Source organism: Gilliamella apicola, assembly GCF_003202915.1.
Lineage (GTDB): Bacteria > Pseudomonadota > Gammaproteobacteria > Enterobacterales > Orbaceae > Gilliamella > Gilliamella apicola_Q.
The window spans coordinates 749,731-807,401 of record NZ_QGLP01000004.1 but is presented as its reverse complement, the minus strand read 5'-3'; the positions used below and the strand labels follow the sequence as shown (position 1 = coordinate 807,401).

The 57,671-nt window shown below is 34.4% G+C and carries 34 protein-coding genes and 1 riboswitch (1 of these 35 running past the window's edge); of the genes, 10 read left to right on the top strand and 24 right to left on the bottom strand.

Translation table 11 applies throughout. The annotated features are described in order from the left end of the window. The 7 genes from DKK79_RS05170 to DKK79_RS05140 form a co-directional block, all read right to left on the bottom strand. Window positions 1-1,247, bottom strand: partial view of a DUF5682 family protein gene (locus tag DKK79_RS05170; protein ID WP_110423123.1) — the start only. 1,309 nt of this gene lie to the left of the window's left edge; only the first 1,247 of its 2,556 coding nucleotides appear in the window; the start codon lies at window positions 1,245-1,247; its stop codon lies off the left edge, out of view. Window positions 1,248-1,256: 9 nt separating this feature from the next. Beyond that, window positions 1,257-2,354 (bottom strand): ATP-binding protein, encoded by a 1,098-nt coding sequence (locus DKK79_RS05165; RefSeq protein ID WP_110423122.1) that lies wholly within the window; start codon window positions 2,352-2,354, stop codon window positions 1,257-1,259. Then, the gene (locus DKK79_RS05160) at window positions 2,348-6,163 is read right to left on the bottom strand and encodes a DUF4132 domain-containing protein (protein WP_181415232.1); all 3,816 of its coding nucleotides are present in this window, start codon (window positions 6,161-6,163) and stop codon (window positions 2,348-2,350) included. Before DKK79_RS05160 ends, DKK79_RS05165 begins: the two co-directional genes overlap by 7 nt. 480 nt (window positions 6,164-6,643) lie before the next feature. Beyond that, window positions 6,644-10,357 carry a DUF4132 domain-containing protein gene (locus DKK79_RS05155; RefSeq protein ID WP_110423120.1) on the bottom strand — a complete coding sequence of 1,238 codons (3,714 nt, stop codon included), beginning with the start codon at window positions 10,355-10,357 and terminating at the stop codon, window positions 6,644-6,646. Next, the gene (locus DKK79_RS05150; RefSeq protein ID WP_110423119.1) at window positions 10,351-14,091 is read right to left on the bottom strand and encodes a DUF4132 domain-containing protein; all 3,741 of its coding nucleotides are present in this window, start codon (window positions 14,089-14,091) and stop codon (window positions 10,351-10,353) included. The genes DKK79_RS05155 and DKK79_RS05150 overlap by 7 nt, the downstream gene beginning before the upstream one ends. 379 nt (window positions 14,092-14,470) lie before the next feature. After that, window positions 14,471-15,493 (bottom strand): hypothetical protein, encoded by a 1,023-nt coding sequence (locus DKK79_RS05145; RefSeq protein WP_110423118.1) that lies wholly within the window; start codon window positions 15,491-15,493, stop codon window positions 14,471-14,473. Between the two features lie 404 nt (window positions 15,494-15,897). Then, a complete protein-coding gene (locus DKK79_RS05140; protein ID WP_110423117.1) occupies window positions 15,898-16,920 on the bottom strand; it encodes a hypothetical protein in 1,023 nt (340 codons plus the stop codon). Window positions 16,921-17,598: 678 nt separating this feature from the next. Between DKK79_RS05140 and DKK79_RS05130 the strand changes: the two genes are divergently transcribed. Together DKK79_RS05130 and pbpC are read left to right on the top strand one after the other, a co-directional pair. Then, window positions 17,599-23,619 carry an alpha-2-macroglobulin gene (locus tag DKK79_RS05130; RefSeq protein WP_181415231.1) on the top strand — a complete coding sequence of 2,007 codons (6,021 nt, stop codon included), beginning with the start codon at window positions 17,599-17,601 and terminating at the stop codon, window positions 23,617-23,619. Between the two features lie 109 nt (window positions 23,620-23,728). Beyond that, window positions 23,729-26,086, top strand: a complete 2,358-nt coding sequence (pbpC, locus tag DKK79_RS05125) for a penicillin-binding protein 1C (RefSeq protein WP_110423115.1) — start codon at window positions 23,729-23,731, stop codon at window positions 26,084-26,086. Between the two features lie 388 nt (window positions 26,087-26,474). Here the strand turns inward: pbpC and DKK79_RS05120 are convergent, their stop codons facing one another. The 5 genes from DKK79_RS05120 to yejK form a co-directional block, all read right to left on the bottom strand. Then, window positions 26,475-27,377, bottom strand: coding sequence for a hypothetical protein (locus DKK79_RS05120; protein ID WP_110423114.1), 903 nt, complete (start codon window positions 27,375-27,377; stop codon window positions 26,475-26,477). Window positions 27,378-27,451: 74 nt separating this feature from the next. Further along, on the bottom strand, window positions 27,452-28,378 hold the full coding sequence (locus DKK79_RS05115; protein ID WP_110423113.1) for a hypothetical protein: 927 nt from the start codon (window positions 28,376-28,378) through the stop codon (window positions 27,452-27,454). Between the two features lie 70 nt (window positions 28,379-28,448). Next, on the bottom strand, window positions 28,449-29,345 hold the full coding sequence (locus DKK79_RS05110; protein WP_110423112.1) for a hypothetical protein: 897 nt from the start codon (window positions 29,343-29,345) through the stop codon (window positions 28,449-28,451). Window positions 29,346-29,349: 4 nt separating this feature from the next. Further along, window positions 29,350-30,192 (bottom strand): deoxyribonuclease IV, encoded by an 843-nt coding sequence (gene nfo, locus DKK79_RS05105; RefSeq protein WP_110423111.1) that lies wholly within the window; start codon window positions 30,190-30,192, stop codon window positions 29,350-29,352. Window positions 30,193-30,201: 9 nt separating this feature from the next. After that, window positions 30,202-31,206: a nucleoid-associated protein YejK gene (yejK, locus tag DKK79_RS05100; protein WP_110423110.1), complete on the bottom strand. Its 1,005-nt coding sequence runs from the start codon at window positions 31,204-31,206 to the stop codon at window positions 30,202-30,204. Window positions 31,207-31,387: 181 nt separating this feature from the next. Between yejK and DKK79_RS05095 the strand changes: the two genes are divergently transcribed. Next, the gene (locus tag DKK79_RS05095) at window positions 31,388-32,773 is read left to right on the top strand and encodes an MATE family efflux transporter (protein WP_110423109.1); all 1,386 of its coding nucleotides are present in this window, start codon (window positions 31,388-31,390) and stop codon (window positions 32,771-32,773) included. Window positions 32,774-32,893: 120 nt separating this feature from the next. Here the strand turns inward: DKK79_RS05095 and DKK79_RS05090 are convergent, their stop codons facing one another. From DKK79_RS05090 to DKK79_RS05070, 4 genes are all read right to left on the bottom strand, one after another. Further along, window positions 32,894-33,913 carry an SEL1-like repeat protein gene (locus tag DKK79_RS05090; protein WP_181415230.1) on the bottom strand — a complete coding sequence of 340 codons (1,020 nt, stop codon included), beginning with the start codon at window positions 33,911-33,913 and terminating at the stop codon, window positions 32,894-32,896. A gap of 1,174 nt (window positions 33,914-35,087) precedes the next feature. Then, window positions 35,088-35,774 carry a tetratricopeptide repeat protein gene (locus tag DKK79_RS05080; RefSeq protein ID WP_110423106.1) on the bottom strand — a complete coding sequence of 229 codons (687 nt, stop codon included), beginning with the start codon at window positions 35,772-35,774 and terminating at the stop codon, window positions 35,088-35,090. A 256-nt stretch (window positions 35,775-36,030) separates the two neighbouring features. After that, the gene (locus tag DKK79_RS05075; RefSeq protein WP_110423105.1) at window positions 36,031-36,918 is read right to left on the bottom strand and encodes a DMT family transporter; all 888 of its coding nucleotides are present in this window, start codon (window positions 36,916-36,918) and stop codon (window positions 36,031-36,033) included. A gap of 4 nt (window positions 36,919-36,922) precedes the next feature. Next, window positions 36,923-37,789 carry a YicC/YloC family endoribonuclease gene (locus DKK79_RS05070; RefSeq protein ID WP_034882890.1) on the bottom strand — a complete coding sequence of 289 codons (867 nt, stop codon included), beginning with the start codon at window positions 37,787-37,789 and terminating at the stop codon, window positions 36,923-36,925. Window positions 37,790-37,947: 158 nt separating this feature from the next. Between DKK79_RS05070 and rph the strand changes: the two genes are divergently transcribed. The 3 genes from rph to DKK79_RS05055 all read left to right on the top strand — a co-directional run bounded on the left by rph (window position 37,948) and on the right by DKK79_RS05055 (window position 40,577). Continuing rightward, window positions 37,948-38,664 carry a ribonuclease PH gene (gene rph / locus DKK79_RS05065; RefSeq protein ID WP_034882891.1) on the top strand — a complete coding sequence of 239 codons (717 nt, stop codon included), beginning with the start codon at window positions 37,948-37,950 and terminating at the stop codon, window positions 38,662-38,664. A gap of 13 nt (window positions 38,665-38,677) precedes the next feature. Further along, on the top strand, window positions 38,678-39,325 hold the full coding sequence (gene pyrE, locus DKK79_RS05060; protein WP_034882893.1) for an orotate phosphoribosyltransferase: 648 nt from the start codon (window positions 38,678-38,680) through the stop codon (window positions 39,323-39,325). 148 nt (window positions 39,326-39,473) lie between these two features. Beyond that, window positions 39,474-40,577: an SIMPL domain-containing protein gene (locus DKK79_RS05055; RefSeq protein WP_110423104.1), complete on the top strand. Its 1,104-nt coding sequence runs from the start codon at window positions 39,474-39,476 to the stop codon at window positions 40,575-40,577. Between the two features lie 84 nt (window positions 40,578-40,661). On the opposite strand, the gene DKK79_RS05050 is transcribed toward DKK79_RS05055, so the two are convergent. After that, entirely contained in the window at window positions 40,662-41,366 is a 705-nt protein-coding gene (locus DKK79_RS05050; protein ID WP_110423103.1) for a GntR family transcriptional regulator, read from the bottom strand. A gap of 173 nt (window positions 41,367-41,539) precedes the next feature. Here DKK79_RS05050 and DKK79_RS05045 point away from each other — a divergent pair, with 173 nt between their 5' ends. Further along, window positions 41,540-43,411: a glucose PTS transporter subunit IIA gene (locus DKK79_RS05045; RefSeq protein ID WP_110423102.1), complete on the top strand. Its 1,872-nt coding sequence runs from the start codon at window positions 41,540-41,542 to the stop codon at window positions 43,409-43,411. Window positions 43,412-43,424: 13 nt separating this feature from the next. Beyond that, on the top strand, window positions 43,425-44,861 hold the full coding sequence (locus tag DKK79_RS05040; protein ID WP_110423101.1) for a 6-phospho-beta-glucosidase: 1,437 nt from the start codon (window positions 43,425-43,427) through the stop codon (window positions 44,859-44,861). Between the two features lie 92 nt (window positions 44,862-44,953). On the opposite strand, the gene dinB is transcribed toward DKK79_RS05040, so the two are convergent. The 6 genes from dinB to thiB form a co-directional block, all read right to left on the bottom strand. Next, entirely contained in the window at window positions 44,954-46,009 is a 1,056-nt protein-coding gene (gene dinB / locus DKK79_RS05035) for a DNA polymerase IV (protein WP_034882903.1), read from the bottom strand. Window positions 46,010-46,081: 72 nt separating this feature from the next. Beyond that, window positions 46,082-47,788, bottom strand: coding sequence for a phosphoethanolamine transferase CptA (gene cptA, locus DKK79_RS05030; protein ID WP_034882905.1), 1,707 nt, complete (start codon window positions 47,786-47,788; stop codon window positions 46,082-46,084). 690 nt (window positions 47,789-48,478) lie between these two features. Next, entirely contained in the window at window positions 48,479-49,843 is a 1,365-nt protein-coding gene (locus DKK79_RS05025; protein WP_146211984.1) for a hypothetical protein, read from the bottom strand. Between the two features lie 664 nt (window positions 49,844-50,507). Beyond that, a complete protein-coding gene (thiQ, locus tag DKK79_RS05020) occupies window positions 50,508-51,203 on the bottom strand; it encodes a thiamine ABC transporter ATP-binding protein ThiQ (RefSeq protein WP_034882911.1) in 696 nt (231 codons plus the stop codon). Next, window positions 51,181-52,761 (bottom strand): thiamine/thiamine pyrophosphate ABC transporter permease, encoded by a 1,581-nt coding sequence (gene thiP / locus DKK79_RS05015; RefSeq protein ID WP_110423099.1) that lies wholly within the window; start codon window positions 52,759-52,761, stop codon window positions 51,181-51,183. Before thiP ends, thiQ begins: the two co-directional genes overlap by 23 nt. A gap of 23 nt (window positions 52,762-52,784) precedes the next feature. Next, window positions 52,785-53,783, bottom strand: coding sequence for a thiamine ABC transporter substrate binding subunit (gene thiB / locus DKK79_RS05010; protein ID WP_110423098.1), 999 nt, complete (start codon window positions 53,781-53,783; stop codon window positions 52,785-52,787). A gap of 40 nt (window positions 53,784-53,823) precedes the next feature. Continuing rightward, window positions 53,824-53,932: riboswitch (TPP riboswitch) on the bottom strand. A gap of 155 nt (window positions 53,933-54,087) precedes the next feature. Here thiB and argS point away from each other — a divergent pair. Next, window positions 54,088-55,821, top strand: a complete 1,734-nt coding sequence (argS, locus tag DKK79_RS05005; protein WP_110423097.1) for an arginine--tRNA ligase — start codon at window positions 54,088-54,090, stop codon at window positions 55,819-55,821. Between the two features lie 44 nt (window positions 55,822-55,865). Here the strand turns inward: argS and DKK79_RS05000 are convergent, their stop codons facing one another. Beyond that, entirely contained in the window at window positions 55,866-56,159 is a 294-nt protein-coding gene (locus DKK79_RS05000) for a putative quinol monooxygenase (protein WP_034882915.1), read from the bottom strand. Window positions 56,160-56,576: 417 nt separating this feature from the next. Here DKK79_RS05000 and DKK79_RS04995 point away from each other — a divergent pair, with 417 nt between their 5' ends. Further along, window positions 56,577-57,593, top strand: a complete 1,017-nt coding sequence (locus DKK79_RS04995; protein ID WP_220019006.1) for an amidohydrolase family protein — start codon at window positions 56,577-56,579, stop codon at window positions 57,591-57,593. Window positions 57,594-57,671: the final 78 nt, after the last annotated feature.

Here is a 57,671-nt window from a genome sequence, read left to right as displayed (position 1 = left end):
CTCTCTTTAATAAAGCAAGATTGAATGGCATCGAGTAAATCATATCGTCCTGGTCCATTATGTCCGCGCAAATCAGCAAGTAATATGGCTTGTTCTATGGCTGATTTTAACGGCACAAATCCTGTTAAATTATTATAGTTTGATTGTTGGCGTAATTTATCGGCAATTTCTGACAGTAAAGTTAAAGTTTGCCTTTGGCGATTTTCTCGCCCCGTTTGCTCTTCATTAGCACTCTTATCATAATCCAACATCGATTGCCACGTTGTTTGATAATACGCAGGTGAAGGCATACCGGATGCATAACCATTTAAGGCATCAAGGCGATCAAAACTGTAACGAATTAACCATGTCTGATCTTTATCACCATTTTTTTGTTGACGATTAAATTGTGTCATGTCAGCTTTTTTCGGTAATATCAGCCGATTTTTCCATAATCCTTCAACTAACGCTAAGGTGTGAAAGCCTCCTGTTACCACAACAATTTTGGCTTTAGGATTAGATTTTTTTATCTCACCAATTGCAGATAACATATACTGTTCACGTTGTGCCGATCCCTCAGCGGCTAGCGACTCTTGGCTATAATCGAGCCTTGACATGGCGCACCAAATAAATGTATCAGCAAAAAACGTTTGCCAATCAGCAATTTCCTCATAATCTTTTAATTCAAACAGATGCTCCCAGACTTCGTCATGATCTCGGCAGTGCAGTTTTTGCATTAAACATTGAATATATTGACTATGTTTGAGATAAGTTTCAGAAAGTAGCGAGCGATCTTGCTCTAAATCGATACTTAGATCCGTTTGTAAACTCCATGGTAAATCAATAAATTGTATAATGGCCTGCTGCTTTTTGGCCATCTGCATTGCTAACCACTCTGGTGAGTAATGACAAAATGGATAAAATGCTGAGTAGGTTATTGATTCAGGTGTTAAATCATCGGTATCATCTTCTGTTATGTCTAATAAAGTGGTTGGTTGAAAGGAGCTTATTTCGGTTTGGCATAGCACAGCAATAGGTGGCTTAGTGTCACAATGTAACAGTTGATCGATGATAGTAGCAAAACTTGATGGCGCTTCGATCAATATGTGTGTTGGCTGGACTTCTTCAATTAAGTGTTTTAGTGCATAGCTACAGGCAGGGCTATGATGACGCACTGGCGCAAAGTAGATATGCTGTAACTGTAGCGCTTTGAGACTTTGTAATGCTTTTGATAACCTTTCCGGTAATAATGAATGGCTGATTGTCATAGCAATTAGTTATTTCCAAAAAGTTTTTGATACTTGATAAAAACTACGCCAGATATCTGACTTTTTAGCCCGCTCTCGTACCACATTATCCATATAAAACTGGATTCTTTTAATATCATCCGCATTGTCTTTCAAAACAACGCCAATCAACTGTTTGGCAATCTGTTCACCTGTTAATGTCCCATTACCAAGATAATGGGCATCTAATGCTGATGCATAGGCAATATTTACCGCTTCGGCGGTGGACATTACTGCATCGGGTGTTTTTAATTTGGCACCTCCCGACGTTTGCCCCTGTCTAAGCTCTTGAAATGTCGTCACCAGTAGTTCGATAACGTCAATAGGTACAGTGATTTGTGATTTTAAATCACCTAATTCTTGACTAAGTTGCCGTTGGATTAATTCAATTTCAAAATCTTTATCGGTTATAGGATTAACCGTTTCGAAATTAAAACGTCTCTTTAACGCGGCTGACATTTCGTGCACACCACGATCTTGTAAGTTTGCTGTACCAATAATATTAAATCCGGGCTTAGCTTTGATAACACTGTTAGACCCCATTTCAGGGATCATCATTTGTTTTTCAGACATAATTGAAACCAGCATATCTTGAATTTCTGGTTGGCAACGGGTTATCTCTTCAAAACGAACAATTTTACCTTGTAGCATACCTTGATAAACTGGCGAGCCAATTAAAGCGCGTTCAGTGGGTCCTTCAGCAAGTAATAGTGCATAATTCCACGAATAACGAATATGATCTTCATTAGTACCAGCAGTACCTTGAATGGTTAGATTTGAATCACCACTTATCGCTGCTGCTAATAATTCTGATAACATGGATTTTGCTGTACCGGGTTGCCCCACTAGCATTAAACCTTGTTTTCCTAATAGTGATACAATAGCACGGTCAACTAATGGGTCATCACCAAAAAATTTTCGGCTAATTCCCAAAGATTCGTTACCTAAAATAAATTGACGAACTGATTTAGGAGATAAAAGCCAACCTTGTGGTTTATTATTTTCTTTATCGACTTTGCTTAATGTTGCCAATTCTTGCTCATAACGCTCTTCCGCTGTTAAGCGAATTGCTTGTTTCTGATTTACCATTCTAATTTTTCCTTCCAATTTGGCTCAAATCCGCTTGACGCATTAGCGACAGCTATATAATCAGCATAACCTTCTGCAAGTAACACTTGCGGTAATTTATCGAGAGCAATGGCTTTATCGGTATAACGTGAATTTTCAGTGAAATAAACTGTATAGAGCACTGCTGGAATATTTTCTTCGGGTACAAAACTACCACTAAACTCAATATTGATATAAATTCCAATACTTGCAAAGTATTTATGATAACCTTCAAACCACCCCGCATCTTCTATAACATCTCGTTTATAACCTAATTTAGTTAATATACCGCGTATAGTAAAACTATCTGTCATCCAGCCTAAGTGGTCATCAATTACCCCATTTTTCATTTTACTAATATCCGGTAATTTATGGGTAAATTGTTCAACCAACTGATTTATTTTGTAATCTTTAATATGCGATTGCCATTGCGCAATATCAGTATTTGACATTAATGCACAATGAGCGAGTGTAATAAAGTGATTGGATCCTAAAACGATTTCATTATCTTGATTGTTAATTAAACTACCATCTTCCGTTGGTCTAAAACTATTTACTATTTGACCATCATTATCTAATTCCAACCAAACTAAACGTTGAATAAGCCGTCCTACAATAGGATGGGATTGCAAATATTTTTGCCAATCTTCTATGCTCCATTGACGCTGAGTACACATTGCTTCATAAAAACGACTAACTTGCATATCAAGTAATTGGCTAAGCTCTTTTTTACTGTTTTTAAACTGATTTTTTGCTTCCTTAACTAGATCTGCATCTTCGGTTTTACGAGCTTCAGGTAAAGCTTTTATTTTAACACCATCAGCATTTTTTAATTGCCATTTAAATTTATCATCCAAACTAGCAATAAAAGTACGCTCACCATAATCAAGGATTAATTGCCCATCATCATCTAAACCGGCCGTTGATATCGTACGGTCGGCTAATTGATCGGTAGTCCAACTATTACGCTGGGCTATATTTTCTACTAATAATCGCGCCTTTTCTTGAATTGATGTAGTTCGATAACGACGTGCTAAGGATAGTAGAAGTTGAATAATCAATGGATCATCACTGTTTCCCAACGCTTCAAGTAAAGCTTCAATTTGTGCACGACGTCGATAATGATCTTTCATATAACTGGCTAATAGTGCAACAGCTACACGTCCATCAACATTACTGGATAAAGCTAATATCCCTTTTACTTTAATCGCTGAGCCATAGTAGGTTGATAGCGTTTCATTTTTGATTTCTTCAAAAACTTGTTCATAAGTAATATTTGCATAATTAGCATAATACTCCGGATATCGCTTGTAATACCCTTTATATTCCTGAAAACGTTGAGGAGCTAATAAATTTGCCTTAACCTCAGCCTCTTCTATGGTAGCTGTTCGGGTATCTTGTTTGATAAAACTTTGCAAAATAAATTCGCCCAATTTTTGTTGGCTTGATTGACTAAGCAAACGAGAATAAATGGTTAACAGGGAATTAGAGGGATCTTTTAATTTAACCGCTAACCATACCCACCATTCAATAATTTGAGAATTAACTTCATCACCATTTTGCCAAGCCAGAGATGGCATTAAGTCAAAATTAAACCAATCAAGTTCTGCTGGCTTTTTACCTTTTAAACCTTTTTGGGCATCGGCCAATAACTTCTTCGACGTTAAATATTGACTGATGTCTTCACCTATTTTTTGTAGGGCAATTAAGATTGCGGCTTGTACAGCTTCACGTTTTTCTTTTTTCAGGGCTACATGTAAAGCTTCAATAGAAGATGTTTGTCCTAAGTCAGCCAACCAGTTAGCTGCAGCGATACGGACATTCTGTTTTGCGGACGATAAAGATGGTTCAATTTGATTATGTATATTAGGGATCAGTTTTAAGGCATCTTGGGCAACATAGCAAATCGATTTGCTTCCCTCTAAAGCTAATTCACATAAATAGGTAACATATTTGGCTGGAATAATAGGGAAAAATTGTAATGTTTTAATGGCGCTAGTTACATCAACACTATACCAGTCGGCGTTATTTCTTTTATCGCGATTATGGGAATTATACCAGTCATTAGATAGAGGGGTAAAACCAAATGCTTCATCAAGCAAAAATTCATTTTCGGCAAAAAAAGCCCAAAGTTTATGAGGTTCATCTATATAAAGATCGTGATAGGTGTCATTATGTAAAAATAGTTCAGCAACAGTATATTTGACATTCTCATTGCTTTCAATCTTGACTATGACATCAACAATTTGTCTAAGGTCAAGTTTTTTCATAAAGTCGTATTTTTTGTATATTCTTTCAAGAAAGTAACTAGCGTCCAAGCTATAAGAGTTACTTTTACCGTCCAAGTTATATTGGAATCGATATTTTAATCGATATATTCGAAAAAGGTGAAACAAAGTAAATTCGGGTAAACTTTGTAACCTATTTTTAGTAAGTAAAAATTTGAAATTTGTATCCCTATCAAAATGTGTACGAAGTGTTGAATATTCGATTTTGCCATTCAGATAAGCAACAATATCATCCAAAAAATGCGATTTAATTTTCTTTAATGATTTATAATTTTTTTGATAATAATCCTGATTAGTTCTGTTTTTTTTGTTTTCCTCTAACTCATTCTGCATTAATTTTTCATACTTAATAATATATTCTTCAATATTTTGCAGTAAAATATCGCGAGCATTTATTGGTAACTCAGTATCAGTAAAGGGTTGAAAATCAGGAATAACTAAATTTGTTTGCTGTTTGACGCTGTTAGCGCTTTCGAGTCGTGATAGAGCGCTTTCGATTGCGGTAATCACCTTTTTATTGTTTTCGTTAGCTAAAGCTTGTTGTAAAATTGTTGGTTCAGAAATTATTCGAGAAAGCAATATTGTTGCATTAGCACGCTCTTTAGCCGAGCCTGAAGTTAAAAAGTATTGTAATTGTGGTTGAACCAGCTCCAATGGTAAATTTAGTAGTATTTTTGTAGCTAATCGACTCACCTGCTTGGAAGTATTTAACGCTTGGATTGTAATAAAATCAGCCAATTGCAACTGAAGTTCTGGATATCGTTGAATGTATTTAAGTTGTTCTATTTGTCCCAAAAGTGCTAAACCGAGTGAGGGAAGTTGCTTAAATAATTCAATCCGTTCTTGAATATAACTCAATAATCCATTCAATCGAGTGAAATATTGAAAGAATTGACAACCATCGACAGCTATATTTTGACGGTCAAAAATCACAAACAGCAACTTTTCGCCTAATCCTGCTTGTTCAATTTCAAGAAATTGATGTAATTGTTGGATTGACCAATTTTCACGTTCCTCAATTTTATCTTTGTTTTCGCTATAAGATGGTAACGTGGTAATCAGTCCATCATATAACAGATAGATTAACCATGATGGAATTTGCTCGCTTACATGTTTAATAAAATGTAAATGGTCAAATAAAGTGGCTAAAACTCGGGCATATCGAATGATTTGTTCTGGTGTATAAGTATCTGTCCAAGACTTATAAAAATTATTGCGTGCTTTTAACAACCAATGAATTCCGTAATTAATACTAGAATAATTATAACGTGAACAATGAAACTCAGCTGGTCTTTCTAATAATTCATAAAGTTTAACTGCATTGTTAGATATTTGACATAATTTATCAAAATCGACTAACACATCAAGTTCATAACCATGCAAGATATATTCTATGATTCGCGTTGGCAAAGTTTTATCCAGTTGACTTAATGGTTTAAAGATAGTATTGATTAACTGTTTAGAACCATTTGAGCTTATTGATAATTGTTCAGTTGTTTTCATATTCCTTTGTTCTCCCATTAAGATTTAAATCTGGGATATCCATTTTTAATTGGGCTTCATAGCGATTTGTTATTTTCAAAAAGTTTTTTATACTTGTTAATAACTATGCTATTTATCAGATTTTCTGGCACGCTTAGGTACCATATTATCTGTATAAAATTAGATTTATTTAATATCATTCGTATTATCTAGCAAAACAACAAGATATAGGCTTGACCAATTAGTATTAAAAATTGTTTTTCTAATAGTGAGATAATTGCACTTTCAACTGACGAAACCTCACCAAAAAATTTACAACTTATATTTCGTTATTTAAAATAAATTGACCAGCTGATTTTGGTGATAACTACCCATCTTAGCGCTTATTTTTATCATCATCGGTTTTGCTTAATATTGCTAGTTATTAGCTCTAACACTCTTATACAATTAATCATATTGCTTGTTTCTGATTTACCATCGCTTTTATTCTTTCGTTCTGAATCAAATTTCGAATTTGCATGATGCATTTGCGACAGCCATATAATCAGCAAAACTTTCGGCTAATAACACCGCTGGGATGTCGTTAGCATCAATTTTGGGTTTGGTATAGATCCTTTTTTGACGAAAAGAGAGATAATAACGCTCTACTAAACTATTTTCTTGAGAAATATAACGCCCACTAAATTGAATGATAGTATACAAATTAAGGTTACTATAGTATTTACAATAACAATCTAAGCATTCACTATCTTCAAAATATTCATGTTTATAACCTCTTTTAGTAAGGACATTGCGAATGGTAAACGCATCCGTTAACCAACCTGTATAATTATTCACTATGCCATCATCAATCCATTGGCTCTTTGGTAAAGGGTTAGCAAATTGGGCAAACAATGGCGTAACTTTATAGTCTTTAAGATGTACTTGCCACTGGTTTATATGACTGGCTGGTAACAACACATTATGAGCTAGAGTGATATAGTGATTTTGATTCAAAGTGATCTCTTCATCGTGTAAATTAATCAAACTACCATCTTCAGTTGGCCTAAAGCTGTTGCAAATCTTGCCTTGTTCATCAATTGCTAACCATACTAATCTTTGCACCAACCGCCCGACAATTGGATGGGCAAATAGATATTGTTGCCAATTACTTACTTGCCAACGGCGCTGGGTGCACATGGCTTCATATAAGCGTTCAGTTTGGATTGAAACAATTTGTGTGAGTTCTTTTTTACTACGTGAAAACTGTTTTTTCACTTCTTTGATCACGGTTGGATCTTCATCTTTACGCGCTTCTGGTAAGGTTTTTATAATGTTACCTTCCAAATTTTTTAATTGCCATTTAAAGTTATCATCAATACTGGCCGTAAAAGTTCTTGCACCATAATCAAGCATAAGTATGCCAGAATCATCCAGCCCAGCAGTTAGAACAGTACGTTCAGTAAGATCGTCTGTTGTCCATTTTTTCTGCTCAGCAATTTGGTTTATTAAAGATTTTGCTTTTTCTTGAATAGTTTTTTTGGGATTCGAGTAAGCAATGGTTAATAAAAATTGTATTATGATGAAATCATCATTAACAGCGATCGCTTCTAACATTGCTTCAATTTGCTCTCGTCTAGTGTAATGATTTTTCATATATGCTTTTATTATCGATACGGCTACATGACCTTCAATTCCACCTATTAGAGCTAATAAACCTTTCGATTTAATTGCTGAACCAATTAAACGAGTTAGCACCTCTTTTTCGATACGCTCAATAACTTGCTGGAGAGTGATATTTTGATATTCGGGGTAAAAGTCAGGATGATTCTTATAACTATTTAAATAGGACTGTAGTCGAGCTGATGCGGTTAATTTGGCCTCATTTTCTGCTTCTATTAAGGTCGGGGTTAAAGTATCTTGTTGGATAAAACTTTGCAATATAAATAAACCAAGCTGTTTTTGGCTTTTATCACTTAATAGACGAATATAAATAGTTAATAAAGGATTGGCCGGCTCTTTTAGTTTTACAGCTAACCACATCCACCAAATGATAATTTTACGATCAACCTGCTCACCATTTTGCCATGTTAAAGCAGGGATAGTGTCATTAACTAACCATTCAATACCCGCTGGTTTTTTACTTTTTGAACCTTTGTTTGCATCATCAAGTAATCGAGATGGTGTTAAATATTGGCCAATATTTTCACCTAAACTTTCCAGCGCGGATAATAGTGCTGCTTGTACCACTTCTTGTTTTTCTTGATTTAAAGCGGTATTTAAAGCTGCAATCGAAGATTTATTGCCTAATGTTACCAATAAGTTAGCTGCTAAAATGCGCTGTTTATATTTATTGGAAGTTAATACGTTTTCAACTTGACGATGTATACAAGGCGATTTACTTAGTGCTTGTTGGGCCAATGAGCGAAGTATTTTGGTATCACCTAATGCTAACTCTAATAAATAAATATTATATTTAACTGGAAGTTTTGGAAAAAAAGTTAAGATTTTTAGTCCACGCTTTTTATCAAAAGTATAATTACTATTTTGTGGCTCAAGGCTGGGGATTAATCCTAATGCTTCATCAAGATAGATAAGGTTTTCAGCAAAAAAAGGCCAAACACAATTTGCGTCACTCTCAAATGTTAGATCATAATAATAATTCATCAAATATGCTGCGGCAACAATACGTTTGACATCTGGCATATCGGATATGTTAGTTAACACCTGAGCGATCAAGCGTAAATCGGTACATGGCAATATTTCATGTTTTAAAAAACTTAAAGCTAAACAGTACGATTCAATGTTTGTATAAGTAATTTTTTCTGCGCGTAATAAGTGATACAGATTAAATTCAGTAAATGCTTGCAAACGCCCTTTATGTAAAATAATTTCATTAGTTAGCTGATTTTTAATATCAGATTGCATTAACTGCCCTTTACCGTTTAGATAATGAAAAATCATATCTAAATCATTGTCAGTAAAAGTAGTTAATTGTTCGTAACGTTCCTGCTCATTCCTTTCTAGGTTATGATATCCTTGATTATCGAGTTTTTCTAGTTGTGCTCTGTTTTGCGATTGTATTAACAACTCTTGATAATTTTGGTGCAATATATCGCGCGCTTTAACAGGTAAATCAACTTCAGTAATTGGCATAAAAGGAGGAATGATAATTTCATCCTCTTCCTGCTTAACTAACTTATCATCTTTAATAGAAAATAAAGCACTTTCGATACTTTTAACCACTATTTTATTCGTTTCTTCAGTTAGTATTTTTTCAAATATTTCTTTATCAACAGACAATTTAACTAATAGCGCAATTTTTTGACAACGTTGCTTTGGTGTGCCTTGTGCGAATGAAGAAATTAACTGATTTTGCGCACTTTCCTTAGAAATACTAAGCAATAGCGTTGTCGCTAACTCTCTTATTTTTTTGATGCTACTAGTGGATTGTTTGACTAACAAATCAACTACTCGTTCTTTAAGATCGTTATGACTAGCAATATATTGCAATTGTTGTAATTGACCAATTGTGGATAATTCTTGATCTGGTAAAGATTTAAACCTTTCTAAATCGTTAGTTATATATAATTTCAACCCTCTAATGGCAAAAACAGTATTAAAATAACGGTAGTGATATTCTGGTACATGTTGCCGCTCAAAAAAAGCAAACATAAGTTGATCTCCCAACCCTTTCTGCTCAATTTCGAGTAATTGATGTAATTGCTCAATGGACCAATTATCACGCTCAGCCATATTTTGCTCAGCATCGAAATTGCGGTTTAAAAAAGTAGTGACCAAACCGTCAATAAACAGATATAAAAACCACAAAGGCAGTTTGGGAGTGATAACACTACTACTTGTTTTCTCATAAAAAGACCGTCTTTGAGGCGTATCCGGAATATAAGCTGCTGCTAAAATTTTACCAAACCTGATGAGCTGTTCTGGTGAATATTGACTCGTCCATAATTGATAAAATTTAGCTCGTACTTTTTGCTGTGGTTCATTACTTTCATCTAAAAAACCAACAGAACCTGGCATACCAAGCAAATTATAAACCCGGTTATCATATTTATAAGTTTTTGATAATACTTTTAACTCATCAAGAACCACGACATCTTTGCCATATAAAATATAATGACAAATCCGTTCAGATATTGATTGTTCTAATTTATTTAAACCCGCAAAGCAATCAAGAATAACCTGATCCATCAGGTTTTGGTCATGTTTTACCATATTAATTTATCTTTCCAATTAGGGTCAAAACCACTACAAGCTTTTGCCACCGCCATATAATCAGCATAACCTTCGGCTAATAACACCTTAGGTAGTTTATCGAGTGCAATTGCTCTATCTTTGAATCCCTTTTTATTACTGAAATAAAGGTTATAAAGTACTGCTGGAATATTTTCTTCAGGCAGCATACTACCACTGAATTCAATATTGATATAAATACCTAAACTGCCAAAGTATTTATGGTAACCATAAAAACATCCGCTATCTTCAGTAGCATCACGCTCATAACTCAATTTGGTTAAAATACCACGAATGGTAAAACTGTCCGTTAACCAACCTAAACGATCATCAATAACGCCATCGTTAAATTTGCTTATCTCTAGAAATGCATGACTAAACTGATCAAACAATGGGGTTATTTTGTAATCTTCAAGATGCGCTTGCCACTGAACTATATCATCACTCGCTAGTAACGCCGAATGCGCAACGGAAATAAAGTGATTTTGATCAAGTAAGATTTCGTCATCTTGATTGGTTATTAAGCTACCATCTTCAGTAGGCCTGAAACTATTGACGATCTGACCGTTATTATCCAATTGTAACCACACTAAACGTTGAATTAATCGCCCCACAATCGGATGTGGTTGCAGATATTTCTGCCAATCTTCCACTCGCCATTGACGCTGGGCACACATGGCTTCGTAAAAACGGCTTATTTGCATAGTGAGTAATTGATTAAGTTCTTTTTTACTGTTGCTGAACTGTTTTTTGGCCTCTTTGACGAGTTCAGGGTTTTCGTTTTTACGTGCTTCAGGTAATGCTTTGATCTTTTCTCCATCAGCATTCTTTAATTGCCACTTAAATTTATCATCTAAACTAGCAATAAAGGTACGCTCACCGTAATCAAGAATTAACAAGCCATTATAATCTAACCCTGCCGTTGATATGGTGCGATCGGCCAATTCATCAGTTGTCCAGCCTGAGCGCTCAGCAATACTTTCTACTAAACATCTGGCTCTTTCTTGAATGGATGCCGTACGATAGCGACGCGCTAAAGATAATAATAGTTGAATGACCATAGGATCATCACTGTTTGCCAATGGTTCAAGCATCGCTTCAATTTGTGCTCGACGTTGATAATGATTTTTCATAAATGAACGTAAGAGAGATACAGCAACGTTGCCTTCAATACCACAAGTTAAAGCTAACATTCCTTTTGCTTTAATGGCTGAACCAAGATAAGTTGCTAAAGTTTCATTTTTAATTTCTTCAAAAACATGCTCATAAGTAATATTTTTACCGTTAGAATAAAATTCTGGATAGCGCTGATAATTTAAAATACGTAGTTGCAAGCGTTTGTCAGCTTCTGCACTGGCTTTGGCTTCAGCTTCTTCCAGTGTTGGTGTTCGGGTATCTTGATTGATGAAACTTTGTAAAATAAATTCGCCTAATTGTCGCTGACTTTGGGTGCTTAACAATCGATTATAAACGGTTAACAGTAGATTAGCCGGATCTCTTAATTTGACCGCTAAGCAGATCCACCACTGAATAATTTGTGGCTCAACAATCTTACCATTTTGCCAAGTTAACGTCGGTATTAAGTTAAAATCAAACCAATCAAAATCGGTTGGTATTTTACCTTTTAAACCGTTTTGGGCATCAGCCAATAACTTTTTCGGCGTTAAGTGCTGACTAATATCTTCACCAATTTTTTCCAGTGCGATCAATATTGCTGCTTGTACTGTTTCGCGTTTCTCTTTTTTTAGCGCAGCATTTAGTGCTTTAATCGAACTTGTTTGTCCTAACTCAGCCAACCAATTAGCAGCAATAATACGTACCTCTTGTTTTGTAGAAGATAGGGCTTGTTCAATTTGACTATGTATATTGGGGATCCGCTTTAAGGCATTTTGCGCCGCATAACGTATCTGCTTAATTTCGCCTAAAGCTAATTCAAGTAGGTAAGCAACATATTTAGTGGGAATAGTTGGAAATAGCTGTAATATTTTTATGGCATTAACTCTATCAATACGGACATAACAATCCTGAACTATTTGTATAGGTGCAAACCCCAAAGCTTCATCAATTAAAAACTCATTTTCAGCAAAAAAAGCCCACAATTTATGAGGTTCATTTTCATGAATATCATGAAAAACATCACTGCTTAAAAACGGTAGAGCAACAGTATATTCAACATCTGGAATGATATTCACTTTTATCAACACATCAGCTATTTGTCTAAGATCGGCATTTTTAACCAAGTCATAGTTTTCGTATAGTTTTGAAAATAAATTAGAGATACTTATATAATCAGTTAATTGTCTTATTCGAACTAAGTGAAATAACGTAATTTCAGGCAAATTTGATAATCGATTTTTAGTTAGTAAAAATCGAAAATCAATCTTTTCATCGATTTCTTTGAATAATGTTGAGCGATCGATTTTACCATTCACATAATCAAATATACTATCAAGGGATTTTGGTGTCAGCGCTTTCAATTCTTTATAACGGCTTTGATGATAATCCCTTGATCTATTTTTTTCTTTGTTTTCCTCTAGTTCATTTTGCATCAATTTTTTACATTCAATAAGGTACTCGTCAAAACTTTGTTGTAAAACATCACGAGTAGTCATAGGCAATGGCGTATCACTAAATGGTTCAAATTCTGGAATAACTAAATCAGCTTGCTGTTTGGCCGTGTTGGCACTTTCTAATCTCGATAAAGCACTTTCAATAGCAGTAATAACTGTTTTATTGGTTTCGCTAGCTAAAGCTTGTTGTAAAATTGTCGGTTCAGAAATGATTCGAGAGAGTAATATTGTGGCATTAGCTCGTTGCTTAACCGAACCTGAAGTTAAAAAGTGCTGTAATTGTGGTTGAGCCAACTCCAATGGTAAGCTAAATAGTATTTCTGTGGCTAATTGACTCACCTGTTTTGAAGTATTTAATGACTGCATTGCCAGAAAATCGACCAATTGTAACTGAAGTTCTGGATATCGTTGAATGTATTTAAGTTGTTCCACTTGTCCCAAAAGCGCCAAATCGAGTGCGGGGAGTTGTTTAAATAATTCAATTCGTTCTTGAATATAGGTAAATAATCCTTTTAATCGGGTAAAATTATGAAATAAACCAACACGATTAACAGGAATATTTTGACGGTCAAAAATGGCAAACAGTAATTTTTCGCCTAAACCGGCTTGTTCACATTCAAGTAATTGATGTAATTGTTGTATTGACCATTTTTCACGCTCAATAATTTCATTCTCGTTTCCATTAGGACCTGGTAACGAGGTAATTAGTGCATCATATAAAAGATAGATAAACCATGATGGTAATTGTTCGTTTATAAGTTTAATAAAACTTAAATGATCAAATAATGTGGCAAAAACTCGGGCAAATCGAATTATCTGTTCTGGTGTATAAATATCTGTCCAAGACTTATACACATCAATGCGAGCTTGAAATGATGGATGGAATTCCTCATTAATATAGTTATAATAACGTGGACGATAAATACCTGAGGGTCTTTGCAATAATTCATAAAGAGCATTTGCATTATTAGGTATTTGACATAATTTCTCTAAATCGACTAATACATCAATTCCATTACCATGCAAGATATATTGTGTTATCCGTGTTGGTAAAGATTTATCTTGATTACTTAATGGTTTAAAGATAGCGGTAATTAATTTTTCGGATGAGAGAGTTTTAGTTGATAATTGTTTTATTTCTTTCATATTCCTTTATTTTCCTATTAAGGATAAAATCTTAGCTATCCTTATGTTATTTTAGCATATTTGCAACTTTCCAGGGCTAATTATTCTAATTCAATTTTGTCATTTGTATAAATATAGAACGCTGCAAATCAACCTAAATCACTCCAAAAAGCTAGATAAGTTTATTGGATGTTAGTAAATAAAATGGCGACAAGTTAGATCCTCATCTTTTTTATCATCATTTCGTTTTATTTAATAAATTTATTTAGTAACTTTATTCCAATGAATTAAATACTTATTGGGCTCAATACATTTCTGTTAGCAAAAAAAATACAACATCCTTAACAGACAAAATGATAAATAAGTATCACTGTTTTTTAGATACAATCTTATTCATAGATTAATGCCGACAATCACATCTTGGTATAAAATATTCATGTAATGGATGGATAAATTGAAAAAGCGGACGACAACTAAATGCTTCACTACTAAAATCAAATATAACTGGCGGTTCATTTTTTAAAATGCTTCCGACCCATTGAAATATTTCTTTATTGTCATCTATTGAACTGCTTAATGGTAAAAGCATTCCTCCTTCAAAATAACCATGGACCACATTTGTTATCATATTTGAATCAGAATCTAAGATAATTAAATGTCTTATAATGATTTCGTTTTTGCTTGGAGTTTCATAATTTTGTATATAAAAGCGTAGACCGATCGCTTCAGCCATAAAATTATCACCCTTTATTAAATCTTCTGGATTATATACAGGTATAAGGGAAGTAATTTCGTCATCACTTTCAAGAACAGGAAAGTCTTTGCTATCAATTTGATGCCAAACTAGTGGAGTTAAGGGTTTCTGTAGAAAAGGATTTTCCTTACCTATATAGACAATATAGGATGCATATTGATCAAACATGTTTGAATTTAATTTAAATCCAAACATATATGCATCTAATTCATAAGGTTCATGAGGATGATAATAAGTATTCACGACAGCAAAAGTATTCAACCCATAAACAGGAACCGATTTTAATTTATTATTTAAGTAATCATAGATAAATACTGTATCATCTTCTGATATACCTGCCAAATTGAGCAATTTAGTACGGTATGAACCCGTGAGTAAATATTGTTCTTTTTTATAAGTTTTTTTTTCAGTGCTTGGAATTAAATAGATATCTTTTTTGTATTTGTTATCATATAAAACAATATCATCAGATAATGAAATAAAGTCAAATTCGGGCTCATCTTTAATATAATCTATCGAGGTGAGTGTATACATTCGAATATCTTCCCTATAATGTCCCCCTTCCCATTCTAATAATTTGTTTCCACCTAACATTTCCGCGCTACTGCAAAAACTAATTGATGATAAGGCAAAAATTGTAAACAGAAAGCTAATTAATTTATTTTTCATTTATTAGTTCACCATTTTCCTTAAATATACTTCTCACATCCATATGGCATCGCAATAATTTTAACTTATTGTTAATCATTAGTTTTCAATAATCGCTGATTTAATTTTGAACTAACAAGACTGATTTGGCCAATTATTTTTTCTTAATAATAAAAAATAATCTTCTCTGTTACAAACACTTAATTCACAACAGCCCTATCCTATATATTTATTGGGATTAAAGAATATATTTTCAATGGAATTAGTTATAACTGGTTTCTCTTTACGCTATCAGTGAATAATAATGTTAATCAAATTAATAATATCATGTTAATTAATGTCTCATTTTATTGAGATATATATTTTATTATGCTAAAAACTAAATCATACTGCTACAAAGAAATCATTTAGTTAGAATAACTTTCTTAATGCCTATTGTCGCACTTTATTATTAAACTTTTATAAGATCGGTCAATAAAATCAATAACTGGGCAGCCAAATGATTTCCACTCAAAACCAAATATTACTAAAGGTTGATTTTTAAATAATCTACCTGACCATTGGACTTTATGTTGGAATTCTGGATGTTGATCATTTAAAAATGCAGGAATAATCTCATCATTAAAAGCATATTCACTGTTAAATAAAATAGCCTCTCCCTGATCTTTAATAACTACCTGTCTGTAATAAGCACTATTAACATCAATTTCCTGAGAAAAATGATCTTGAACATAATAATTCCATCCATTCGCTTTAGCCTGATAAGTTTTGTTAAAACTGTCCTGAATAAATTTAGAGAATATCTCTGTCTTACTTATTATCGGAAAATCTTCATTGTCTATTTTTTTCCAGTCTAATGCTGTAATTTGTTGCAGAGCAAAAGGATTTTCTTTGCCTATATAAACTAATGTTTGGTAACTATCGGGATCGAGAGCCTTCGGCAATTGATTGGAAGTTAATCTGAAGCCAAATTGATAATAATTCTCAAATTTACATGGTTTTTCATCCATACTATACGCATCTATAATTGCGATTACTTCTAATTCACTAATAGGGTAAGTGGTTAATTGATTATTCTGATAATCATAAAGATAGTAGGTATCGGTTTCCGCTATCCCAGTTGCTTCCATAAATCGTTGCCGATACTCTTTATTTAAAATATATATATCTTTTTTATAGTTACCAACTGTATCTGGAATTAATTGAAGATTTCTAGGTAAAATAACCTCACCATTTTCATCATAATTGTCAAATGTAATGTTTTCGGATAGCGAGGTAAAATAAAAAGCGGATTCATTTTCTAAATATTCGATATAATCAAGAGTGAATATATCTAATTTTTGCGTTGCATGACTTTTCTGCTGTTGTACTTTATTGCTTTCATTAGCATAAATGTCACAACTTAGTAAGATCAATATACATATCGATATTATTTTCTTTATTTGCATTTTATTCACTTCCCTATGTATTAATTCATCAATATCTGGCCATTACGACGAATCAAAACCTATTATCACTAAAGTTTGAATAATTTAATCTAGAGTAAAACAATGTAAATGTAAATGTAAATGTAAATGAACGTGTAATGGTGCCATTAAGTTATCCATCGCTATAATGTTGGTGGCGTTATCTGATAATCTAAATCAAATTCATTGCGTGTTTTTCACTGTTGATAAAAACTTATCATCTGTTGATTAAAATCTTCACTATCTGCTCGTCTTTATCGTCGTTTTATCATCTTCGTTTTTGCCATTTTTAAGAATAATTTATCTTATTTCTTAAAAAAGTTGTTCCAACTATTAATAATTTAGAAGAACAGCAAAAAACGGATTGGATGGCAGCGGATTATCCTAGCGATATTTTTGAACCACATCACGGACAAAAAACATTGAAGTTTATCCAATACCAAGGCGAGAGGTTTTTATTGTTAAAAAAAACCATAGTCATTCAATTAATTTTATTTATAGTTTATACTTTCACCAAAGTATTTACTTGGTTTTTAGTAATACCAAATTATTCGCAAAAAAAATAATACAATCAAACTCAATATATTAGCTATATATTGAGTTTGATTACGATTAAAAATCAATTATTGATAATAATTAATTGAGATGATAAGGAATATCATGGATATAATACGTTTCTTTCTCCGTCTACCCTATCGAATCTTCTGTATCGGTCTAGAAGCGATTCTCTATTTTGCACTTTTTCTACTAATCGTATTACGATCCATATTATGGTTTATAAGCCCGATTATTGGTCAAATTAATTGGTCGATACCTAAGTGGTATCCACGTGCTAAAGATATCTATCAATCATCAATTAAAAGACTCAATAACTATAGTTTAATTATTGGTAGTGTTGTTATTTTGGGAATTATTGCCTATTTCAGTGGTAATTATGCCTACCATTGGTACTTAAATAAACCAAAACCTATTGAGCCAGCCCCCGTAATTGTTAATACGTATGGTATTTCTTTTTATACACCTAAAGAATCAGGTACGCTTACTAATCCTAATCAATCTTATTTAAAAATCAAATTTATTGGACATACACGATCACCCGCTCCGATAGATAAAATTGGTAAGGAAATAACTGAGGGTATTCAAATTTCACCTGAAATTAAAGGGACTTGGAGTTGGCATGACGATGTAAATATCTATTTTAAACCAGAACAACCCTGGCCAATGGGTGAAACCTATACAGTTAAATTGGATGATTCGAAGTTACTTGATTCTAACAATTTAATAAATAAAAATGAGAATATTTTTACATTTAAGACAACCGATTTTTCTTTTGAAATAATAAACAATGAATTATATCAAAATCCTATTGTTCCTGATGATAAGCAAGGTATTTATGAAGTAAAATTCTCTCATCCTGTCGACCCGACAACCTTTGAACAAAATTTAAAATTATCACTATTTGAAATAGCAAATAGAAGATATGAGCCAAATAAATTTGTCCAAAACATAAACTTTACAATTAATTATAATAAAGATAAAACAAGTGCCTATATAAAAAGTGATAAATTAGAACTTGCTGAGATGAATAGGTATTTATCATTAAAAATTGCAAAGGGTGTAACATCTTCAATGGGCGGCTCCCCAACAACCTCAGAAAGTTCGAAAGATATCCGTATACCGAATAAATATAATCTTAGTATCACTTCATCTGATATTTCCTTTGTTGAACTGTCGAATAATGAAATACGTCAAATTATCACAATTAATTTAAGCTATAATGTTAAAGCTAGTGATTTACAGAAAGCATTATCAATCTGGCAGTTACCGGATCCAAACACCAAATATAGTGAGGAATATTACGATAAAACCGATAACACATACAAAACTAAATATTTTATCGATAAAGCCATCTTAGATAAATCGAAAAAATTAACAACTAGATACATTGAGACTGACGACAATAGAACTTATCAAAATCAATTCAGTTTTGAAATAAACGGTGATCAACGTCAACAGATATTTATTACTGTTGATCCATCTTTAACGTCCGAAGGTGGCTATACATTTAAAAATAGATATGAGAAATTGATGCAAATTAGTGAATATAGTAAATTGCTTAATTTTGCTGCAGCTGGTTCCCTATTATCGCTATCAGGTGATAAAAAGATTCCTGTCGTTTCTCGTAATGTTAATCAAATAAAGTTAGAACTCAAACGTGTTATTCCATCCCAATTACAGCATTTGGTCTACGATAATGACAGTGATTTTAGTTCAATGAGCTTTGAATATTATAAAAGTGATAATTTTGTTGAAAAATATTCAATTATAAAAGATGTTAAAGGTAAATCAGGGGCTATTCATTACTCTGACTTCGATTTGACACCATACCTTAAAAAAGATGTTAAAGAAAACGAAGTTAATCGCGGAGTATTTTTATTAAATCTCTATGCTCAAAATGATGATGCAGTAGAAGGTGAAGAGCCTTACGATTATTTCACTTCTCGATTCATATTAGTGACAGATTTAGGCATTATAAATAAAAAATCACTTGATGGCTCTTATGATCTCTTTGTGCAATCTATCAATAGTGGGTTACCTGTTGCCGGTGCTAAAGTTTCCATACTCGGTGCCAATGGTATTGAAATTACCTCTTCAATCACCGATAACACTGGTCATGTCAATTTCGCATCATTATCAGATTACTATAAAGGTATAAAACCGTTGTTATTCTTAATTGAAAAAGGTAAAGATATGTCATTTTTGCCAATTTCTAAAGGTTATCGCTATTATGACAGAAAACTTAATTACTCTCGTTTTGATGTCGATGGTCAATATGAAACAGTTGATCGAGGAGAGTTACATGCGCATCTATTTTCTGATAGAGGAATCTATCGACCAGGCGATACATTCCACATTGGGATGATCATTAAAGCTGATGATTGGACTAAATCATTGAATGGAATTAAGTTAGCAGCCAACATTTATGATGCTAAAAATAATCTTGTTACAACTAAAAAAATCAAAGTTGATGATTACGGCTTTAATGAGATTTCATTTAAAACGGAAGAAAGTTCTCCAACTGGACAATGGCATGTATATCTATACATTGATGATGATGAAAATGATTTGGAGGATGATGATCAAAATTTCCTAGGTTCTACTTCAGTGACTATTCGAGAATTTGAACCAGATAAAACTAAAGTTATCGCACAAATAGTAACTGAAAACAAACAAGGATGGATTAATCAATCGGATATAATTGCCAAAGTGACAGCAAAAAATCTCTTTGGAACCCCAGCCCAAGACCGTCGAGTTGAGAGTAAATTATATTTACAACCAACGAGATTTAGTTTTAAAAAATATGAAGATTATCAGTTTTATCGCGTAGGTAATAACCGTAGTAATTTCAAAATTGAACTTGAAGACAATTTTACAAATGAAGAAGGAATTGCTGATATTGATTTGCATATTGAAGACTTTGAAGGTCAATATGTAGCCAAATTCTTGACTGATGTATTTGAACCAAATAGTGGTCGTAGTGTTGCAGCAACTGATTCAATTTTGATTTCTCCATCTGATTATTTAATTGGGGCAAAACCTGATGGTCAGTTAAGTTATATTAAACGGGACAGCAAGCGTTTACTTAATCTTATTGCAATAAATCCAACTTTAGATCAAATTACACTAGATAGCCTCAAACTCGTTACCCTTGAGAAAAAATATCTTTCAGTGTTAGTAGAACAGTCTTCGGGTGTTTATAAGTATGAATCTAAACAAAAAGATGTGGTAATTTCACAAATTCCTTTTGAAATTGATAATAAAGGAACTGTTTATCAGATTCCAACTAAAACCCCAGGTAACTATATTCTTCAACTGTTAAATAACCAAAATGAAGTAATTTATCAAACTGAATATACGGTAGCAGGATCAGCAAATGTAACACGTTCATTAGATCGTAATAGTGAATTAATGTTAAAAATTGATGCTAATCAATATAAACCGGGTCAAGTTATAGAAATTGCAATAACCGCACCTTATACCGGAAGTGGAATCATCACTATCGAAAGGGATAAGGTGTATGCATGGAAATGGTTTAAAACAGACACGACCAGCTCAGTACAAAAAATCACTTTACCTGAAGAAGTGGAAGGAAATGCCTATATCAATGTGCAGTTTATTCGTGATCCAAATTCAGAAGAAATATTCATGAGTCCGCTTAGTTATGGTGTTGTTCCATTTAAGGTCTCAGATGATAAATTTATGGAGAAGGTAACATTAGAAACACCTGAATTAATCAAACCTGGAGAGACGATTCCAATCACAATTAAAACTAATAGCCAACAACGTGTCGTAGTTTTCGCTGTTGATGAAGGTATTTTACAAGTTGCTGGCTACCAATTAAAAAATCCAATTAAAAACTTTATACGTAAAAAAGCGTTATCAGTAAGAACAGATCAAATTTTAGATCTTATCTTACCTGAATATAAACGTTTATTAACTTTATCTGCACCAGGTGGTGATCAAGATAGTGATGATAAACTTAATGCTAATTTGAATCCATTTAAACGTAAGACCGATCAGCCTGTTACCTATTGGTCCGGAATTATAGACGTTAATGGTGAAAAACAACTCAATTATAAAGTACCTGAATTTTTCAGTGGAAAAATTAGAGTGATGGCAGTGACAGTCGGTAAGAAAACAATGGGTGTTACACAAACGTCTACTACAGTGCGTAATGACTTTGTATTAAGCCCTAATGTACCTTATTTCGTCACACCAAACGATGAGTTTGAAATAAGTTTATTAGTTGCAAATAACATCACTGAAATCGGTAATGAAGAAATCCCAATTAAGGTTAAGCTAACCACAACGCCACATCTAGCTGTTTTAGATGAGTCAATTAAAACCGTCAAGTTAGCATCAATGAAAGAAGGTACTTTAAGTTTTCGTTTAAAAGCAACCGAACAATTAGGTAGTGGTGATTTACTCTTTACAGCAACCTATAAAGATAAAACGATAACAAGACAAGTAAGTACTTCTGTTCGTCCGATAAATCCTTATCGAATAAAAACAATTATGGGTCGAATGGATGGTAAAACACAAACCTTTTCTGGGTTTAGACAAATGTATCCAGAATTTAATGAACAGAATGCTGGCGTCTCTTATTCTCCAATGATCTTAGCTAAAGGTCTTACCGAATATTTAGATAATTATGAATATTTTTGTTCTGAACAGATTGTTAGTCGTGCTTTACCACTGGTGATTGGCAATAAATATCCTGAATTCAATTTGATCACCGATAAAACGATACCATTTACCGGAGTAATGCAAAAACTACAAAGCCGTCAAAATAGTGAAGGCGCAATTGGTTTATGGTATTCAACTCATAATGTTGATCCATTTATTACACTTTATACGGTCCACTTCCTGCTCGAAGCAAAAGACGCAGGATTAGTAATACCAAAAGATCTACTAGAAAATGCAAATAAATATGTTAAGTTAGTTGCTGCTAGTAGTTTAACTGATCGTTACAACTTGCGATTGCGAGCTTATGCAATTTATTTGCTAACTAGACAAAATATCATTACAACTAATCAAATTGCTTCAGTCATTGAGGATTTAAATCATAATTACCAATCTTGGTCTACTGATCTTACAGCGTTGTACTTAGCGTCATCCTACAAAATGCTGAAAATGGACAAACAAGCAGATAATCTTTTAAAACCGATTTGGAAAGATCTCTCCAAAGCCTATGATAAAGCATGGTGGAATCACAATTATTATGATCCATTAGTCATTGATGCTGGAAAAATCTATTTAATCGCAAAACATTTTGATAATAAAATCAATGATATCCCTGCGCAAGCTCTTGAAAATATGGTGTTAATGCTAAATGAGGAACGTTATACTACTCAATCAGCCGCGATGACTATGTTGGCTTTAGATAGTTATAATTCAGCAATTAAAGCTCACGAGTTAGATGAAAACGATCTTACTGTCACAACAAAATCTAACGATCAACAGGCAAAAATTGCAACTATTGCTAAATTGAAAAACTTGTTAGCTAAAGGAAAATTTAATGATTCGGTAGAGTCTATTAGCTTCCATAACGCTAAAGATTTGCCAGCATGGTATTCAATATCGCAGAAAGGCTTTGATCGTTCAATTCCACAAGAACCAATTAATAAAGGGTTTGAAATTTACCGTGAATTTACCGATAACGATGGTAAGCAAATTGATACTGTGAAATTAGGTGATACTATCAATGTAACCGTTAGAGTCCGTTCAATATCTAAAGAAGGATTAACCAACATTGCAATTGTTGATATGCTACCAGGTGGTTTTGAAGTTGTTCAACAAAAAGCAATTAATAGTCATGCTGAATCTGAAAACAATGAGCAAAGTGATGCTAGTGAAAATGATAATTCTGAAGAACAGTGGATATCACCAATTGCCACAGGTAAATATACTTGGTATCCAGACTATACAGATGTTAGAGAAGATCGCGTGATTATTTATGGTTCGACTAGAAGTGATCAAGTACAAACATTTAATTATCAGATAAAAGCGACCAATATTGGCCACTACACTGTTCCTCCAGCTTATGGTGAAGCAATGTATGATCGAGATATTCAAGCTGTATCTAAAGGCGGAAATAAGATTATTATTGAGCCTCGTTAATTAACCACTAGCAGAGGGTAAATGCCTTCCCTCTGCTATTTTGTATTTATTGCATGATTACTAACATTAGTTTTTTAATTTTATATCATCATTGGTGTAACTTAATAAAATGGTAAAACAATTTAGGTATATTGAGAATATTATTGTTATTCTTATTATTCTTTTTTTAATCGTCATTGCCTTTCGTTTAACCCCTAACCCACCGTTAAACCAATCGCTAAATTTTTCCACTATTTTGTATGATGAAAACGACAAACTACTGCGCATAACTTTAGCAAACGACCAACAATATCGAACATGGACGCCTCTGGAAAAAATTTCTCCACACATCATTAATGGTCTTCTTTTACATGAGGATCAGTGGTTTTATCATCATTTTGGATTTAATCCGTTTAGTTTGATAAGAGCATTTTGGGCAACCTATATCGGAGGTGGTAATCGACAAGGCGCATCGACCATTACTATGCAACTGGCACGTATGCATTGGAAAATCAATACTAAAACAATAGCTGGTAAATTATTACAAATATTTAGAGCTATTGAATTAGAGTTAAAATACTCTAAACATGACATTTTAGAAGCCTATCTTAATTATGCCCCTTTCGGACGAAATATAGAAAGTATCGGAGCGGCATCGTTAATTTATTTTGATAAAACGCCTGATAAAGTTAACTTACCTGAAGCGTTAACGTTGACAGTTCTTCCTCAATCACCTACTTATCGTATAGACAAGAAAAAAGGCATTGCAGGTAAAGCATTAGTTAATGCTAGACAACGATTATTTGAACGTTGGCAAGAACACTATGCAACCGAAGATAATATAGCTGCGCTATTTGACTTACCGCTAATCATGCGTCAACCAGAGCAATTACCGTTTATCGCTCCGCATTTCACCAACCAAATACTTCAACAACAAATTCAAAAAAACAATACAAAACAAAATGTTATTAAAACAACATTAAAAATAGATCTACAAACAATTATTGAGCAACAAGTCAGCGCGTTTATTGAACGCAATAAAATAAAAGGGATTTATAATACATCTGTATTATTAGTTGATAACAACACAATGGAAGTGAAAGCATTAGTTGGATCTGCCGATTATTTTAATCATAGCATCCAAGGGCAAGTTAACGGAACTGATGCTAAACGTTCACCCGGCTCAACACTAAAACCTTTTATTTATGCCTTAGGTATGGATCAAAGTATTATTCATCCCAAAACAGTATTAAAAGATGTCGCAACAGATTTCGGATTTTATACGCCAGAGAATTTTGATCACCATTTTAAAGGCCCTATCTCTGTTACAGATGCGCTAATTCACAGTCGTAACATTCCTGCAGTATATGTTGCTGGTAAATTAAAAAAACCTTCATTTTATCAATTTTTAAAACAAGCCCATATTCGTGAGATGAACACAGAAGATCATTATGGTTTAGCTTTAGTTCTTGGCGGAGGTGAAGTGACAGCCCAAGAATTAGCAACACTATATGCCATGTTAGCGAATCAAGGTATTTGGCAACCGTTAAAAATGACAAGAAATACCGATAATCGAACACGTTTAAGTCAGCGTCTGTTGAGTCCTGAGGCGAGTTTTATGACATTAGATATGTTATTAAAAAACACGCGCAATGAAGATATTTTAGCTAAAAAACAGCAATCTCTAACACCTATATATTGGAAAACAGGCACATCTTGGGGATTTCGCGATGCTTGGACAGCGGGAGGATTTAATAATTATACTCTTATTGTTTGGATGGGTAATTTTGACGGGCATAGCAATAGTGCTTTTATTGGTGCTAATGCCGCAGCTCCACTATTTTTCAATATTATTGATTCAATAACTGCATATTATCCAAATCATAAAGGTTATCAAAACCCAATTCCGCCTAACTTAACGCAAGTCGATATTTGTTTACCTAGTGGGAATTTAGTTACGCAATGGTGTAAGATAAAGGGGAAAACGTGGTTTATACCAGGTGTATCACCGATTAATATTGATACAGTTTATCGCCCTGTTGTAATTGATAATAAAACCAATAAAGTTGCTTGTCCTCCTTTCAATCCGAAAGACACACATGTAGAAGTTCATGAATATTGGTCATCAGACTTAGCTAACGTATTTGCTAAAGCGGGAATTCCCAAAAAAACACCACCTAATAGTGCACATTGCGAAACAACACAAAATTATATCGGTTCTCCTCCACGTATTACTTCACCTTTAAAAAACGTTGTTTACAAATTAAGACTAAGTAATAAAGAAAATGAGAAAATTGTGCTAAATGCCATTACTGATGGTGAAGTTAAAAAATTATATTGGTTTGTCGATAAAAATTTTCTTGGAAGTAGTTCAGTTGAAAATACTCTGGATTGGGTTCCTAACAAAAGTGGCATTTACAAAATATCTGTAATCGATGATCTAGGGCAAAGCGACAGTAGAAAATTAAAAGTTGACTTAATTGATTAATAAAAACCAGACTAATACTCTTACTAACGCTATAACAACGTGATGCATAACGTTAAAAATATAATTTACAAACTTGATATTAGTCGAAATTACTAAACACATTAAAATATATTAGGTTCTTTAATTATTACTTTTGTTTAAATTATTCGAACAAGGATCCAAGATCATTATAAAACCAATCGATTATGTTCAATATGCTAATTTGTGTCAATTGGATTAAAAGATAACTTAATTAAACAAGCGCAAAGCCATAATGACCAAATTATGTTGAACTCAGGCCGTGGTTAATTCTAGTTTCATCGTTACTTAGCTTAGACAGTATTTCTTTCAACTCGGATTTTTTGCTATTGCAGAGCTTGAAATATCCTATTCTTATTTAAATGGTTGTTTAAAAACTACATCTATGAGGAGGGCTATAGCAGATTAGATTTAGGTCATGACCAGAAAAAGATGAATCAATAAAGTCTATTACTGGGCACTCTTTCCCCCCCATTGAGAAAAAACCAAAAACGACTAATGGTTTATTTTCAAATAACTTTCCCGTCCATTGTTTTTTGTATTCATGATCTTTATCTTTGCCATTTAAAGGTAGACGGCCGTATAACAAACTTGAAGCATGGTCATCATTACGTAAGATTTTATTCTTCTCATTCTTAATTAATAAACTCCCACAAACAGGGTAATTGCTGTGAAAAGGAGGTTGCTTTAAATAGTAATGTAATCCGTGTGCTTGGGCTAAATAATCATACTTTTTATCGCTAATTTTTTGCCAGTTTAATAAAGTTAGCTGCTGTTGAGCAAAAGGACTTTCCTCGCCAATATAAACAAACGTTGTATCATTAGGATCGTAATTTTGAGGTAGTTGGCTCAACGTTAATTCAAATCCAAAGTGATAATATGTTTCATCAATAGGAAAACAATCATCCTTTAATGCAAATATATCTAATTTACTAATGGGAAAACTATACAATTTATTATATTCATAATTATATACGAATAAGTTATCGGTTTCAGATATACCACTGGCAGTCAAAAAATTTTGTCGATATTTTGGGGGTAATTGATATTTATAGTTATTATAACCATCGTCTATATCAGAAAATATTGGTTGAATAGATTGTTTTTTATAGCCTTCTTCGTCATAAATAACAATATGACTGCCCCAGAGTACCGATACAAAATAGAATTTTGGCTCGCTATCATCAACAAGATTAAGTTTAAATATCGCTAATCGCTCTTGTATATTGCCAATTGCATAAAAGCTACAACTTAATAAGAGCAATATACACATCGGTATTATTCTCTTTATTTGCATTTTATTCACTTCCCTATGTATTAATTCATCAATATCCGGCCCTATAGAGCCTACCGTTTACACGGATAAAAACGATGAGCGCAGTGTAGATTTATGTCATATTTAGAAAGAGGTGAATCAATAAAGTCTATCACTGGGCAGCCCATTTCTGAGAAAAAACCAAACACGACTAATGGTTTATTTTTAAATAATTTTCCCGTCCATTGCTTTTTGTATTCATGATCTTTATCTTTGCCATTTAAAGGTAGAGTGTTGTATGCCTGAGTTAGATCTTCATTAAGTAAGATTTTATTCTTATCATTCTTAACCACTAAACTCGCACATTCAGGATAATAATCTGGGTCCCAAGAAGATTTCCCTAATGTCCATAAATAGTAATGTAATCCATGAGCTTGGGCTAAATAATTATCCTCTTTATCGCTAATTTTTTGCCAGTTTAATAAAGTTAGTTGCTGTTGAGCAAAAGGACTTTCCTTTCCAATATAAACAAACGTTGTATCATTAGGATCGTAATCTTGAGGTAATTGGTTCAACGCTAATGCAAATCCAAAGTGATAATATGTTTCATCAGTAGGAAAACAATAATCTTTTATTGCAAATATCTCTAATTTACTAATGGGAAAACTATACAATTTATTATATTCATAATTATATACGAATAAGTTATCGGTTTCGGATATACCACTGGCAGTCAAAAAATTTTGTCGATATTTTGGGGGTAATTGATATTTGTCCTTTTTATAACCATCCTCTATATCAGGAAATATTGGTTGAATAGATTGTTTTATATTGCCATCTTTGTCATAAATAACAATATTACTGCCCCAGAGTACCGATACAAAATAGAATTTTGGCTCGCTATCACCAACAAGATTAAGTTCAAATATCTTTAATCGCTCTTGTGCATTGCCAATTGCATAAAAGCTACAACTTAATAAGAGCATTAAACAAACTGGTACTATTTTTACTATTTTCATTCTCATCCACTGAATGTTATTTTTGTTCAATAATTTAACTCATCATATCAATCATTTTTTAATGATTAATTTAATGGCGATTATCGCATTTTATCGTGATGCTTTTATAAGATGGTTGAATAAAGTCTATTGTTGGACAGCCAAAAACCACATCTACAAAGCCAATTACGATTAACGGTTTATTTTTAAAAAGTTTCCCTGACCATTGCCTTTTATATACATGATTCTTATCTTTTCCATTTAAAGGGGTTAGATGTACATCCCCAATTTGATAATCATGGTCAAATAAAATGTTGTTCGTCTTATTCTTTACTACCAATCTGCCACAAACAGGATAGTCAAATGGTGCCACACATTCTGTTAAGTAATAATTTAATCCATAAGCTTGAGCTAAATAGTCATAAGTTTCGTTATTACTTTCTTGCCAATTTAATAAAGTAAGTTGTTGTTGAGCAAAGGGATTGGTTTTCCCAATATAAACAAACGCAGTTTTATAAGGATCGAAATCTGGAGGAAATTGGTTAGCTGTTATTGCAAAGCCAAAATTATATTCAGTCTCATCTATTCCACCAGAATAATCATCTTTTATTGCAAATGCTGCTAATTTGTTAATCGGAAAACTATACAATTGATTATGAACATAATCATATACGAATAAGGTGTCTGTTTCTGATATTTTACTTGCAGCCAAAAACCGTTGTCGATATTTTTTAGTTAATAGATATTGCTCTTTTTGGTAATTATCAGTTGGGTCTGGTTCAAAAATATTAGTTTTTCTTTTACCATTTTCGTCATAAGAATTAAAAGTAATGTTTTCCGATACAGATGTAAAATAGAATTTTTTCCCCATATGTTCTAGTGGAAAAAGATTAAATATATCTAATGTTTCTTGTGTATTGCCAACTGCATAAAAGCTACAACTTAATAAGAAAAATAAACATATCGCTACTATTTTTTTGATTCGCATTTGATTATTTTTCCAGTTGTTTTAACCATGCTATCTCTTGAGCCCAAATATCTGGATTAATAGTTTCAAGAATAAGTGGAATTTCATCAATTCGTGAGTCTTGCATAATAAATTTAAATGCGGTTTCACCAATGGTGCCTTTGCCTAAGCTGTCATGACGGTCAACATGGCAGGCAAGTTCGCTTTTAGCATCGTTTAAATGCATACCTCGTAAATATTTAAAACCGACAATTTTTTCAAATTCGTCAAATGTTTCTTTGCAGGCTTTTTCGCTGCGTAAGTCATAACCAGCAGCAAAGGCATGACAGGTATCAATACAGACACCAACACGGCTTTTATCTTCTACTTTGTCGATGATTTGTGCCAGATGTTCAAATTTATAACCTAGGTTAGATCCTTGTCCTGCTGTGTTTTCTATCACAGCGACAACACTTTTGGTTTTATCTAGCGTGATATTTATCGATTCGGCAATACGCGCTAAACAATCATCAACCGATATTTTTTGTAGATGACTACCAGGATGAAAGTTTAGCAAGGTTAAGCCTAATTGTTCACAACGTTGCATTTCGTCCAGAAACGCGGTGCGTGATTTTTCAAGTTGTTCACTATCAGGGCTACCTAAGTTAATAAGATAACTATCATGCGGTAGGATTTGTTTACTAGTAAATCCATAGCGTTCACAACGTTTTTTGAAACTATCAATCACTGCTGTTTCAAGCGGTTTTGCATGCCATTGTCGTTGATTTTTGGTGAATAAAGCAAAAGCGGTTGCACCAATTTGATAAGCATTAATAGGAGCATTATCGACACCGCCAGCAGCACTCACATGTGCGCCAATATATTTCATAGTCTTTTCCTAGTTTGAGCCACTGTTTCGTTGAAGTTGATCGCGCAAATTAGGTGGTACACCTTTAATCACTAGTGAGTCAGTTTGCGGATCCCATTTGATACGTTCACCTAATAGATCGGAATCAAAGCTTAAGGTTAATCCCCCACCGCTACCCGAGAATTTTTTGAGTTGGCGGAGTGAACTACGGTCGACAGGGAAAGTGTCTTCTAGATCATATTCACTATTTTTGACAAATTCCATAAAATTATTTTCAGCAGTAGTTGGCAGTTCGTTGGCAAGATTTTTCAGTTCAATTTCTTCGCCTGCTTGCAACTGTGCTTGGCAATAATTATAAACATTTTCGCGAGCATTAGTTTTATCCTGCTTGTCAAATTGCATCTCTTGGCAATAGTCATCAACCGCTTTAACTAAGGTTTTGTTTTGTGCTTTGGCATCTAGCCCCTCACTCGCCCCTAAATAATCCATAAAGAAATCGGATACTTTTCGTCCAACTCGACCTTTTAAGAAGGTCAAATAGCGTTTTGAGTCTGGAGCGGTTTCCCACTCAGTGATGTCTATGCGAGCAATGATATCAGCATGGTCAATATCCAAATATTGGGTTTCAGATATGTTAAGTTGGTCATTAACCAACATACTTAAACAGCTATTTAACACAGCAATAATAAGATATTCAACAGCCAAATATCGGTAGTGGCAAAAGATAACCGTACCACCTTCTGCAAATGGATATTTGGCTAATTCATTACGCAGCTGTTTGGTTGATTCTTGACTAAAATTAAGAAAATCTTGATTACCTAAACGTAACTCTTTAAATGATTGTTCAAAAAGACTTTCACTATTAAATAAACCATATGCTTTACTTTTATTGTTGTAAATTCTATTAATATCTTCAATCAAGTTAGCAACAGCTTGTTCATTACCGAGGAGTGAGTCACGAAGTTGTAATTCGATATCCGTATCGCTTTTTCTTATTAATTTATGTAAAACAACGTTTTCTATTTGTACGCTCATGGAGATTCCTAATTAGCTAGACGATTTAATAGTGTCTATTTTATCAAAGCACTAAAAAAGTGCTATCATCAATTCTTATCTCTGTTAAACTAGACAGGATTGTTCTAGTCAAGTTTATACTTTTACGTATAGTGATTCTAAAAATTCTTAACAACTTTTAACCTTTATCAATGTGAATAAAATGACGAACTCACGCGATATTTATGATGATTTTAGACATAAAAAAATTAGTCTAATATTTTGGCAATATGCGCTCCCCTCAATTATTGGGACAACGGTAAACACACTTTATAACATTATTGATGGAATTTTTATTGGTCATTGGATTGGTCGTGAAGCGTTGAGTGGCGCGGGTATAATTTTGCCTGTGATGAATCTTGCTGCTGGTATTGGTATGCTGGTGGGTATTGGTTCGGCAAGTCGTATTTCGATATTTTTAGGTCGTGGCGAAGTTGACAAAGCCGAAAAGGTTGCCGGCACTTCGTTTATGTTAACTGCGGTACTTAGCGGCATTACTTTAGCGTTGTTACTTTATTTTATCGATCCGGTTTTACACTTTATCGGCTCAAGCCCTACCAATCACGTTTATGCTCGTGAGTTTTTAGAAGTGTTTTTACCCGGTAGTATATTTATCACATTAACATTCAATTACAACAATATGATGCGCGCCAGTGGCTATCCGTTTAAAGCCATGGTGACGATGTTTATTAGTGTGATTGCTAATATTATTCTTGCACCAATATTTATTATTGCTTTAGGTTGGGGAATGCGCGGGGCTGCTTTTGCAACTACCCTCTCAATGTTTATTAGCTTTCTGTTTGTGATGCAGCACTTTATCAGCAAAAACAGTAATATTAAATTATACCGTCGCAACTTTAGGCTCGATTTTACTTACATTAAGTCGATTTTGTCGATTGGTATGTCACCATTTGCTATGCAAGTGGCGGCATCGGTTGTGGTGGTCTTTATTAACTGGCAGTTAACACGTTATGCCCCGATATCGCATGTTTCAAGTGATGATGCAATTGCAGGTTACTCTAACGCTAACCGATTAATTACGCTGATTATCATGATTGTTATCGGCGTTAACCAAGGTATGCAGCCTATCATTGGTTATAATTACGGCTCTAAAAATTATGCCCGCGTAAAGGAAACCTTTATCTACGCAGTTAAAATTGCAACCGTAATTACCAGTGTTGGCTTTATATTAGGTTGCTTTATGCCAGATGTATTGGTTAGAGCATTTAGTTCTGATGTCGATTTAGTGGCAATATCCGCGATTGCGCTACGTTATACTACGTTTTCATTTGCGTTTGTCGGTTTCCAAATGGTAACAACTAGCTTCTTCCAATGTATTGGTATGGCGAGAGTCTCTATTTTGTTAAGCCTTTCAAGACAACTTTTAATTCTGTTACCAACGCTCTACATTTTACCACTATTTTTCGATTTAGATGGCGTTTGGGCATCATCACCAACCGCTGATTTCCTTTCAACCGGTATCGCTTACGCTACGTTATATTGGTATTTTAAATCGATTAAACGAAGGCATTATCCAAAACATGCCTAACATTCTTTAATAAAAAAGGGACATCATGACTAATGCTTGTCAATTAAACTTATGATAAGCATTAGGACTAAATCTCCTTTAAAATTAAATTGTTAAATCGCTTACTTAATTCACATTTTGCTAATTCATAAACTTTAGACAAATTTCATGTTGGATACCTGCTTCACAACCTTTTTTTAACAATTCTATGGCTTTTTTAGAATCTTTTTTTAGACCGCCATCACCATTTCGATAAAACACCCCCAAATTAAACAGAGCTTCTGGTTGACCTTGTGCAGCAGCTTTTTCATACCAGTATCGAGCTTTGAAATGATCCTCTTTAGTGCCTTCGCCAGTGAAATACATATCTCCTACATAATATTGCACATCTGCATTACCTTGTTCGGCCACTTTTTCATACCAATATAGCGCTTTAGTCAGATCTTTTTCAGTACCTTCGCCATCTTCATACATTTTTGCCAAATTAAACTGAGCCTTTGGTTGACCTTGTTCTGCGGCTTTTTCAAACCAATATACTGCCTTAGTGAGATCTAATTCAACACCTTCACCAACTAAATACATGCATCCCAAATAATATTGGGCTACGGCTTGACCTTGATCGGCGGCCTTTTCATACCAATATAGCGCTTTAGCAAGATCTTTGCTTACCCCTTCAGCAAAGAAATAGATGTTTCCTAAACGAACTTGTGCGTCAGCAAAACCTTTTTCGGCTAACTGTTCAAACAATTCTTTCGCTTTTGCTGGATTTTTAGTCACTCCTTTTCCTTCTATATATATATCGGCTAAATTATATAGGGCAACTTGATCATTTTTTGCTGCTGCTTTTTCAAACCACTCTTTAGCCTTAGCATAGTCTTGTGGAGCACCTATACCCAGGGCATACATATTGCCTAAATTAAATTCAGCCCCTGTATCACCTTGTGCAGCAGCTTTTTCAAACCATTCTTTCGCTTTCAGGGGATCTTTTTCAACCCCTTTTCCTTGCACCAGTCTATAGCCTAATTCATTTTGTGCATTCGGATCATTTTCTTCAGTTGCTAGTTTCAGTACTTCATCATAGGATAAATTATTTAATAATTGTGCGTTAGCAAATCCAACTAAACATAGAATTAATAATCCACGAGTAAGTATTTTCTTCATATTCATTGTTCCTTTTCATCCATTTAAATTTAGCTATATTTATAATAAAAGAGACACTAACTTACTAGCATTATCTATTTGATTTAATAGTAGAAATAAATTTTATAATTTAGCGTTTTTTTAAACCGCTCAAAATAGTCTAGCGGATAACTAGTTTCGTTAAATTATTTTATTATCTTGAGATATTCAAGATAATATTAGCTATGTTAAAAAATTAATATTTAATAATATTAAAATAAAGTAAAACAAAAATCTGTCTGTCCTGTCACAAAACAATGATATTGTAATCATTGGTAGATAAATATAATCAAGCAATATATCAATCCAACCAACTAATGATAAATCCTTATCGACAATTAATACTGCAAAAATTGCTGCCACTACAGGACCTATTAGCGTCAAAACGATGGTCATATAGGCAGATATTTTTTATAATTCATCCCATAAGATAGATAATCCAGAAACATCAGAATCATTGCGATATAATTGCAATATTAAGCTAATGCTAACCGACTAATTACGCTGATTATAATTGTTATTGGAGTCAACCAAGGTATGCAACTGATTATTGGTTATAATTACGATTCTAAAAATTATGTACGGGTAAAAGAAACGTTTATCTACGCAGTTAAAATTGCCAGAGTAATTACTAGTGTTGGCTTTAGATTAGGTTGCTTATTCCTGAAGTGCTAGTTAGAGCATTTAGCTCTGATGTGGTTTTAGTGGCAATATCCGCAATTGCACTATGTTATACAACGTTATATAACGTTTTTATTTGCGTTTGTCGGTTTTCAAATGGTAACAATCAGCTTCTTCCAATATATTGGTATGGTGAGAATTTCTATTTTATTAAGCCTTTCTAAACAACTTTTAATTCTGTTACCAACACTCTACATTTTACCTCTATTCTTCGATTTAGATGGCGTTTGAGTATCATCACCAACCGCTGATTTGCTATCAACCTGTATCGCTTATGCCGCGTTATATTGGTATTTCAAATCGATAAAAAAAGACATCGTTTAAGTTAAACAAGTTTACATTACCAGTTAGTCAATGAAGATTGTTTTTATAGCTCTAAAAAATAAAAAAGACGGACTTAGTCCGCCTTTTTCATTTGAATTTAGCTGTAATTTAATTAATCCTTACTAGACCTAAATTTCAATTAATCATAAAGTTATTGACAAATTTGATGCTCCACACCACCTTCACAAGCTTTTTCAAATAAATCCATTGCTTTATTGTGATCTCTTTTTAGGCCAGCCATGCCATTTTCATACATGACAGCTAAATTAAACTGAGCTTCAGGTATACCTTGTTCAACTGCTTTTTCATACCAGTATCGAGCTTTAATTGCATCTTTTTCAATACCTTGACCAAAAAAATACATATCACCTAAAAAAGATTGAGCATAAGCCAAACCTTGTGCTGCTGATTTTTCAAGTAATTCTTTTGCTTTTAATGGATCTTTTTCAACACCTCGCCCTTCTTTATATATGCCAGCTAAATTTAATTGCGCATACATATCATTTTTTGCAGCACCTTTTTCATACCACTCTTTCGCTTTAGCATAGTCTTGTTCAACACCATTACCCTTATCATACATAGTACCTACATTAGATTCGGCTCTTCCATTGCCTTGTGCGATAGCTTTATCAAACCATTCTCGCGCTTTTACGGTATCTTTTTCAACACCGTCTCCCCCCATAAGATATCTATAGCCTAACTCATTTTGTGCAACTGGATCATTTTGCTCGGTGGCAATTTTTAGCACTTCATCATATGGTACATTATCAAATTTAGCTGCATTAACTGAACATGCAAAAAATAGAATTAATAACCCTCTTGTTAGTATTTTTTTCATATTCTTTATTCCTTTTCATCCTTTAATATTTTTATATCTTTACAACAAAAATAATATCATTATATTAGCAATATTTAGTTGATCTTCAAGTAGAAGAAAAGATAGATTTTAGAGGGTTAAAATAGGAATACAGACAGTCAAATTAGAAAATTATTCTGTTCTTAGTTATCAGCAAATCAATGGTCAGATTAGTGAAATTATTGTCTTTAGTTCAATAATTCAATGGTTCAATTAAATTCAATTGATAATATCGCTTTTAATTATTAATTACACTTGATAATGTAACCATAATCAAACAGACAAAGATTAATAACATTCCAATCCAAGCTATTAACGACAACGATTCACCAACAATTAACATAGCAAGAATTGCAGCAATAACAGGTTCCAATAAGCTAATGGTAGTTGCTAAACTGGCTGATATTTTTGATAATCCATAGCCATAACATAAATAACCCAAAAACATTGGAATTAATGCCATATAACAGCCTACTGCAATATTATTCCATGCTGCAAAAAATGTCGTTCCTGTTATTAGCATCACTGGAATCAGTAATACACCACCACAACCAAAAGTAGCACCCATCGCCGCTTTGCTATCAATACCTTTTAACATTAATTGTCGTGCTGACCATGAGTAAAGTGCATAAGCAAAACCAGCAATAAGTCCCAATAAAATTCCCAAACCAACATGGTTATATTCAATTGTGTTCGAAGCATTTTCAGAAAATGCTAACATAGCCATACCGATAATACCCAATAAAGCGCCAATAACCCATTGTTTAGTAACTTGAAAATCACGACTAATATATTCAATTATAGCTGATAAAATTGGCGCTGATCCTATTGAAACAACCGTACCGATAGTAACACCCGATAAACGCATAGACGAATAAAATGCCAAAGGATAGATAGCCACTGCTAAGGCACCTACAACTAAAAAACGGCTATGGATTGTTAGTAATGGATGGTTTTGCTTGATATTATAAATAGCTAATCCGCATTGCAATATCCCACCAATGCCCATAGCGAATGCACCGATAAATAAAGGCGATAATGAGGGAGCAAACGTAGCAGCAGTACCCGTTGTGCCCCATAATAGTGATGCTAAGATAACGGCTAAAATACCGAAGTATTTACTCATAAAATTATTCGATATTTTGTACCTGCTCGCGGATTTGTTCAATCAAGACCTTAAGTTCGATGGCGCTTGCAGTAACATCCGCATTGATTGATTTTGAAGCAATGGTATTTGATTCACGATTAAATTCTTGCATCATAAAATCAAGTCGACGCCCTACTGCTTCGTTTTTCTTTAGGATTGAATAGGTTTCTTTGACATGAGTCATTAAACGATCTAATTCTTCAGCTACATCGATTTTTTGTGCAACCATCACTATTTCTTGTTCAAGACGTGAGCTATCAAGTTCAATATTAGCTTCTGCTATTTTGCTTCTTAAGCGTTCTTTTTGCCACTCTAAAATTTGCGGCATCCAATTTCGAATTTTATCAACTTCAACCGTTATTGCGGCTAAACGTTGAGTGATTAATTCACTTAAAGCTTGGCCTTCACGTTCGCGAACTGCGATAAATTCATCAATTGCACTTTCAAGTAAAACTAAAATTTCTTGCGATATCGCATCTAAATTCTGCTCTTTGCTCGACATCACACCCGGCCAACGTAAAACATCAAGTGGATTGATTGCTCCTGTTTGGTATTCGTGTTTAATCCAATCACCGGCGGCTAATATCTGTTTAGCGAGCTCTATATTTAATGATAACTCTTGGTGCTGCGCGGCTGGATCAAGTTCAAAACGTAAGTTACATTCGACTTTACCACGAGTTAATCGAGCACGAAGACGTTCACGAACGATCGGTTCAAGTGAACGGAACTGTTCCGGTAAACGAATATAGGTTTCTAAGTAACGTTGATTAACCGAACGCAACTCCCAAGAAGCACTACCCCATGCTCGGTTTACCTCTTTTCTTGCATACGCAGTCATACTCGAAATCATAATAGCTTCCTAAATTTATAAAAACTTAGTATGCATTGTAACACAAATTCTGTATAATGTGCCCTTAGCTTAGGCTAAACATCAGCGCTTTCCTGCTGATGTCCTCCTAAAAAAATTAGCTCGAAAATAATTGTTAAATAAAACTGCTGGAGAATTGCATGCGCCCGTCTGGTCGATCCGCGGAACAAGTCCGCCCAATCAAAATTACCCGTCATTACACTAAGCATGCAGAAGGTTCTGTATTAGTCGAATTTGGTGAAACTAAAGTACTTTGTAATGCAACAATTGATGAATCTGTACCCCGTTTTTTAAAAGGTCAAAATCAAGGTTGGGTAACTGCTGAATATGGCATGTTACCTCGTGCAACCAATTCAAGAACACAACGTGAAGCAGCAAAAGGCAAACAAACCGGTCGTACGATGGAAATCCAACGCCTGATTGCCCGTTCACTCCGCGCTATGGTTGACCTTAAATTATTAGGTGAATATACCATAACGCTTGATTGTGACGTTATACAAGCTGACGGTGGTACAAGAACCGCATCGATTACAGGTGCTTGTGTTGCACTGGTTGATGCGATAAACACATTGTTAGCTAGTGGTAAAATCAAGCAAAACCCAATCAAATCTTTAGTAGCTGCCGTATCGGTAGGTATTGTTAATGGTGAAGCAGTGTGCGACTTAGAATACATTGAAGATTCTAATGCTGAAACTGATATGAATGTGGTAATGACTGACGATGGTCGTATCATTGAAGTGCAAGGCACTGCCGAAGGTGAACCTTTTAGCCATGAAGAATTATTAACTTTATTAGAACTAGCCAAAAATGGCATTACAACCATTACAGAAGCACAAAAACAAGCTTTAAAAGCTTAATTGGAGAGGATAGATGAAATCATATAAAAGTGAATTTATTGAATTTGCTTTAGATAGGCAAGCCCTAAAGTTTGGTGAATTCACCCTAAAATCAGGTCGAAAAAGTCCTTACTTTTTTAATGCTGGTTTATTTAATACCGGTAAGGATTTAGCGCTATTAGGTCGGTTTTATGCCGCTGCATTGATGGATGCAAATTTAAAATATGATGTCATCTTTGGTCCTGCCTACAAAGGTATTCCAATTGTTTCATCAACAGTTGTTGCCTTATCTGAACACCACAATGTTGATGTTCCTTATTGCTTTAACCGCAAAGAAGCCAAAGATCACGGTGAAGGTGGTAACTTAGTCGGTAGTTCGATTTATCAACAACGCGTTATGTTAGTTGATGATGTAATTACCGCCGGTACTGCCATTCGCGAATCAATGCGAATTTTGGAAGATAATCAATCTAAACTTGCAGGTGTTTTAATTTGCTTAGATCGCCAAGAAAAAGGTCGAGGCGATTTATCTGCTATTCAAGAAATTAAACAAACTTATCATTGTGATGTGATTTCAATTATTACTTTAGATGATTTAATCCAATACCTTTATCAAGATCCTTCACGCAAAGATCAAGTCACTCAAGTTGAAGCTTATCGTGCTGAATATGGAATAAAATAATCAAGCGTCGTAAGACGCTTTTTTTATATTTAAATATATTTACATTTTTTTCACAACTTTTTGCTTAAATTAATTACCATTTATCACATCTTTCTAAATTAAATCTACTTTGCTAGCCTATTTAACAACACTGAATTAAGGAAATAAAATGAAAAGAAAAATTATATTAATTCTTTTACTCAATATAAGCGCCATATTTTCATCTGAGGCAAAATATAACGAGTTAAACGTCAGTAATTCTTATTTAGAACTACAACAATTAAAATATGGTAAGAATCTTATTCCTGTTGGAGAAATTAATTCAAGTATTTTTGATAACATTAAACTAAAACCTGATACCGTCGAATTTTCCATCACGTTAGAAACAGAGGGGACAACTCCAACTGAAGCTTCAGATCTTAACGTTAAAACAATGAAGAAATTAAAGAGCTATCTAAGCACACTGAATATCACTGACGATAATCTAGTCACTATAGACTACAAAAATAGTGTCAAAACTATTGAAAAAGAAGACGATCAAGAAAATACCAATTATCAAGCTACTCTTAATGTCGTATTAACTATTGATAATAATGACAGTTTTATCAATCTAAATAAAACCCTTGATAAATATAATATAAATAATATTTCTCCGTTTGAAAATGATAAGTTAACTAACTATTATCTATTCCAAATAGTTTCCGTAGGTAATAGTGAAAGCAAAACAAAAGAAGATCTGTACCAAAAATATACTAGCATTACAAATGAGTTAAAAAAAATGGGATTAACTAACTTTTCAATTAAAAGTTCATCTGTCTCCCAAATTGATACAGATACAATTAATGAGCAACGCTATTTTGTTAATAACACTTTAAAGATAAAAATAAATAAACTCGATCTTATCGGTAAAATTATTGCCAAAGCACAAGAGTTAAAAATGCAAGTCAATAATGATATCTCTTACAGCGTATCACCAGAAGCAATTCAAACCGAAGTGAAAAAACATGAAACTCTTTTATTAAACCAATTAACCTCTAAAGTTGAGCGCTTAGTGGCTCAAAAATATGTCGTTGGTGCACCTATTTCACTTGAATTTCAAGCAAGATACCCAGAAGCACTTTATGGAAGAAATAATTTTAGAAGTAATCGTATGATGTCCGAAATGGCTTCAATGAACTATAGTGATGTTGATATTTATACTCCACCTGAATATGAAATCACCCTAACCTTATCAGGCTCATTCGAAACCCTTAAAAAGGTCGAGCACAACTGATTTGATGTAAGTCTATATAAGATAATTAAGATTGATTAGATTTCATTTGGTTTATAAATTATTAACTAAATGAAATCTTGCTAACTATTTCGAATGACTTTGAACATAGAATTTTGCGTTGTCGTAGTGGTAAATAATTTGTGAAAAATCGAATGGTTCACCAGATGTGGTATAGAAGATCTCTTCCACACATAATGCAGGATCCCCAGGATTTAATCCTAAATAAGGGGCAATCTCTTCATCTAATTTTATAGCTTTAAAATATTTGTCTGAAAAACCAATATTGATTTTACAAATATCTTTTACATAGCTAAAAATGGAATTTTCAGCAATTTCTCGATTAAGATAAGAAACAATTTTTTTACGATAATAAGATTGTTCAAAGCCATATACCTTACCTTCAACCAATCGTAATCGTTTTATATAATAGACCTGTTCATCATCTGCACAGTGCAAATTTTCTCTAACTTTGGCATTAGGTTGAATAACATCAACATTAAATACTTGAGAAGCACCCGGTAAGTCATTTAAGTCAACACTAAAGCCATGACTTTCTAAAAAATTCAGATAACCGCGCTTTTTCGGCTGCCTAACAAATATGCCACTGCCTTGTATTTGATAAATTACACCATGTCTCTCAAGGCGATTTAATGCTTTGATAATTGTAGTACGGCTAACTTGATATTGTTGAATTAACCCCTCGATATTAGGCAATTGCGTATCTTTAGGCAAATTTTGTTGATAAATTGCCTGCTGAATTTTTGCTGCCACATCTTGGTATTTTAACATTAGTAGTTCATTAATATTTATCTAAATAGTTAGCCATTTTATACTTTTTGTGAAATAAATAAATCAAAATTGCTAAAAACGGGATCTAGATCACAAACAATTAAATTGGTAATTAACAATTTTTATTTTAGGAATAATATAGGCACTCTTACCTGTTGAAAGGAGCTTAATTGATGTCATCTAAAATTAGAGATTATGATAAATTAGCAGTTGATATATTAAACGAATTGGGCGGTGAAAATAATATTGTTTCTGTTGCACGTTGTGCAACTCGCTTACGTGTTGTGACGCAATCTACCCCTGAAAATGCCAAAGAAAAAATTTCTAGTTTTTCTGGTGTTATCACGGTAGTTGAAAAAGGTGGACAAATTCAAATTGTAATAGGTACCAATGTTGATAAAGTCTACAATGCGTTTACTAAATTGATAAGTGGTGATAACAAAGTTGATGTAAATAGCAAAAGTAGTATTTTGAATCGGATTATCGCGACAATGTCAGCGGTTTTTGCGCCTTTTGTTTATGTGTTAGCGGGAGCAGGGATATTACAAGGAATCTTGATTTTAATTAATCTGGTCTTCCCAGGTTTTGAAAAAACGAGCACTTGCCAAGTATTTAGTTTTATCTCTTGGGCGCCATTCACTTTTTTACCTATCTTTATCGCCATTACCGCATCGCAACATTTCCGTTGTAACATCTACATTGCGGTAGCGTGTTGTGCAGCACTGCTGTCACCAACATGGGCTGAGATTGCTAAATTGATTAAGGAAGGTGGCACATTTGATTTATTTGGTTTACCACTGTCTGAAACCACTTATATGTCAACCGTATTACCACCACTATTTTTAGTCTGGATACTTTCTCATTTAGAGCGTTTCTTAGAACCTCTCTTACACAGTATTATTAAACCATTGATCATGCCATTCATCTGTTTAGTTATCATGGTACCACTAACGTTATTAGTAGTGGGGCCGCTTACTGCTGGGGCTGCACACTATATATCAATCGGATACAACTATTTAGTCGATTTTGCTCCATGGTTAGCCGGTGCTATTATCGGGGCTCTTTGGCAAGTACTTGTTATATTCGGTGTCCATTGGGGTATAACTCCAATAGTTTTAGAAAACATGAGATTACATGGTCAAGATTCATTCCAAGCCTACCAAACTATTGCGGTAATTGGCCAAGTCGGCGCTGCATTAGGATTCTACCTCAAAACTCGTTCTAAAGAGATGAAAGGAGTATCAATCTCAGCTTTTGTGACAGGTCTATTTGGTATCACTGAACCAGCGATTTATGGGGTTAACCTACGCTTTAAAACACCATTTATTTATGGTTGTGTTTGTGCTGCAATTGGTGGTATGGTCGCTGGTTTCTTTACACCTTACTTCTATGCTTATGCACCATTAGCGGGTCCATTAACTATTGTTAATACGGTTAATCCAGAACATTATAATTCAGTCATCGGTGTAACCATTGGTTCTTTAATTGCGTTAATTGGACCAGTTATTCTTATACAAATTTTTGGTACCAATGAAAACAAACAAAGTAACGAAAAAATTGAAAACGACACGCCAAAAATCCTTCTTGATAAAATTAATATCACTAGTCCAATGATCGGTAAAGCATTACCTCTTAGTGAAGTACCAGATCCGGCTTTTGCCCAAAAATTGATGGGTGAAGGTATTGCTATCGAGCCAACTGATAATCATGTTTACGCACCATTTGATGGCGTAGTTAGCGCAGTATTTGAAAGTTCAAAACATGCAGTCGGATTAGTTCTTGATAACGGTGTAGAATTATTAATTCACGTTGGAATAGATACCGTAAATTTAACCAACAACGAATTTAATTATCATATCAGTATGGGGCAACATGTTAAAAAAGGCGATGTGCTAATCAGCTTCGATCCACAAGCGATCAAACAAGCGGGTTATCCATTAATTACCCCGATTATTATTGTCAATACGGATCAATACCAGTTGATCACATTAACTGAAAATAAAGACGTAAATATTGACGATATCATATTCGAAATTAAGCAATAACAAGGAACCAAAAATGACTAAAAAACCATTTTTATGGGGCGGTGCATTAGCTGCTCACCAATTCGAAGGCGGCTGGAATGAAGGGGGCAAAGGACCAAGCGTGGTTGATGTCATGACTGCTGGCGCGCATGGTGTTGCAAGACAAATCACTCAAGATATCGAAGCTGGTAAATTTTACCCAAATCATACCGCTATTGACTTCTATCATCATTATAAAGATGATATCAAACTCTTTGCTGAACTTGGTCTAAAATGTCTTCGTACCTCAATTGCTTGGACGCGAATCTTTCCGAAAGGTGATGAACTAGAACCTAATGAGGCCGGTCTACAATTTTATGATGACGTGTTTGATGAACTTATCGCCAATGGCATTGAGCCAGTTATTACCCTTTCACACTTTGAAATTCCATTACATATTGCTCGTCAATATGGTGGATTCAGAAATCGTAAAACAGTAGAGTTCTTTGAACGTTTTGCTATTAGTTGTTTTGAACGTTATAAAAACAAAGTCAAATATTGGATGACTTTTAACGAAATCAACAACCAAATGGACACCAGTAATCCAATTTTCTTCTGGACTAACTCCGGTGTACAAGTTAAACCGGGCGAGAATCCACAAGAAGTACTTTATCAAGTAGCACACTATGAATTACTAGCCAGCGCTAAAGCGGTAATAGCTGGTAAAAAAATCAATCCTAATTTTGAAATTGGTTGTATGATTTCTCACGTGCCAATTTACCCATACTCTTGTAATCCAGAAGATATGATGGCATCAGAAATCGCAATGCACCAACGCTTCTTCTTCCCTGATGTACATGTTCGTGGCTATTACCCATCGTATGCTTTAAAAGAGTTTGAACGTGAAGGCTACCAACTTGATATTACCGAAGATGACTTAGCTTGCTTGAAGCAAGGTACCGTTGATTACATTGGCTTTAGTTACTATATGTCAACTGTGGTAAAAGCTGATGTTAACAACGACAACCGCGACAATATTGTCAATGGTGCATTACCAAATGCGGTTGAAAATCCATACATTAAAAGCAGTGACTGGGGTTGGCCGATCGATCCAGAAGGATTACGTTATACACTGAATCGCTTATACGATCGTTATCAACTACCTCTATTTATTGTTGAAAATGGTTTTGGTGCAATTGATGAACTTGAGCACGACAACCAAATTCACGATAAACCACGTATCGAATACCTAGGCGCGCATATTAAAGCGATGCAAAAAGCGATGGATTACGATGGTGTCGACGTAATTGGTTACACCGCTTGGGGTATTATCGACGTGGTATCATTCACGACTGGCGAAATGAAAAAACGCTATGGTGTGATTTATGTTGATCGTGATAACGAAGGCAACGGCAGCATGAAACGCTATAAAAAAGAGTCGTTCGAGTGGTACAAAAATGTGATTAAGACCAATGGTCAAAGCTTAAAATAGCTAGTTAGTCACAGTAAGACTAAAGGATCTGTTTTTTATATTCTAAACAGATCCTTTCTTAATAACTCCCTTAACCAAACAAAACGCCATCATCAAAAGTTAAAAATTAATTGCTTTTCAACTTGTGGATCAATCAACGTCACATGGAAACCGATTAATCTAACACCTCGATCATTGCGCCTTTCTAACCAAACTCTATGAGCTTGTTCAATCAAATCAGCTTTATCTAACCTTGACCAGACATGCTCTTGGGTAGTAAGCTGAAAATCATCAAACTTAAATTTCACCCCTTGCCGAGCAATAGAGAGATCAGAGCGAACTTTACTTAATCGCTTCTCCAACTCCTCAAACAGCGGATCAAATTGCGCCAAACACTCATCCCAACTATGAATATCATCGACCAAAGTACGCTCAACTCCAACCGACTTACGTTGTCGATCATTACAAACTTCGCGTTCATCAATCCCCTGGCAACGTTCATATAAAATACGTCCAAACTTACCAAACTGATTAAATAACTTCGTCAAATCATAATTAACCACATCTTGACAAGTATACAGTCCCAATTCGGATAATTTCTTCTCGGTCACTTTACCAACTCCAGGGATTTTTTTAAGTGGAAGCTTTTCGATAAACGCTTCAACATCGTCAGGCGTAATCACATATTGCCCATTTGGCTTATTCATATCAGATGCTATTTTAGCCAAAAACTTCAGTGGAGCCACACCTGCCGAAGCGGTTAATTCAAGCTCCTTATAAATCGCTTGGCGAATATCTTGGGCGATTAACGTAGCTGAACCATGACAAAGCTTACAGTCAGTCACATCCAAATAAGCCTCATCGAGCGAAAGAGTTTCAATGGCTTGAGTATAACGTCTAAATATTTGATGAATTTGATTGGAGACTTCTTTGTAAACAGCATGACGTCCGGGAATAACCTTCAGATTTGGGCACAGCTTAATTGCTTGTGCCATTGACATCGCACTATGCACGCCGTATTGACGAGCAATATAATTAGCAGTTGCTACTACGCCCCGCTTACGCGGATCGCCACCTACGGCTATCGGCACATTACGATAACGAGGATTGTCTCGCATTTCAACAGCGGCATAAAAACAATCCATATCGACATGAATAATTTTTCGCATAAAGGGGATAATAACATATAAAAATAACTGTATAAATATACAATATCATACCTTTATCTTATCTGTAAATCACTATTTAGCCAACTTATCGAAATCCGTTAACCCCTTTTTATCATGAGGATCGCCAATCCAACGAATTGGTTGCACAAAGTCCTTATTCACAATACTTCTTTCCGGTTGATAATCATTAAAGCTAAGGCCTGCCAAATCTGACCAAGTATGAATTAAATCCTGAGTGCTAAATTTTCGATTTACATAAGATTGGAAATCATTAGGATGATTTGCCAACCATTTAGGCGATTGCCATAGCATAAATGGAACGGTATACATCACCCTCGTTGGTGCCTTCTCATTACGACCTAAAACTTCATGTGGCGCAGTTTGATAGACATCCTCACCATGATCAGAAAAATACAACATAAAGCCATTAGGATCATTTTCCTTAAACAGATTAAATAATTTGGTAGTAACAAAATCATTAAATGCAACTGCATTATCATAACTGTTATAAACCGCTAACTTATCGTCATCCAAATCAAAAGTTAAACCTGATTTGTCATTAAAACGTTGATACTCATCACCTTCAGGATAGCGCAGCTCATATTTAATATGTGTACCGAGTAGATGGATAATAATAAATTTCTTTTCAGCTGGATCGTCAAGTACATTTCTAAACGGTACAAAAACTGAAGAATCATATTGCCTTGAATTCTGATTACGATCATTATTCATATAATACTGCTCATCCGCTTGCTGAGAAAACATCGTTAGCATTGTATTACGTTTTGTCATGGTTTGTTGATTGGTGATCCAAAACGTCTTATAACCAGCCTGCTTCATCAAATGAATTAATGAGGGTTTAGTAAGATATAAATCAGGATGTTGCTCATCGGCCAAGGTTAGTGCTTGTTGCAATATTTCAATAGTATAAGGCCGTGAAGAAACCACATCATTAAACACCACAAAACCGGGATTATCTTTCTTAAATTGCTCGATTAACGGTGTCGTATCACGTTCATAACCATAAATCCCCATCCGATTACGCGTGGTCGATTCACCAATCACCAGCACTAAGGTTCTTGGGGTATTACCATTGGCATCAGTTAAATTTTCAAATTCAGGTAAGGTTTGTAGATGATTTAAGATATCTTCCATATTAGACAATTGCGAACGATAGGCAAGATAACTGGTGACTAATTGCCATGGCACTGTAGTTTCCATCCGAAGTAGCAAATGCTCAGTTGCACGTTCAAATGACGTCTTCTTGATCACTACACTAATAAATAGCGGCATCAATGCATACACTACAATCACTATCGATACTAACCATTTAGTCATATTCTTGACATATATAGGTTTAACTTTAAACCACAAAAAGATCCCAAACAAACTATAAATCAATAGCACCGCGATTAACTTAATACTCAAATATTGGGCAATAAATTCATGTGATTCATTGAAATTCGACTCCGCCATCACAAAAAAGACACTTTGTGAAAATTCTTGTCGATAAATAGTAAAATAACCAATGGAAATCAATGACAATCCACCAATGACAAGGCCATATATAGCAGCATATTTTTTGGTAATATTAGGGAAAAATAGTATCGGCACCAACCAAATTAAACTATAAATTATCGAATCCCGCAAACCGCTAAAATTAGCATGTCCCGACAGTGCAATATAAAGTTGCAACGCACTTGAAAAGTAACAGAAATACAAAATAACATAAACTAACGAACACCAATTAAAATTCCTAGAGTTATCTAACTTTTGCATAGCTACAATTAATCACAATTAAAAAGTGTCACTAAACTAACAAAAGCAGATTAACAAAACCTTAAGAGCCGGTTGATAAAGATCAGTTATTTTTTTGAAAAATTAGTGAGATGCGGACAAAAGTGCATTCCTAAATTTGTTTGAGGTTTGATGTACCCCTTTACAGCACAGATCTAATGCATTGAATTATTTAATCTTATTACTTCAATTATCTATGACTGTAAATTAACCTATTTAGGAGCATGACTTTATTCATCTATTGTTTAAAGGTCGTCTTTCTCGTCGTTTTATTTTCATCGTATTTTCTTTTTTTTAGGGTAGCTTATCTTATCCCTTAAAAAAGTTGTACGAATTAATGTAGCCTATCCAATGAATTAGTCTAGTTTATCCAAATTTTGGAGGTTCAAAAATCTTTTAATAATTTAACATCAAAAATGATAGATTTTGATGAATTACTAACAGTAAAAACTCATTCCTTAGATAGTTTTAATGTAAAAACACCATTCCTCAAAAATAAAATCCGCCCAATTTGAGCGGATGATTAACGCTAATGTCACACAATCGTTCTTTATCGCCCTCTTGATGAGCGTCATTGCCTTGGCAAAGCAATTATTCTTTAATATCCTAATTTTTTTTGTTCTAACCCTAGCTCAGCTCAAAGATTGTGCACTAAGGACTGATAAATAATGGTTAAGGATAGACACAAAGCCCTTTGTTTCCGCTTGGAGCATAATGATTAGAACTTACACCACCGCTGCCCCCATTAACAGTAAAGTGCAGACTATTCTCTGCATTATCACTCGTCCAATAATTTTGGATTCCAAAGTTAGCACCTGTATAAAAGAGTGTGTTACCCCATTCCGAGAATAACCCTCCACCAATACGACGCTGAAAATGATTACCGGATGATGAAGGCGTAGCACCGACAGCACCATTACATGAAGAACTTGAACCTTGTACAGAACAAATCGCGTTAGTTAAATCTTTTACATTAGGCAATCGATATCCAAAATTAGTACACCACGATGCTATACTAGCATAAGCAAAATAGTCGGTACCCCGATTGACAAACCACTGTTTTAACACAAAACCATACTTAACGACTTCTTTATTATTACTATCACGACCGACTAACTCAAATACCTGAGGCATAGAAGGCCTAGCGATATTTCCCGGATTACTTGAGTCCCATTGCGATTTTGTAGCGACTGGACCAGTCAATGTGACCCGAACGCTGGTATTTGTTGAATTACTCATCGTCGCTTTAATATCTCCATTAGGTGAAACTTCCTTCCACTCTAAAGGTTGCTCAACATTAAATAGGTCTAAATCAAAAAATAAACCATCAGCACCACTAGTAGGGAAGTTTAAATCATAAGACGACGGCGTAGTTGACTGAGTGATAAATCCCCATCTTTGGTCCCACATGGAAGGCGGACCTGCATATGGAATGTAACTATCATGTACGTTAGGTTTAGCATAACAAATCCTTTCCTTTTCATCAGGATTTATCTTAGGACTAATATAGTAGATCGTATTGCCCGCACTAAAACGACTTTCATTAGGCACACCATAACTTGTTTTTAATGTACCTTGAGTATTCGATAATTTTATTTTATAAGGTGCGTTACATATATTTAACGGTGTGCTGCGAGCAACTTTTCGGTAATCTTTATCATAAATAATTAAGCTTAAACTACCCGTAGCTATTACCCCATCGACACCTTGGCCATCTCCATCATCATCGCCCCAATAATTATAAGGAGGAGCTATAAGTGAATTTAATTCAATTGAATCGATATCAGTTGGGACTAACATACCAATATCCGCAAAACTCTGACCAAATTCAGGTAACTCAATAGGATTGGTAAAACTTGAATTATTGGTTGCGGGGGTAAACTTATCTCCATTAGAAAGGTATATCCCAAGCAGACCTTCGGTATTAGTCACACGTGTACGGCCACCGTCGAAGGTTAAATATGGTGCATTACCATTAATTATTTTCGAAGTTTTAGAGGTTAACGCCTGACTAGAATAGGAAGTTATTAGCAACAAGCCAAATGATAACTCTAAAAAGATCTGCCGGGATAATAAGAAACGATCTAACGATCGCGATAAAATTCGAATAATTCTTCGAAATTTCGATAAAAAATAAATTGTGGTGATAAATAAAAGTAAGGAGCTTAACTTCGACGAGATTAAATTATAGGTTGACCAAGTTTCCTGTTTCCTGTTTCCTGTTTAAAATTATAATGCATTTCGACAACCCTGTCAATTAATATTTTGATTTATTTAATGTTTTGTGATTTAATACTTATCACTTAGGTTCTAACCGTTTATATTAAACGATGCGAAAAGTATAGTGACTGAAAAAACACCATGCAACTTTTTTTTATTTTTAATTGTTAACTTTCGTAAAGAACTTGCTAAAAATAGAAATGTTTAAACTTTTCAAAGAGAAGAATCAAGTGGTAACAGTTTATTCAATGCTATCGGGGTTAAATACCTAAACGATATTCTCAATACTGCAACTATTTAGTAAACAACAATGAGCAAATGTTATTTGCTACATTTATTGGTGCTTTAAAAATGGCTTATTTTTTGTGAAAATTAGCAAATAGTCTATGCCGATGATTGATAATTATTAATAAAAATATAGAGTCTGTCAAATTTCGACATAACTTGACTTCCACTAAACTGTATAAGGTTATTAGTATCCTCAAAAACCCAATAACCTTGCAATCCTCTGATTTTCGTTTTGTTTCAGTTGATTCGGTGTTGAATTAAAAATAATCTTCCCATTTTCAATAACTAAGCAGCGTGAGAAGTGGTTAAGAGAATTATCCAAGTAGTGAGAGACCATCATTAAGGTAAGATTAAATTCTGAGCAAACTTGATTGATCAGGGCTAACATTTCAAAACGTAATGCTTGGTCAAGGGCAGAAAATGGTTCATCTAATAATAATATAGGACGATGTTGTATTAGACAGCGTGCCAATGCTACTCGTTGACGTTGCCCTCCTGATAGTTGTTCCGGATAGCGTTGATTAAAGCCTTCAAGTCCAATGCGAACTAAAATATCGTCAATTGTGGTTTGTTCGGTTCGACTAAGTTTTAATGCAGGTTTGATGCCTAAGGCTATATTTTGTTCAACAGTAAGATGGCTAAATAAATTATTATGTTGAAATAGCATTGATACAGGGCGTTTGCCAGGTAAAGTAGTGGTAACATTCTGCTGATTTAGAATTATTTGCCCTGAGTTAGGAAAAATAAATCCTGCAATTAAACTGAGTAAAGTGCTTTTACCTGCTCCACTTGGGCCAACAATAACAACTCGTTCTTTAGCGGCAATATTTAGCGCAAAGTGCATTTTGAAGTCATTATAATGATATTCAATTTTTTGAAGTTCGATCATAATCCATCACAACTAATAAACTAAATGATAAAAGTAATAAAATCGTTGCTGTTACTATACTTTCTTGGTAATGATAATGCGATATCTGTTGATAAAGATAGTAAGGTAACGTGGCAACTGACTGCCCACCAAATAGTGCTATTACCCCAAAATCACCCAATGATAATACCGCAGCAAAAGCAAAACTCATTAACATTTTACTTTTCAATCCTTTAAAATCCACTAAATAAAAATGGGCTACACCTTTTATATTCAATGACTGGGTTAACTGCCAATAACGCGCTGTGATGTCATACAATGGCATAGCTAAATTTTTTAGAATAAAAGGTAAGGCGATTAATCCATTACATAACATAATTAATAAACAGATGAAAACCGTGTTATTGCTATACCCAAATAGCAATAAAAATAGTCCAGATGCCAATACCATACTCGGTATGGCTAAGATAAATGAGGCTATTAACATCAAACAATTGCTTAATTGATGCTGTTGATTGATTAACAGTCGGCTATTTGTCCAAAGCAACAACAAACCAAGTAACATCGCAATCATGGCAGAGCCAAAAGCGATAACGATTGAAAACAGTAACGCTTGTAGTAACATGAATGTTAACAATGAAGTTCGGAAAAAAAAGATACCTTGAATCAATATAGTAATCATCGGTGAAAAGATAAAAAGTCCACCAATAATGATAACAAACATACAGATAACTTTTAGCCAATTGGCAGTCGGTAATCGATAGTTTGTGTCACTAAATGTGACACTAAATTTTGTTCCAGTTTTGTTGATTTTTTGCATTAAACCGATAAACGCCACACAGCAAAGCAACTGCACACAAGCAAGCAATGCTGCTTGTAATAGGTCAAAGTCACGCACCGCTTGATAGATAGCCACTTCTAACGTGGTATATTTGGGGCCTCCGCCAAGAGCGAGGACAATGGCAAAACTCGAAAAGCAGAGCATAAAAATAAGTGCCGCCATAGGCAATATTTGTCTACGAAGTAAAGGCCACTCGAGTAATTTAAAAAAGGTAAAGGTTGAAAAGTTAAGTTGTGCAGCGAGCTGTCTTTGTTCAATAGGAACACTGTTTAACGTTTGATAAAATAGCGCGCATGCGTAAGGAAAATTTAAAAAAACATGCGCCAATAAAATTCCTTTTAATCCATAAATTGAAAATGAGAATGGTATATGCAGTAGTTGGCACAAGTAAGCCAGTACCCCTTGTTGACCATATACCGATAATAATCCTGTCACCACAACTAAGGCCGGCAAAATAAAGGTAATTGGCATTAACTTTATCAATAATCGTTTCCCTTTAAACTCAATTAAGGAGAGAGCTTTAGCCATTAGGATTGCCGATGTAAGCGAAAGTATTGTGGATAATAAAGCTTGATAAAAGGTGATCCAAACGATATGCAGTACATAGCTATCTAGATAGATCGCTACATTACCTGATTGTAAGGCAAATCGCCAGATAGCAATAAGTGCTGAGCCTAATATGATTAGAATTAAGCTGGCAGCACTGATTCCTGGTAGTAACGATTTAAATTTTAACATTGATAATACAGTTCTAAGGCAAACTACTTACTGATTGCCGATTGCCACTCTCGAATCCAAGCTTTTTGATGTTTTTCGATCTCTTCTGGTTTAAAATCTAACGATTTATTTACCGAATTAATTTGTGCAAATGCATTAGGGATATCGGTTTTAATAATTGGATACATCACATTTTTTTCAGCAAATTGGCGTTGCACTTCTGGCGTGAGTAAATAGCGTAAAAATTGGCGGGCTAAGTCGATCTCTTGACTGTATTTTATGATGCCGGCCACCTCAACTTGGCGATAATGTCCTTCGTCAAAAATGGCAGCTTGATAATGGTGATCATTTTCGTTCATGATATGCGCCACCGGAGAGGTATTATAGCTGAGTACCAAATCGGCCTCACCTTTTAAGAACATGCCATAAGCTTCACTCCAACCTTTAGTAACAGTTACGGTGTTTTTAGCCACTTGTTGCCATGCATCGGCTGCATTGTCACCATACACTTTTTTCATCCAAAAGAGTAAACCGAGTCCTGGCGTGCTAGTTCTTGGATCTTGATAGATGATCTTCCAACCAGCTTTATTGTCGACCAGTTCATGTAAAGAGTGAGGTGGATTTTTGACTTTATCTATATTATAAATAAAAGCAAAATATCCAAAATCATAAGGCATAAAGCTATCGTCCCACCAATTGGTATTAAGATTGTCCGGTTTAGCGATTTGATGGGGAATAAGAAGATTGGCTTGTTTTGCCTGTTCTAACAAGTTATTATCGAGTCCTAAAATAACATCAGCATTAGTTTTATCACCTTCAAGGCGAATACGATTTAATACCGAGACTCCATCACCTAAAGTGACAACATCAAGATGGCAGTTGCACTGCGCTTCAAACCCTTTTTTAATCACCTCACCCGGCCCCCATTGTGACATAAATGAGTTGTAACTATAAACAGTTAAGGTAGGAAGTTCAGCATTGGCTAATTGACTAAACAGCGATAAAGAAAAGATAACAGATAGTAAAAAGTTTTTACAAAACATTTTGCCTCCAAAGTAATTAGTAAAAGACAAAAGGTTTGAGCAGATATATTAACTCAAATCCCTCCGCTGGCATTATCCAGTTCAGGTTCGACGAGTTATGTCAGTCACTCTAACACTCTCAGCCCTTCAGGGCACCCCGTTGAGAACAATAAATAGTTTAGTGTGAGCCAGTAGAATTGTAAACAAGCGTTTTGTCGATAGCGAGATAATTGTGCAATAGATGTTAGATATCAGCCAATCAGTGACAATTGTTACGTTTGTCGGTATTATATGCCTCATTTATTTCTTATCGATTAGGTATAGTGTGAATATTCAACAATTACTAACGCAACGAGTTTCCCAAGCAATGATTATGGCTGGTGCCGATAAAAATTGTGATGCTTTAATCAAGCAATCAGCTAAAGCCCAATTTGGTGACTATCAAGTTAATGGTATCATGTCTACTGCTAAAAAATTGGCTATGCCACCACGAGCATTGGCAGAAAAGGTTTTGCAACATCTTGATATTGATGACATTGCCGATAAAGTGGAAATAGCTGGTCCCGGTTTTATTAATATCTTTTTGAAAGATAGTTGGGTTGCCGATCAGAACGAAGTGGCATTAAGTAGTGATAAATTGAATATTACCTTACCAGCCAAACCGCAAACCATTGTGGTTGATTACTCTGCACCAAACGTTGCCAAAGAGATGCATGTTGGTCATTTACGTTCAACCATCATTGGTGATGCGAGTGTGCAAGTATTGAGCTTTCTTGGTCATAATGTTATTCGAGCTAACCATGTTGGTGATTGGGGTACTCAATTTGGAATGTTAATTGCTTATCTGGAAAAGATGCAAAATGAACATGCCAACGATATGGAACTGTCTGATTTAGAATCGTTCTATCGTGCCGCTAAAAAACATTACGATGAAGATGAAATCTTTGCCGAAAAAGCTCGAAACTATGTAGTTAAACTCCAAGGTGGTGATGAGTATTGCCGTGAAATGTGGCGAAAATTGGTTGATATTACCATGACGCAAAATATTGCCACCTATAAACGCCTTAATGTTACATTGTCGCTTGCTGATACTATGGGTGAAAGCATTTATAACAGTATGCTACCGGGTATTGTTGCCGATTTAAAACAGAAAAAGTTAGCGGTTGAGAGTGAAGGCGCCATTGTTGTATTTTTAGATGAGTATAAAAATAAAGAAGGCGAACCGATGGGCGTTATCATCCAAAAACGTGATGGAGGCTACCTATATGCAACAACCGATATCGCTTGTGCTAAATACCGTTATGAAACGTTACACGCTGATCGCATTCTTTATTATACCGATTCTCGTCAACATCAACATTTAGAACAAGTTTGGACTATTGTACATAAAGCTAAATATGTTCCAGAGTCATTGAAATTAGAACACCATATGTTTGGTATGATGCTTGGTAAAGATGGCAAACCGTTTAAAACTCGTTCAGGTGATACTGTTAAATTAAATGATCTTCTTGATGAAGCAACTGAGCGCGCAGAAGCCTTAATTAAAAGTAAGAATCCTGAGCTTTCTACTGCCGAACTGGCTCAAGTGGTTGATGCGGTAGCGATTGGTGCAGTGAAATATGCTGATCTATCGAAAAATCGTACCACCGATTATGTATTTGATTGGGATAATATGTTGTCATTTGAAGGCAATACTGCGCCTTATTTGCAATATGCTTATACTCGTGTACTTTCAGTATTTAGAAAATCTAATATCAGTGAAAATAGCTTAACAGGTAATATCAATTTAAGTACCGACAAAGAGCGCGCTTTAGCAATTCGATTAATTCAATTTGATGAAACGATTTCCAACGTCGCCGCAGAGGGAACACCACATGTGCTTTGTGCTTATTTGTATGATATAGCGACTCTATTTTCCAGTTTCTATGAGCACTGCCCTATTTTAGCGGCTGAAAATGAGGAGTTGAAACTGAGCCGTTTAAAACTGGCCTCTTTAACCGCAAAAACGCTTAAAACCGGTTTGGATATGCTTGGCATTAAAACGGTTGACAAGATGTAATATGATTTACCACCGACACATTTGAGTGTCGGTGGTTTTACCTATTAGATGTCAACCTGTTTAACGACAGAAATCGATAATCCATCAACATGATCCTTTGCAAAATTAGCGAATTCAGTAAAATGCGCAGTGGTATTGTGTAAGTCGATCGCCTGCTGTGATTGCCACCTTTCTATTACAATATAAATATTCGGATCTTCAATACTTTGATTAAGCTCATAACGCAAGCAACCGGGTTCAGCTCGACTACCTGTAACTAATCGTTTAAAAATAGGGTTAAATGCCTCTTGAAATTCTGGTTTAACCGTAATTGTGGCTATAATATTGAGTTGTGTCATATATTTTCCTTTAGAACAAATTTATTTATGATTCATAACGTGATTAATAAACCGTTTTTATACTAATCTCATTTTTTCGACTACGATACTTAGTATTAAATAATAAGTTAGAGTTGTAAAATTTAATAATTACCCATTGCTGACCGCAAAAAACTATTTTGCTGTTAAATAATCTCAAAAATAATACTTTAACTATTTCATTTATTTAGATATTTTTAAAATTAAAGTACTTGATATTATCAATAAAAACATTAGAATTATCGACAACTTATTAGAACTTAACAATAAATATTCTATGAAAAATAATAATTTAGTCATCGTAAACAATAACCCATGTAAGTCATGTTGATCCTCCTTTTTGGAGGATTTTTTTTGTCGATTTAAATCTTAATAGTAACTGAATTGTAGAGGCACATTATGACCGATAATAAAACAATGTTATCAACCAGTCGAGACCAAAGTTTAAAAGCATATTTGATGAATAAAATTAAGCAAAATGGCGGTTGGGTTAATTCACATATGCATGCCGATCGTGCTTTTACAATCACTGTCGATAGTTTTGATGTCTATCAAAAACAAACTCTGATTGAAAAATGGGATACGCTAGATAAAGTCAAAGCGGCAATGACCGAAGATGATTATTATCGGCATTTTAGCATGGCGGTTGAGCGTATGATTGAACAAGGTGTAACCGCCATGGGATCGTTTGTCGATATCGACCCGATTGCTGAAGAGCGCGCAATTAGAGGGGCGCTGCGAGCGCGTGAAACCTATAAAAGTGACATTATCATTAAATTAGTCAACCAAACCCTTAAAGGGGTAATTGATAAAGAAGCACGTTATTGGTTTGATAAAGGCGCTGATTTAGTCGATATTATCGGTGGTTTACCTCGTCGTGATGAGCGCGATCATGGTGAAGGAATGGGACTTAAACATTTGGATGTGTTAATGCAGACCGGTAAATCATTAGGCAAGATGGTGCATGTGCATGTTGACCAATTTAATTCATCGGATGAGATCGAAACCGAACAATTAACTGATAAAACCATTGAGCATAATATGCATGGTCGCGTGGTGGCCATTCATAGTATTTCAATTACTGCTCATAGTTTGGAATATCGTCAAAAACTCTACCAAAAAATGAAAGAAGCTAAAATGATGGTAATTGCTTGCCCATTTGCTTGGATCGATAGCCCACGCCGTGAAGAACATGGCCCAACCCGCAATTCATTAACACCCGTCGATGAACTTGCTGCCGCAGGGATACCGGTTGCAATTGGGACTGATAACGTCAGTGATTATATGTTACCTTTTTCAACCGGTAATATGTGGGAAGAGCTTAAATTATTAGTCACTGGCTGTCGTTATACAGATTTAGATAATGTGGTAAATGTTGCCACCAAAAATGGGCGTATGGTATTAGGCATTGAATAATTGTTTGATTAAAAATTTAACAGAGATTTAGTTATCTTTAAAAATAAAAATCCCACCTAGAGAATAACTGAGTGGGAT

What these genes read in the sequence shown, in the direction of transcription:
- DKK79_RS05165 (WP_110423122.1), bottom strand. Translation starts at nt 2,354, where the DNA reads ATGGTAAATCAGAAACAAGCAATTCGCTTAACAGCGGAAGAGCGTTAT.
- DKK79_RS05160 (WP_181415232.1), bottom strand. Translation starts at nt 6,163, where the DNA reads ATGAAAACAACTGAACAATTATCAATAAGCTCAAATGGTTCTAAACAG.
- DKK79_RS05155 (WP_110423120.1), bottom strand. Translation starts at nt 10,357, where the DNA reads ATGGTAAAACATGACCAAAACCTGATGGATCAGGTTATTCTTGATTGC.
- DKK79_RS05150 (WP_110423119.1), bottom strand. Translation starts at nt 14,091, where the DNA reads ATGAAAGAAATAAAACAATTATCAACTAAAACTCTCTCATCCGAAAAA.
- DKK79_RS05145 (WP_110423118.1), bottom strand. Translation starts at nt 15,493, where the DNA reads ATGAAAAATAAATTAATTAGCTTTCTGTTTACAATTTTTGCCTTATCA.
- DKK79_RS05140 (WP_110423117.1), bottom strand. Translation starts at nt 16,920, where the DNA reads ATGCAAATAAAGAAAATAATATCGATATGTATATTGATCTTACTAAGT.
- DKK79_RS05130 (WP_181415231.1), top strand. Translation starts at nt 17,599, where the DNA reads ATGGATATAATACGTTTCTTTCTCCGTCTACCCTATCGAATCTTCTGT.
- pbpC (WP_110423115.1), top strand. Translation starts at nt 23,729, where the DNA reads ATGGTAAAACAATTTAGGTATATTGAGAATATTATTGTTATTCTTATT.
- DKK79_RS05120 (WP_110423114.1), bottom strand. Translation starts at nt 27,377, where the DNA reads ATGTGTATATTGCTCTTATTAAGTTGTAGCTTTTATGCAATTGGCAAT.
- DKK79_RS05115 (WP_110423113.1), bottom strand. Translation starts at nt 28,378, where the DNA reads ATGAAAATAGTAAAAATAGTACCAGTTTGTTTAATGCTCTTATTAAGT.
- DKK79_RS05110 (WP_110423112.1), bottom strand. Translation starts at nt 29,345, where the DNA reads ATGCGAATCAAAAAAATAGTAGCGATATGTTTATTTTTCTTATTAAGT.
- nfo (WP_110423111.1), bottom strand. Translation starts at nt 30,192, where the DNA reads ATGAAATATATTGGCGCACATGTGAGTGCTGCTGGCGGTGTCGATAAT.
- yejK (WP_110423110.1), bottom strand. Translation starts at nt 31,206, where the DNA reads ATGAGCGTACAAATAGAAAACGTTGTTTTACATAAATTAATAAGAAAA.
- DKK79_RS05095 (WP_110423109.1), top strand. Translation starts at nt 31,388, where the DNA reads ATGACGAACTCACGCGATATTTATGATGATTTTAGACATAAAAAAATT.
- DKK79_RS05090 (WP_181415230.1), bottom strand. Translation starts at nt 33,913, where the DNA reads ATGAAGAAAATACTTACTCGTGGATTATTAATTCTATGTTTAGTTGGA.
- DKK79_RS05080 (WP_110423106.1), bottom strand. Translation starts at nt 35,774, where the DNA reads ATGAAAAAAATACTAACAAGAGGGTTATTAATTCTATTTTTTGCATGT.
- DKK79_RS05075 (WP_110423105.1), bottom strand. Translation starts at nt 36,918, where the DNA reads ATGAGTAAATACTTCGGTATTTTAGCCGTTATCTTAGCATCACTATTA.
- DKK79_RS05070 (WP_034882890.1), bottom strand. Translation starts at nt 37,789, where the DNA reads ATGATTTCGAGTATGACTGCGTATGCAAGAAAAGAGGTAAACCGAGCA.
- rph (WP_034882891.1), top strand. Translation starts at nt 37,948, where the DNA reads ATGCGCCCGTCTGGTCGATCCGCGGAACAAGTCCGCCCAATCAAAATT.
- pyrE (WP_034882893.1), top strand. Translation starts at nt 38,678, where the DNA reads ATGAAATCATATAAAAGTGAATTTATTGAATTTGCTTTAGATAGGCAA.
- DKK79_RS05055 (WP_110423104.1), top strand. Translation starts at nt 39,474, where the DNA reads ATGAAAAGAAAAATTATATTAATTCTTTTACTCAATATAAGCGCCATA.
- DKK79_RS05050 (WP_110423103.1), bottom strand. Translation starts at nt 41,366, where the DNA reads ATGTTAAAATACCAAGATGTGGCAGCAAAAATTCAGCAGGCAATTTAT.
- DKK79_RS05045 (WP_110423102.1), top strand. Translation starts at nt 41,540, where the DNA reads ATGTCATCTAAAATTAGAGATTATGATAAATTAGCAGTTGATATATTA.
- DKK79_RS05040 (WP_110423101.1), top strand. Translation starts at nt 43,425, where the DNA reads ATGACTAAAAAACCATTTTTATGGGGCGGTGCATTAGCTGCTCACCAA.
- dinB (WP_034882903.1), bottom strand. Translation starts at nt 46,009, where the DNA reads ATGCGAAAAATTATTCATGTCGATATGGATTGTTTTTATGCCGCTGTT.
- cptA (WP_034882905.1), bottom strand. Translation starts at nt 47,788, where the DNA reads ATGCAAAAGTTAGATAACTCTAGGAATTTTAATTGGTGTTCGTTAGTT.
- thiQ (WP_034882911.1), bottom strand. Translation starts at nt 51,203, where the DNA reads ATGATCGAACTTCAAAAAATTGAATATCATTATAATGACTTCAAAATG.
- thiP (WP_110423099.1), bottom strand. Translation starts at nt 52,761, where the DNA reads ATGTTAAAATTTAAATCGTTACTACCAGGAATCAGTGCTGCCAGCTTA.
- thiB (WP_110423098.1), bottom strand. Translation starts at nt 53,783, where the DNA reads ATGTTTTGTAAAAACTTTTTACTATCTGTTATCTTTTCTTTATCGCTG.
- DKK79_RS05000 (WP_034882915.1), bottom strand. Translation starts at nt 56,159, where the DNA reads ATGACACAACTCAATATTATAGCCACAATTACGGTTAAACCAGAATTT.
- DKK79_RS04995 (WP_220019006.1), top strand. Translation starts at nt 56,577, where the DNA reads ATGACCGATAATAAAACAATGTTATCAACCAGTCGAGACCAAAGTTTA.